50 protein-coding genes, 1 tRNA gene and 1 riboswitch are annotated in these 55776 nt (G+C 54.7%); of the genes, 32 read left to right on the forward strand and 19 right to left on the reverse strand.

Annotation, left to right across the window (positions count from 1 at the left end; translation table 11 throughout):
- The first annotated feature begins 871 nt into the window (after nucleotides 1-871).
- Nucleotides 872-1597, forward strand: a complete 726-nt coding sequence (locus BUC32_RS17355; protein WP_175556961.1) for a transglutaminase-like cysteine peptidase — start codon at nucleotides 872-874, stop codon at nucleotides 1595-1597.
- A gap of 106 nt (nucleotides 1598-1703) precedes the next feature.
- On the opposite strand, the gene BUC32_RS20465 is transcribed toward BUC32_RS17355, so the two are convergent.
- The gene (locus tag BUC32_RS20465) at nucleotides 1704-2468 is read right to left on the reverse strand and encodes a hypothetical protein (protein ID WP_139280771.1); all 765 of its coding nucleotides are present in this window, start codon (nucleotides 2466-2468) and stop codon (nucleotides 1704-1706) included.
- A 1023-nt stretch (nucleotides 2469-3491) separates the two neighbouring features.
- A tRNA-Lys gene (locus tag BUC32_RS17365) sits at nucleotides 3492-3567 on the reverse strand.
- Between the two features lie 426 nt (nucleotides 3568-3993).
- On the opposite strand from BUC32_RS17365, the gene dapF reads away from it, so the two are divergent.
- From dapF to BUC32_RS17380, 3 genes are all read left to right on the forward strand, one after another.
- Entirely contained in the window at nucleotides 3994-4824 is an 831-nt protein-coding gene (gene dapF / locus BUC32_RS17370) for a diaminopimelate epimerase (protein WP_139280775.1), read from the forward strand.
- Nucleotides 4824-6092, forward strand: a complete 1269-nt coding sequence (mtaB, locus tag BUC32_RS17375) for a tRNA (N(6)-L-threonylcarbamoyladenosine(37)-C(2))-methylthiotransferase MtaB (protein WP_073255958.1) — start codon at nucleotides 4824-4826, stop codon at nucleotides 6090-6092. The genes dapF and mtaB overlap by 1 nt, the downstream gene beginning before the upstream one ends.
- 82 nt (nucleotides 6093-6174) lie before the next feature.
- On the forward strand, nucleotides 6175-6819 hold the full coding sequence (locus BUC32_RS17380; RefSeq protein ID WP_073255961.1) for a glutathione S-transferase: 645 nt from the start codon (nucleotides 6175-6177) through the stop codon (nucleotides 6817-6819).
- A gap of 88 nt (nucleotides 6820-6907) precedes the next feature.
- Here the strand turns inward: BUC32_RS17380 and BUC32_RS17385 are convergent, their stop codons facing one another.
- Nucleotides 6908-7348, reverse strand: coding sequence for a 6,7-dimethyl-8-ribityllumazine synthase (locus BUC32_RS17385; protein ID WP_073255964.1), 441 nt, complete (start codon nucleotides 7346-7348; stop codon nucleotides 6908-6910).
- A 95-nt stretch (nucleotides 7349-7443) separates the two neighbouring features.
- A riboswitch (FMN riboswitch) is annotated at nucleotides 7444-7595 on the reverse strand.
- Between the two features lie 57 nt (nucleotides 7596-7652).
- Here BUC32_RS17385 and BUC32_RS17390 point away from each other — a divergent pair.
- Both BUC32_RS17390 and BUC32_RS17395 read left to right on the forward strand, forming a co-directional pair.
- Nucleotides 7653-8285 carry an FMN-binding negative transcriptional regulator gene (locus tag BUC32_RS17390; RefSeq protein WP_073255967.1) on the forward strand — a complete coding sequence of 211 codons (633 nt, stop codon included), beginning with the start codon at nucleotides 7653-7655 and terminating at the stop codon, nucleotides 8283-8285.
- Nucleotides 8282-8887 (forward strand): glutathione S-transferase, encoded by a 606-nt coding sequence (locus BUC32_RS17395; protein WP_073255970.1) that lies wholly within the window; start codon nucleotides 8282-8284, stop codon nucleotides 8885-8887. The genes BUC32_RS17390 and BUC32_RS17395 overlap by 4 nt, the downstream gene beginning before the upstream one ends.
- Before the next feature lie 303 nt (nucleotides 8888-9190).
- Here the strand turns inward: BUC32_RS17395 and BUC32_RS20470 are convergent, their stop codons facing one another.
- Entirely contained in the window at nucleotides 9191-9592 is a 402-nt protein-coding gene (locus BUC32_RS20470) for a hypothetical protein (protein ID WP_139280772.1), read from the reverse strand.
- A 210-nt stretch (nucleotides 9593-9802) separates the two neighbouring features.
- Here BUC32_RS20470 and petA point away from each other — a divergent pair, with 210 nt between their 5' ends.
- From petA to pncB, 6 genes are all read left to right on the forward strand, one after another.
- Entirely contained in the window at nucleotides 9803-10363 is a 561-nt protein-coding gene (petA, locus tag BUC32_RS17405; protein WP_073255976.1) for a ubiquinol-cytochrome c reductase iron-sulfur subunit, read from the forward strand.
- Nucleotides 10364-10374: 11 nt separating this feature from the next.
- Entirely contained in the window at nucleotides 10375-11688 is a 1314-nt protein-coding gene (petB, locus tag BUC32_RS17410; protein WP_073255979.1) for a cytochrome b, read from the forward strand.
- A 15-nt stretch (nucleotides 11689-11703) separates the two neighbouring features.
- The gene (locus tag BUC32_RS17415) at nucleotides 11704-12495 is read left to right on the forward strand and encodes a cytochrome c1 (protein ID WP_073255982.1); all 792 of its coding nucleotides are present in this window, start codon (nucleotides 11704-11706) and stop codon (nucleotides 12493-12495) included.
- A gap of 142 nt (nucleotides 12496-12637) precedes the next feature.
- Entirely contained in the window at nucleotides 12638-13234 is a 597-nt protein-coding gene (pncA, locus tag BUC32_RS17420) for a bifunctional nicotinamidase/pyrazinamidase (protein WP_083599388.1), read from the forward strand.
- A 75-nt stretch (nucleotides 13235-13309) separates the two neighbouring features.
- On the forward strand, nucleotides 13310-15556 hold the full coding sequence (locus BUC32_RS17425) for a PAS domain-containing hybrid sensor histidine kinase/response regulator (protein ID WP_073255985.1): 2247 nt from the start codon (nucleotides 13310-13312) through the stop codon (nucleotides 15554-15556).
- Between the two features lie 53 nt (nucleotides 15557-15609).
- Nucleotides 15610-16902, forward strand: coding sequence for a nicotinate phosphoribosyltransferase (pncB, locus tag BUC32_RS17430; protein WP_073255988.1), 1293 nt, complete (start codon nucleotides 15610-15612; stop codon nucleotides 16900-16902).
- Between the two features lie 20 nt (nucleotides 16903-16922).
- On the opposite strand, the gene BUC32_RS17435 is transcribed toward pncB, so the two are convergent.
- The 9 genes from BUC32_RS17435 to BUC32_RS17475 form a co-directional block, all read right to left on the reverse strand.
- The gene (locus tag BUC32_RS17435) at nucleotides 16923-17885 is read right to left on the reverse strand and encodes a phosphotransferase enzyme family protein (RefSeq protein ID WP_083599387.1); all 963 of its coding nucleotides are present in this window, start codon (nucleotides 17883-17885) and stop codon (nucleotides 16923-16925) included.
- Nucleotides 17882-19147 (reverse strand): aspartate aminotransferase family protein, encoded by a 1266-nt coding sequence (locus BUC32_RS17440; RefSeq protein WP_073255991.1) that lies wholly within the window; start codon nucleotides 19145-19147, stop codon nucleotides 17882-17884. The genes BUC32_RS17435 and BUC32_RS17440 overlap by 4 nt, the downstream gene beginning before the upstream one ends.
- 58 nt (nucleotides 19148-19205) lie before the next feature.
- Nucleotides 19206-20186, reverse strand: coding sequence for a GlxA family transcriptional regulator (locus BUC32_RS17445; protein WP_073255992.1), 981 nt, complete (start codon nucleotides 20184-20186; stop codon nucleotides 19206-19208).
- 58 nt (nucleotides 20187-20244) lie between these two features.
- Nucleotides 20245-20667, reverse strand: coding sequence for an alternative ribosome rescue aminoacyl-tRNA hydrolase ArfB (arfB, locus tag BUC32_RS17450; RefSeq protein ID WP_073255995.1), 423 nt, complete (start codon nucleotides 20665-20667; stop codon nucleotides 20245-20247).
- 310 nt (nucleotides 20668-20977) lie between these two features.
- Nucleotides 20978-21613: a queuosine precursor transporter gene (locus tag BUC32_RS17455; RefSeq protein ID WP_073255998.1), complete on the reverse strand. Its 636-nt coding sequence runs from the start codon at nucleotides 21611-21613 to the stop codon at nucleotides 20978-20980.
- 89 nt (nucleotides 21614-21702) lie between these two features.
- Entirely contained in the window at nucleotides 21703-22602 is a 900-nt protein-coding gene (locus BUC32_RS17460; RefSeq protein ID WP_073256001.1) for an esterase-like activity of phytase family protein, read from the reverse strand.
- Nucleotides 22575-23381 carry a penicillin-insensitive murein endopeptidase gene (mepA, locus tag BUC32_RS17465; protein WP_245815211.1) on the reverse strand — a complete coding sequence of 269 codons (807 nt, stop codon included), beginning with the start codon at nucleotides 23379-23381 and terminating at the stop codon, nucleotides 22575-22577. The genes BUC32_RS17460 and mepA overlap by 28 nt, the downstream gene beginning before the upstream one ends.
- 80 nt (nucleotides 23382-23461) lie before the next feature.
- On the reverse strand, nucleotides 23462-24850 hold the full coding sequence (locus BUC32_RS17470; protein ID WP_073256007.1) for an MFS transporter: 1389 nt from the start codon (nucleotides 24848-24850) through the stop codon (nucleotides 23462-23464).
- 54 nt (nucleotides 24851-24904) lie between these two features.
- The gene (locus BUC32_RS17475; protein WP_073256010.1) at nucleotides 24905-25441 is read right to left on the reverse strand and encodes an acyl-CoA thioesterase; all 537 of its coding nucleotides are present in this window, start codon (nucleotides 25439-25441) and stop codon (nucleotides 24905-24907) included.
- A gap of 129 nt (nucleotides 25442-25570) precedes the next feature.
- On the opposite strand from BUC32_RS17475, the gene BUC32_RS17480 reads away from it, so the two are divergent.
- From BUC32_RS17480 to yaaA, 3 genes are all read left to right on the forward strand, one after another.
- Nucleotides 25571-25858, forward strand: coding sequence for a YggT family protein (locus tag BUC32_RS17480; RefSeq protein ID WP_073256013.1), 288 nt, complete (start codon nucleotides 25571-25573; stop codon nucleotides 25856-25858).
- 84 nt (nucleotides 25859-25942) lie between these two features.
- Nucleotides 25943-27982 (forward strand): DNA helicase RecQ, encoded by a 2040-nt coding sequence (recQ, locus tag BUC32_RS17485; RefSeq protein WP_073256017.1) that lies wholly within the window; start codon nucleotides 25943-25945, stop codon nucleotides 27980-27982.
- A 30-nt stretch (nucleotides 27983-28012) separates the two neighbouring features.
- A complete protein-coding gene (gene yaaA, locus BUC32_RS17490) occupies nucleotides 28013-28786 on the forward strand; it encodes a peroxide stress protein YaaA (protein WP_073256020.1) in 774 nt (257 codons plus the stop codon).
- Between the two features lie 6 nt (nucleotides 28787-28792).
- On the opposite strand, the gene BUC32_RS17495 is transcribed toward yaaA, so the two are convergent.
- The gene (locus BUC32_RS17495; protein WP_073256023.1) at nucleotides 28793-30976 is read right to left on the reverse strand and encodes a response regulator; all 2184 of its coding nucleotides are present in this window, start codon (nucleotides 30974-30976) and stop codon (nucleotides 28793-28795) included.
- Nucleotides 30977-31124: 148 nt separating this feature from the next.
- On the opposite strand from BUC32_RS17495, the gene BUC32_RS17500 reads away from it, so the two are divergent.
- Nucleotides 31125-36569, forward strand: coding sequence for an alpha-2-macroglobulin family protein (locus BUC32_RS17500; protein ID WP_073256026.1), 5445 nt, complete (start codon nucleotides 31125-31127; stop codon nucleotides 36567-36569).
- Nucleotides 36569-38614, forward strand: coding sequence for a penicillin-binding protein 1C (gene pbpC, locus BUC32_RS17505; RefSeq protein WP_073256029.1), 2046 nt, complete (start codon nucleotides 36569-36571; stop codon nucleotides 38612-38614). Before BUC32_RS17500 ends, pbpC begins: the two co-directional genes overlap by 1 nt.
- Nucleotides 38615-38655: 41 nt before the next feature.
- Here the strand turns inward: pbpC and BUC32_RS17510 are convergent, their stop codons facing one another.
- Nucleotides 38656-39831 carry an acetyl-CoA C-acyltransferase family protein gene (locus BUC32_RS17510; protein WP_073256032.1) on the reverse strand — a complete coding sequence of 392 codons (1176 nt, stop codon included), beginning with the start codon at nucleotides 39829-39831 and terminating at the stop codon, nucleotides 38656-38658.
- Between the two features lie 130 nt (nucleotides 39832-39961).
- Between BUC32_RS17510 and BUC32_RS17515 the strand changes: the two genes are divergently transcribed.
- From BUC32_RS17515 to BUC32_RS17530, 4 genes are all read left to right on the forward strand, one after another.
- A complete protein-coding gene (locus BUC32_RS17515; protein ID WP_073256086.1) occupies nucleotides 39962-40525 on the forward strand; it encodes a helix-turn-helix domain-containing protein in 564 nt (187 codons plus the stop codon).
- Nucleotides 40526-40663: 138 nt separating this feature from the next.
- Nucleotides 40664-41848, forward strand: coding sequence for a glycine C-acetyltransferase (locus tag BUC32_RS17520; RefSeq protein WP_073256089.1), 1185 nt, complete (start codon nucleotides 40664-40666; stop codon nucleotides 41846-41848).
- A 17-nt stretch (nucleotides 41849-41865) separates the two neighbouring features.
- Complete coding sequence (gene tdh, locus BUC32_RS17525; protein WP_073256092.1) at nucleotides 41866-42894, forward strand: L-threonine 3-dehydrogenase; 1029 nt, start codon at nucleotides 41866-41868, stop codon at nucleotides 42892-42894.
- A 51-nt stretch (nucleotides 42895-42945) separates the two neighbouring features.
- A complete protein-coding gene (locus BUC32_RS17530) occupies nucleotides 42946-43902 on the forward strand; it encodes a PLP-dependent cysteine synthase family protein (protein WP_073256035.1) in 957 nt (318 codons plus the stop codon).
- Nucleotides 43903-44177: 275 nt separating this feature from the next.
- On the opposite strand, the gene BUC32_RS17535 is transcribed toward BUC32_RS17530, so the two are convergent.
- Nucleotides 44178-44909 (reverse strand): metallophosphoesterase family protein, encoded by a 732-nt coding sequence (locus tag BUC32_RS17535; protein ID WP_073256038.1) that lies wholly within the window; start codon nucleotides 44907-44909, stop codon nucleotides 44178-44180.
- Here BUC32_RS17535 and BUC32_RS20710 point away from each other — a divergent pair.
- A complete protein-coding gene (locus BUC32_RS20710; RefSeq protein ID WP_175556962.1) occupies nucleotides 44908-45282 on the forward strand; it encodes a hypothetical protein in 375 nt (124 codons plus the stop codon). The genes BUC32_RS17535 and BUC32_RS20710 overlap by 2 nt on opposite strands.
- 7 nt (nucleotides 45283-45289) lie before the next feature.
- Here BUC32_RS20710 and serA read toward each other — a convergent pair whose 3' ends face one another.
- Nucleotides 45290-46885, reverse strand: coding sequence for a phosphoglycerate dehydrogenase (serA, locus tag BUC32_RS17540; RefSeq protein ID WP_073256041.1), 1596 nt, complete (start codon nucleotides 46883-46885; stop codon nucleotides 45290-45292).
- Between the two features lie 44 nt (nucleotides 46886-46929).
- Complete coding sequence (locus tag BUC32_RS17545) at nucleotides 46930-48084, reverse strand: phosphoserine transaminase (RefSeq protein ID WP_073256044.1); 1155 nt, start codon at nucleotides 48082-48084, stop codon at nucleotides 46930-46932.
- Nucleotides 48085-48125: 41 nt separating this feature from the next.
- Between BUC32_RS17545 and BUC32_RS17550 the strand changes: the two genes are divergently transcribed.
- Nucleotides 48126-48626, forward strand: coding sequence for a hypothetical protein (locus BUC32_RS17550; RefSeq protein WP_073256047.1), 501 nt, complete (start codon nucleotides 48126-48128; stop codon nucleotides 48624-48626).
- The gene (locus tag BUC32_RS17555; RefSeq protein WP_073256050.1) at nucleotides 48623-48853 is read left to right on the forward strand and encodes a hypothetical protein; all 231 of its coding nucleotides are present in this window, start codon (nucleotides 48623-48625) and stop codon (nucleotides 48851-48853) included. Before BUC32_RS17550 ends, BUC32_RS17555 begins: the two co-directional genes overlap by 4 nt.
- Before the next feature lie 494 nt (nucleotides 48854-49347).
- On the opposite strand, the gene BUC32_RS17560 is transcribed toward BUC32_RS17555, so the two are convergent.
- Nucleotides 49348-49767 (reverse strand): hypothetical protein, encoded by a 420-nt coding sequence (locus BUC32_RS17560; protein WP_073256053.1) that lies wholly within the window; start codon nucleotides 49765-49767, stop codon nucleotides 49348-49350.
- A 29-nt stretch (nucleotides 49768-49796) separates the two neighbouring features.
- Here BUC32_RS17560 and BUC32_RS17565 point away from each other — a divergent pair, with 29 nt between their 5' ends.
- The 8 genes from BUC32_RS17565 (at nucleotide 49797) to BUC32_RS17600 (ending at nucleotide 55682) form a co-directional block, all read left to right on the forward strand.
- Nucleotides 49797-51302 (forward strand): terminase TerL endonuclease subunit, encoded by a 1506-nt coding sequence (locus tag BUC32_RS17565; protein ID WP_175556963.1) that lies wholly within the window; start codon nucleotides 49797-49799, stop codon nucleotides 51300-51302.
- Between the two features lie 62 nt (nucleotides 51303-51364).
- Nucleotides 51365-51619, forward strand: a complete 255-nt coding sequence (locus BUC32_RS20715) for an HNH endonuclease (protein ID WP_245815212.1) — start codon at nucleotides 51365-51367, stop codon at nucleotides 51617-51619.
- A gap of 51 nt (nucleotides 51620-51670) precedes the next feature.
- A complete protein-coding gene (locus tag BUC32_RS17575) occupies nucleotides 51671-52819 on the forward strand; it encodes a phage major capsid protein (RefSeq protein ID WP_073256059.1) in 1149 nt (382 codons plus the stop codon).
- A complete protein-coding gene (locus BUC32_RS17580; protein ID WP_073256062.1) occupies nucleotides 52819-53475 on the forward strand; it encodes an HK97 family phage prohead protease in 657 nt (218 codons plus the stop codon). Before BUC32_RS17575 ends, BUC32_RS17580 begins: the two co-directional genes overlap by 1 nt.
- Nucleotides 53475-54140: a hypothetical protein gene (locus BUC32_RS17585; protein WP_139280774.1), complete on the forward strand. Its 666-nt coding sequence runs from the start codon at nucleotides 53475-53477 to the stop codon at nucleotides 54138-54140. Before BUC32_RS17580 ends, BUC32_RS17585 begins: the two co-directional genes overlap by 1 nt.
- Entirely contained in the window at nucleotides 54137-55189 is a 1053-nt protein-coding gene (locus tag BUC32_RS17590; protein ID WP_073256068.1) for a phage portal protein, read from the forward strand. The genes BUC32_RS17585 and BUC32_RS17590 overlap by 4 nt, the downstream gene beginning before the upstream one ends.
- A 5-nt stretch (nucleotides 55190-55194) precedes the next feature.
- Nucleotides 55195-55437 (forward strand): hypothetical protein, encoded by a 243-nt coding sequence (locus BUC32_RS17595; RefSeq protein WP_073256071.1) that lies wholly within the window; start codon nucleotides 55195-55197, stop codon nucleotides 55435-55437.
- Nucleotides 55434-55682: a hypothetical protein gene (locus BUC32_RS17600; RefSeq protein WP_073256074.1), complete on the forward strand. Its 249-nt coding sequence runs from the start codon at nucleotides 55434-55436 to the stop codon at nucleotides 55680-55682. The genes BUC32_RS17595 and BUC32_RS17600 overlap by 4 nt, the downstream gene beginning before the upstream one ends.
- Nucleotides 55683-55776: the final 94 nt, after the last annotated feature.

Raw genomic sequence — 55776 nt, forward strand, 5'->3', positions numbered from 1 at the left:
ACAGTCAACGTGCCGCATAATCAAACCAACCAGATGAGCCGAACACTCTCTTAGTTTACGCCGCTCTTGGTTCCAAAAACTCTGACGACGGACACTTCAAAAAAATTGTTTTTGTTAGTATTCCATGGGACCAGTATTTGTGGGAGTAGATAAAAACATAGCGCAAAAACCGCCGATGCACTAATTTGGCTACCCCTTATGCCAAACTCCTGTTGAGACAATGTAAGGCACGGAAACCGCTTAACGTCCTACCCTTTTTTGCACATTGCGCCTTAAGCGCCTTCTGGATTTGGATTTCTTACTACGTTGGATCACATACGAGGATGCTAGTTGATCCCTTGCCCGTCGATAACGCAGCGTAAGGACATAGTTCCGGCCCCTTGGTGACTTTGGCTCGTTCTCCAGTACTCCATTGGCTTTGAGAGAACGGAGCAAAACATATTGCGGGTCGCCCGGATAAGGCGCGATACGTTTGCAACATGCTAATCGAGTTAGAAGCGAGACTGCGCTGCGCGGGCTGGATGCAACCGCCTGCACACCGTCGCAATACATCCCTTTCGCTTTGAGCCCTGTAACACGTCTCACGGTCAGCGGCTGTTGAACTCTTCTCGCCATTGTTCTCCCCTCAATTTTTCAATCAACCAGCCCGAGATTAGGTGAGAAGAAAACTAACCATTCGCGCCACTCTATCAATATAACTCGCTGATATTAAAAGAATTTTATTTTACTTGAGATGAAGTAATATTGAGTGAGTGAAGCCCGTAAGGCTACTCACTCCCAACAGTTACCGAAACCGGTTCCCCAAAAAACCTCTCTACTTCACCTAGTCAAATTTTTAGGGTTTGGAGAATTACGCTAAGTGGGCCATAAATTGGCCACAAAACTTTTCGAAACTGCCTTTCAGACATTGGGACGATCTGGATTAGCTCCCCAAAAGGCAGCGCCCGACCAGATTCACCCGAAAAAGGAATGGCTCGTGGAAAAAATTTTGACGGTGCGAATAGCACAAATCGATTGTCCTGCTTTGTGGAAACTGTTTTGTTCGTTTCTGCTGGGGTTAATCTGCGCCACTCTACCTGAGAAATCCTTTGCTAGCAGCGATCTGGGCCCAGTTTTCTTACAGGCACAGAACTCGATTGCGCCACCTTCTGGGGCAAGGGGATTATGCCAAAAATACGATTGGGCATGCTCAAAATCCAGAAAACCAACCGACTTTTCTAAAAATGCCTTTAAAATAGTTAACTCTGTGAACAAGAAGGTTAATGCTCGAACTCGGAGCGTTTCTGACCAAGCGCAATACAAAAAAGTGGAAGTTTGGGCTTTGCCTACCACTCGAGGAGGAGATTGCGAAGATTTTGCCCTGTTGAAGAAACGTGAATTGATAAAGTATGGAATTGAACCTACCAGCTTGTTCCTAGCAACCGTACTAGACAAACAGCGCCGCTCTCACGCAGTTCTGGTCTATCGTTCTCCACAGGGAGACCTCGTGTTGGATAACCTGACCAATCAGATCAAACCGTGGAGAGAAACACAGTACATTTTCCTCAGAATGCAAAATCCTAAGAACCTAAAAGGATGGGTGGGTGGATTTAGCTAAGGTCAAGTCTACTTCCTGAAAAGAACAACGGCGCTCGTGTTGGACGGGCGCCGTCTTGTATTGGTGGATGCTAAGAAACTTACAACCGAATTATCCGCACCTACAGTTACTTTGTACCATTGTCGCCGCCACCGTTACCTTGGTTGCCACCGGAAGTGTTTCCACCATTTCCGTTAGAGCCACCGGAGCCGCCATTGGTGTTGCCAGAGTTGCCGTTTCCACCGCCGCCATTGTCGCCGCCGCCGTTACCTTGGTTGCCACCGGAAGTGTTTCCACCATTTCCGTTAGAGCCACCGGAGCCACCATTGGTGTTGCCAGAGTTGCCGTTTCCACCGCCGCCATTGTCGCCGCCGCCGTTACCTTGGTTGCCACCGGAAGTGTTTCCACCATTTCCGTTAGAGCCACCGGAGCCGCCATTGGTGTTGCCAGAGTTGCCGTTTCCACCGCCGCCATTGTCGCCGGTATCGCTTGCATCACCAAACCCGCCCATTTGGTAGCCGCTACTATCATCAATGGTAGCCGTCGGAAGGTCGCTCAAAACAGCCGCAACCTGCGGGCACATTTCCGATGTTTCGGAAAGTATATCGGCGAAATCAGATCTACGTTGAACATAACGGATCATTCTTTTCGTAACGATATCACAAGCACACAATTCGGCTGGGCTTTCAATTTGCCGCGCCGTCGATGCAGTACAACGAACTTTTGAAGAAGTTTCAGCGAATAGCAAATTGGCGTCAGAAATCCATAAGATTGAGGCACCGACCAAGCCAAGAAACTTCGAGAAGTCTACCATTCTGAACATTGGAAATTCTCTTTCTTTCACAATGCCCACACCCAAAGTGAATGTGTGACTTTGCTGGAATGATGTCAAGTTTTTGCCTTTATTTCGACTAGTTTGGCAAATTTTTGGACACAACCACAGGTGAACTCGTCATACTATTTCCGCTTACGCGACAATGCGTTGATAAATGCTGTCTTTTTTGAGGCGCCCACGAATCATTAGCGGGTTGTAGCCGAGCTCAAAGTTGAGGTGACCTAGTGGAAAGGGCAATTCGCTGTGGTACGCTACAAGGCCCGCAAGGTGTCTCTTTTGGGTCCTATTGTGGAAAGGAGCCACAGCGGTGAAGTTACAAATCGCAACTGGAAAGCCACTTGCAAGAAAACTATTAGGCCAATGCCCCTATCTGCTGCCAATGCGGTCGACAGAGCACGGGCTAAATCGGTGGCATGAAAGTTAACCGAAACATGAAACCCAACAACACTAACTATTAGCTCGGCAGTGCGCCAAGGCATTGTCAACTTCTCAAAACCTTAGAGCATTTTGAAGGCACGGCAGCGCATGCCGCCTAGAGGTGACGTAAGTCTGTCGGGATTCGCCTGCGATAGACGTGCTTACCCTTATTCATGATCACGTTTGGAAGTTTCATAAGCAGTGCCATTTTTCGATGTATCCCGAATGTATCCCGTAAAGTAACCCTCAGGGACACGTAAAGCCCTTATTTCTAAGGGTTTCAGTGAGATAGCTCGAAGAAAATGGCTCCGGCGGTAGGGATCGAACCTACGACCAATTGATTAACAGACAATTTTGGACTTGATCCGACGATCTTCAGTTTCTCCTTGAACAATAGTGGAAGGCCTTATCCTTTGATCGTTCTAAGCTCACCCGAATGCACACCTAATCTGTGGGAGTGGGAAGAGACGGAAAATGAGTCGCCAAAATAGAAAAGAGGTAGCGCCGCAGATAGGGGGCAGATGCAACGCTCACTTTCCGAAAACTTCCCACAAAACGAAATTTAGTTACCCTATATGTTACCCAGAGGCTTCAAATACGAGACAGGCAAAGCCACTTAAACCCAAGAAATCTTGTAACAATTTGATTTCAAAGGGAGTAAAGTGGTGAGCCGTGATGGGTTCGAACCATCGACCTACTGATTAAAAGTCAGTTGCTCTACCAACTGAGCTAACGGCCCACTCTGTGGCGCGGTTACTATGCTGATGGGATAGGGCGGTCAAGACAGAAATCGCAGAAATTTGCATTTCCGATCTCTTTATAGAATTGACCCGGCATTGTGACTGCAGCCGAGCTAGAGAAGTTCCAAATTGCGAGGTGAAATAATGAAAACTCTAGCGGCGTCTTTGCTTTGACAACCCGGGCGGAAATCTGGCGGAAGGGTTGCAGATATTTGATCTGTGAAGTGCCGACTTGCCAAATGTGACTCACAGTGCTTTGAGAAGGCTCACTGCACGGCCGTGACCTATTCAATTGAAGATGCATTTGCAGATTACCGAAGGATCCCTCGGCGCATTTCTCCCAAAATGGCTTTGAGGTGGGTACAAACTACAGTCCAACTAAGAGGCATATAGTCAAACCTTTTTAAAACACCTATATGCGACCCATGATTGCGCGGAAGAATACCGGTTTGCCCTTTGAAAAAATGCATGGGCTGGGAAACGACTTTGTCGTTGTGGATGCGCGCGCGCGTGACATCCCTTTGCCCGAGCGTTTGGTGCAAGCCATTGCAGACCGCCACCAAGGTGTTGGTTTTGATCAGCTAGCCGTGATTTCCAAAGGCAAGCATGATGCGCATCTGACATTTTATAATGCGGATGGTTCTGTGTCGGCGGCCTGTGGCAATGCCACACGCTGTATTGCGCGCAATCTGATGGACGAAACCGGATTGACTACGCTTCGATTGACCACTGACCGCGGCGTGTTGATTGCGCGGGACGCAGGGAACGGCTTAACGGCGGTGAACATGGGCCAGCCTCAGCTGGAATGGCAAGACATCCCGTTGGCCGAAGCCATGGATACGCTGGAACTGCCCATTGACGGTGCGCCCACCGCAACCGGCATGGGCAATCCGCACTGTACCTTTTTTGTCGAAGACGCTGAGGTTGTGGAACTTGAAGCCTTCGGAGCGTGCCACGAACATCATCCGCTTTACCCTGAGCGCACCAATGTGCAGGTCGCCCAAATCATTGGGCCGGATCACATTCGCATGCGAGTCTGGGAACGTGGCGTGGGCATCACGCTGGCTTCGGGGTCATCTTCCTGTGCGACAGCCGTTGCGGCCGCGCGCCGTGGTCTGACCGGACACAAGGTGCAGATCGATCTGGATGGTGGAACGCTTAGGATCAACTGGGCCGAAGATGGCGTCTGGATGACCGGGCCAACCATGCATGTCTTTAGTGGTGAGTTCACACGAGACTTTCTGGAGTCAGTCTGATGCCGGAAAAACAAAACACACCACCCAAGTTCACAACTCTGGGCTGCCGCCTGAATGCCTATGAAACTGAGGCAATGAAAGAGCTGTCTCAGCAGGTTGGGTTGGACAATGCGGTGATCGTGAACACATGCGCCGTGACATCCGAAGCGGTGCGCAAGGCGCGTCAGGAGATTCGCAAACTACGCCGGGAGAACCCCGAGGCGCGTATTATTGTCACCGGTTGCGCCGCCCAGACTGAACCCGAGACATTTGCCGCCATGGGAGAAGTCGACAAGGTGATCGGCAATTCTGAAAAGATGCAGCCCGAAACCTGGGCTGGCATGGCTGCGGATTTCATTGGCGAAACCGAAAAGGTACAGGTCGACGACATCATGTCGGTGACTGAAACCGCCGGCCACCTGATTGATGGGTTTGGCACCCGAAGCCGGGCCTATGTGCAGGTTCAAAACGGCTGTGACCATCGCTGCACGTTCTGCATAATTCCCTACGGCCGGGGAAACTCACGCTCAGTGCCTGCAGGTGTGGTCGTGGACCAAATCAAACGCTTGGTCGACAAAGGTTACAATGAAGTGGTGCTAACCGGGGTTGATCTGACGTCATGGGGTGCTGATCTACCGAAAGAGCCACAGTTGGGTGATCTGGTTTTGCGCATCCTGAAACTGGTGCCAGATTTGCCACGTCTGCGCATTTCCTCAATCGATTCGATTGAGGCCGATGATGCGCTGATGCAGGCGATAGCAACTGAGCCGCGCCTGATGCCGCATTTGCATCTTTCGCTTCAGGCGGGCGATGACATGATTCTGAAACGTATGAAACGCCGCCACTTGCGGGATGACGCTATCCGCTTTTGTGAAGACGCGCGCAAACTGCGCCCCGACATGACTTATGGCGCCGATATTATCGCCGGATTTCCAACCGAGACCGAATCGATGTTTGCCAATTCTCTGAAGCTAGTCACAGACTGCGATCTGACTTGGCTACATGTGTTTCCCTATTCGCAACGCCCCGGCACTCCGGCGGCCCGTATGCCTTTGGTTGATGGCAACGACATAAAATCCCGAGCGGCTCGTCTGCGCAATGCCGGGCAGGCTCAGGTCGAAATGCACCTGCGACAACAAGTTGGAAAGCCCCACCACATCCTGATGGAAAACACGCACATGGGAAGGACTGAGCAGTTTAGCGAAGTCCAATTCGAGGCGCCGCAAATGACTGGTCAAATCGTGACGACCAAAATCGCCGGAGTGCTTGGCAGGAAGCTAACTGCATGACAACTACACTCCCGCCATCTTCGGGGCCAGAGGGCCCCTGCCAGATGTTGGGCGCGGCCTCGCTTCGCTCGGAGTGTCGCGAATGACACAACCTGTACTATACAGTTTTCGGCGCTGCCCCTATGCGATCCGTGCACGGCTTGCGATTGCCAGTGCGAGGATCGAAGTGGAATTGCGCGAAGTGCTATTACGCGACAAAGCGCCGGAGTTTTTAGAGACCTCTCCAACCGGTACGGTGCCATGTTTAAAGGTATCCGATCATGTGATTGATGAGAGTTTTGATATTATGCTCTGGGCGTTAACGCAGCATGATCCAGAGAACTTTTTGGACAGGTCGGACGAAAGCAGGGCGTTGATCGACACAACTGATGGGCCGTTTAAAACTGCCTTGGATCGCTACAAATACCATACGCGATATGACGATTGTGTGCGCGAAACAGAGCGGGAAAAAGCCAAAGCTCATCTGGACGACCTTAACGCGCGATTATCCGGACAAGACTGGCTTTTTGGCGACGCACCGAAACTGGCGGACCTCGCCATTCTGCCCTTCATCCGTCAGTTCGCTTTGACGGACAAAGCTTGGTTTGACGCTCAAAACTGGCCGCATTTACAACGTTGGCTGGAAACGTTCCTAACATCGCAACGCTTCACTTCGATCATGACCAAATACCCAAAATGGCAATCAGGCGACCCCGTAACCTCATTTCCCAAATTTCCACTATTCTAAAAAATACTCCCGCGGGAGGCTTCTTATGGCCCAACCCCCAAAAGAGATTGGACCAAAGCGTAGAGCGCGCCAAAAGCGCGCAATAGAATTACGCAGCCTTCTGCACGGCAAGGCGGGTTTTCACAATGGCCAGAGCAGCCTCTGCCGCTTCGCGACCCTTTTCAACAAAATGGGCACGGTAAATCGCATCATGATGCGGTGTTGCATGATACTGATGCGGCGTGAGTGAAACCGACAGAACCGGCACCCCTGTATCCAGACTTGCGCGCATTAGGCCATCCACAACGGCCTGTGCCACAAAGTCATGCCGGTAAATTCCACCATCAACGACGAAAGCGGCCGTTGTCACGGCGCCATACCGCCCTGAGGCCGCCAAGTCGCGCGCCAAAAGTGGCATCTCAAACGCGCCAGGCGCATCAAACACGTCAACTTGTGCACCGGGAATTACTTCGCAGAACCCGGCCAAGGCCTGATCCACGATATCGCTGTGCCAGTTGGCTTTGATAAATGCGTATTGGGTGTGTGTCATAATGATCTCCTTTTTCTAAACGCGCCCCACGAATGGAGCAGACACGTCACCCAAGGCGATCACGAACCAAAGGGCACACCGTTGGCGGCCCCTTCGCACGTTCTCTTCCATCCGGACTATGACCGTCGGCTCTGGAATCACACCAGATCTGCTTGTCACTCCAACTTGCGCCGGAGCCGCTCGCGGGCTTGCAGGTTTCGGCCTGCTCACCGCCGGTGGGGAATTTCGCCCCGCCCTGAGAACAGTGTGACCTTGCCAATCGGAACGTAGGCTTGCAACATCCAACTTCGACAGGAGATACGACATGCACCCCAATCCCACTTTTCGTGAGAGCGCCTCAGAGGAAAACCTTGCCTTTGCCCGTGAGCGTGGTTTTGGTATGTTGGCTGTAAACGGTGCAGAGGTGCCGATGATCTCGCATGTTCCGTTTCTTTTGTCTGAAGACGGTCGGCATATTGATTTGCACCTTGTGCGTTCAAACCCGATTTCCCGCACCAGCAAAGATACAACACCCGCAACCATCGCGATCAGCGGCCCGGACAGCTATGTCTCGCCCGATTGGTACGGTGTCGAAGATCAGGTTCCGACATGGAACTATGTCGCTGTCCACCTGACCGGAACTCTAAAACCCTTGCCGGATTCAGAGTTGCTGCCCTTGCTCGAACGGCTCTCCCATGCTTTTGAAGAGCGCCTCGACCCAAAACCGATCTGGCACCATTCCAAGATGGACGCAGCGGTGCTGTCTCGCATGATTCGCATGATCCGCCCCTTTCGGATGGAGATCAGCGATGTGCAGGGCACTTGGAAACTTGGTCAAAACAATTCCGATACCGTTCGCTTGACCGCTGCTGACCATGTGGCAGCTTTTGGCATTGGTTCAGACAACCGACTGCTGGCGGCAATGATGCAAACCCCAACAGGAAAGAAGCCCCAATGAAACTAGTCTCGGCAAGCGCCTCTCCCTTCGTGCGCAAAGTACGTGTCCTTTTACACGAAACTGGTCAGACTGATGAGATTGAGCTGCTGGATGTGAAAACCACACCCGTCACTACGGCCGATGACGTCAAAGCAGCCAATCCTGTGGGGAAAATCCCCGCACTGATCCGTGAAAACGCGCCGGCACTTTATGATAGCCGGGTGATTTGCCGGTTTCTAGATGACCGCGCCAAAGCGAATCTCTATCCAGAGCCTATCCTCTGGGACGTTCTCACATTGGAGGCCACGGCGGACGGTATCATGGATGCGGCAGTTCTTGTGACCTACGAAGGTCGCTTGCGCGCACCTGAATTGCAGGATGATACATGGCGCGAAGGTCAATGGGCCAAGGTCGCGCGGTCGGTTGCAGCCCTGAACACACGCTGGATGAGCCATCTGGCCGGACCGCTGGACATGGGACAAATCTCCGCGGCCTGTGCGCTGGGGTATCTCGACTTCCGTCACGATGCGCGCAAGTGGCGACGTGGGAATGATGCTCTGGCAGCGTGGTATGAAGAGTTTGCCAAACGCGACAGCATGATCGGCACCGCTCCAACCGACTAGGCTAGCAGGATGGTGCTGTAACAAGTGAGGTTAGGTAACGGCAAACGGTGATATCTGGATCGCTAGGATTTTATGCAACTCCAGCATTGTGGTGGGCACGGAATGGGACGGGGAGTCTCCGTTATGGAAAGCACTCAGTGCGCGATAGGCTCCGGACCCTGAAGTGTTACCGCTTTGGCTTTATGCGGTCACGTGCGAGCAGACGTTCAAAAAAACTCCCGGATTTACTTAGAGGGTGCGGCGGAACCAAGATGTGGCCCAAACTGGCGGACGTGTTTCGCAAGTTTGACCTAGGCGAAGCGGCTATCCTTCCTGTGCAACTGTACCGGCATGATCGCGAAAAACCGATTGAGCGAACTGTAGGTCCTGTGACCGTTTACCAGAATCGAGCGCACGAAAACTGATGAGAGTCGATTCGCGGAACGACACGTGACGCGTCAGAACCCCAATCCCCGAGGCGAGATGGTTCATGCCATACGATTTGAAGGACGGAGAAATAGCGATCACGTTAGGGAAGGAAAAGCCAGATATCTGGACTGATTTTCGGATCAATGACTCCCTGTTTTTTGGTGACGGGTTGGCGCAGGCGCTGATCGATGCTGGGCATTCGAAAAAGTTCAAATTTAAAAAATGCCGGATCATCCGGCCAAATTGATTCCGGCCATGCAGATCAAAACCAGTGGCATTCGTTTTCCCAAATTCCAACCCCAGCCCCTGAAACCCAGTGCAGTTGCTTAAAATAATGGCTTTTGACTGCGTCACAAGCGCGACAGAAGGGCGCGAGGATGCTTAACATACGAAAGTTCGCTGGACGGGTCGCCCGAGCTTCGCTAAATAGCGCCCTTGAGTGGCTGCGCTTTTGCGCGGCCCTACTGATATTGGCCGGGTATTCGGCTGAAGAATGGAGAGAACCTCGTGTCCCACGCAGAAGATCACGAAGGCACCCGCAGAGACTTTCTCTACTACGCCACAGCAGGCGCAGGTGCAGTGACCGCAGGTGCAGCCGTTTGGCCGCTGGTCGATCAAATGAACCCCTCGGCAGACGTTAAAGCCTTGTCGTCAATCCGTGTTGATGTTTCGGGTCTCGAGCCCGGCACGCAATTGACCGTTAAATGGCTCGGTAAGCCGGTGTTCATCCGTCGCCGTACTCAGGATGAAATCGACGCCGCGCGCGACGTGGATCTGGGTGAGTTGATCGATGACAACGCGCAAAACCGCATGGACCCTGCCCTGGACGCATCGGATCAGAACCGTACGCTGGACGAAGCTGGCGAATGGCTGGTGATGATCGGTGTTTGTACGCACCTTGGCTGTGTGCCGATCGGTGACGGCTCTGGTGACTTTGGCGGCTGGTTCTGCCCTTGCCACGGTTCACACTACGACACCTCTGGTCGTATCCGCAAAGGCCCGGCGCCTGAGAACCTCTGGGTTCCCGTCGCTGCATTCGTCGATGATTCGACGATCAAACTGGGATAAGGAGCGCGAATATGTCCGGAATTCCTCACGATCATTACGAACCGAAGACCAACGCGGAAAAATGGCTGGATAGCCGCTTGCCGATTGTTGGCCTGATCTACAACACAATCATGATCCCCACTCCGAAGAACCTCAACTGGTGGTGGATCTGGGGCATCGTATTGGCATTCTGCCTGGTACTGCAACTTGCAACCGGCATCATTCTGGCGATGCACTACACCCCGCACGTGGATATGGCGTTCGCGTCAATCGAACACATCATGCGTGACGTGAACGGCGGCCACATGATCCGCTATGTGCACATGAATGGCGCTTCGTTGTTCTTCTTTGCGGTCTACATCCACATCTTCCGGGGTCTGTTTTACGGCTCTTACAAGGCACCACGTGAAATCACGTGGATTGTTGGTATGTTGATTTACCTCGCCATGATGGCCACTGGTTTCCTGGGCTACGTTCTGCCTTGGGGTCAGATGTCGTTCTGGGGTGCTACCGTGATTACCGGCCTATTTGGCGCGATCCCGTTCATCGGTGAGCCGTTGCAAACATGGTTATTGGGTGGGCCAGCCGTAGATAACGCCACACTGAACCGCTTTTTTTCGCTGCACTATCTTCTGCCCTTCGTGATCGCGGCCCTCGTGGTTGTGCATATCTGGGCCTTCCACACCACGGGCAACAACAACCCAACCGGTGTTGAGGTTCGTCGCGGATCAAAAGATGAAGTCAAAAAAGACACCCTGCCGTTCTGGCCGTACTTTGTCATCAAAGACCTTGTCGGGTTGGCAATTGTTCTGGTGATTTTCTTTGCAGTTGTCGGCTTTATGCCCAACTATTTTGGTCACCCGGACAACTACATCGAAGCCAACGCGTTGGCGACGCCTGCGCACATTGTGCCCGAATGGTACTACCTGCCGTTCTACGCCATCCTGCGTGCGTTCACTTCGGACGTCTGGGTTGTGATGTTTGCCAGCTGGATCACCGGCGGTATCGTTGACGCCAAGTTCTTTGGTGTGCTCGCGATGTTCGGTGCGATCTTTGTCATGGCTCTGGTGCCTTGGCTGGACACAAGCCGCGTGCGTTCGGGCCGTTTCCGTCCACAGTTTAAATGGTGGTTCTACCTGTTGGTCATCGACTTTGTCGTACTGATGTGGTGTGGCGCCATGCCAGCCGAGCCGCCCTACTCGATCATCTCACTGATCGGTGCGACGTACTGGTTCGCCTATTTTCTCGTGATCCTGCCGATCCTCGGCCTGATCGAAAAGCCGACAACTCCACCGGCCACGATCGAGGAAGACTTTAACGCTCACTACAGCAAACCTGCTGAATAAGAAGGAAACAGGATAATGCTTAAGAAACTTAGCATCGCCGCAATTGCTGCCCTGTCCTTGTCGGCAGGTAGCGCAATGGCCGCAGGTGGCGAAAGCCACATTCATGACGTGGACTTCTCGTTTGAAGGCCCGTTTGGCAAGTTCGACCAGATGCAGCTGCAACGCGGCCTTCAGGTCTATACCGAGGTTTGCTCGGCCTGCCACGGCATGCGCTATGTCCCTTTGCGGACTTTGGGTGACGCAGGTGGCCCACAGTTGCCAGAGGATCAGGTCATTGCTTACGCCGCGCAATTCGACATTTATGATGCCGAAAAGGACGAAGATGTTCCGCGCAGCCCAGCAAACTTTTTCCCAATGGGTGGTGATCCGGCAGCTCCGGATTTGTCCCTGATGGCCAAAGCTCGCGCTGGTTTTCACGGTCCGCAAGGCACCGGCATCAACCAGATGGTCAAAGGCATGGGTGGTCCTGAATACATCGTCTCGATCCTGACCGGATACACCGGCGAGGAAAAAGAAGAAGCAGGCACAACATTCTACGAAAACACTGCCTTCCCGGGTGGCTGGATCGCAATGGCCCCCCCCCTCTATGGTGAAGACGTGGAATATGCCGATGGTCACAGCACTGATCTGCACCACGAAGCCGAAGACGTCTCGGCCTTCCTGATGTGGGCCGCAGAACCCAAGATGATGGCGCGCAAGCAAGCTGGCTTTGTGGGCGTTCTGATGCTGACGCTGCTGGCCTCGCTTCTGTACCTGACCAACAAAAAGCTATGGGCCCCGATCAAAGGCAAAAAGTTCGAAGGCTAAGCCGACAACAAGCAATTTCAAAAGGCCTCGCCAGAGCAATCCGGCGGGGCCTTTTTTGTTGGCCAAGGTGTATTGGGAAGACAGCGCTCTTTACCCTGATTGCGCAACCCTGTTATCCAAAACCAAACCGCAGGAGACTCCGATGACCCAAGCCCTGATCGTAATCGATGTTCAAAATGACTTTTGCCCAGGAGGCGCGCTGGCTGTGCCCGGCGGAGATGCGATTGTGTCCGGTATCAATACCCTGATGGATGCATTTCCGGTGGTGATCCTGACCCAGGACTGGCATCCGACAGGCCATTCTTCCTTTGCAAGCAGCCACGCACGGAAGGATCCCTATGAGCTGGCCGAGATGCCCTATGGGCCCCAGGTTCTTTGGCCTGACCATTGTGTGCAAGGCAGCGACGGAGCTGCGTTTCACGCCGGGTTGAATACGGATCCCGCCGATATGATCATCCGCAAAGGCTACAACCCGGCGATCGACAGCTATTCAGCCTTTTATGAGAATGACCAGACCACCCCGACCGGGCTGGAAGGATATCTGCGCACGCGGGGTATCACGGCTCTGACGATGGTGGGACTGGCCACAGATTTCTGTGTCAGCTTTTCAGCACAGGACGCTGCGAAACTTGGGTTCAACGTCACTGTTCTCTCGGATCTTTGCCGGGCGATTGACCTTGATGGGTCGCTGACTGCGGCCATGCAATCAATGCAGGCCCAAAACGTGCATATCACCTAACGACTGCATCTTCCGGTTTCCTTAAGACCTTCGCTCCAAAATGCTGCCACACTCTATTGAGACTGCGCAGCACGTATGGACACAAACGTTTCAGAGATTGATCGCCGACTAGCGGCATTTGATCGGCGCCACGATCCGGTCGGGCGCCTCTCCCGCTATGCCAGCGGGAGGGTGAAGCATTTTGCAAGCCGGCAAATCCTGACGTTAAGTGGTGCTATCACCTTGCTGGTGCTGGTGTCTCCAACAGTCGGCGCCCTGGCAATTGCAATCGCCCTGTTGGGAGAGGTAGTGGATTGCGCCTATCTGCGCACTGTTCCAGCCCGCCTAAGACGTTCGCCAGAAAAGCTTAGGCAGATCTCGACCGTGACCACCATCAGCGGTATTTTTCAAGGCATGACAATTGCGTTTTGCGTGGCCATGGCGTGGATAACCGCTCCTGGTGATTCAGGTATGTTTTTTGCTCTTGCTTATGCCACGGGCGCGTCTATCAACGCCGGGATTATCCTGCCATTCCATCGCGGGGCAGCACTTGGGCGACTTGGCGTCTACCTTCTAACCGTCTGCGGGCTATTTGTCGGTGAGGTATTCCGATCTCAGGGCCTCCCAATAGACTATTATTACAACCTGCTCGGTGGCCTGATGATGGGTTACATGGTGGTGATTTTCATCTCATACGTCGTAGCCGGCCAGAAACGCGAATACGGCAATAGCCGGGATCTTTTGCGCAAAGGCCGACAATTGGCCCTGACAAACCGCTCGCTTCAGGATCAGGAGAGAGAAGCTCGAAATTTGGCTCTTGTGGCCAAGGGGGCCCATGACAGTGTGATCATGTCCAAACCGTCCGGAGAAATTATTTGGACGAACGAAGCCTTTACACGCATCACTGGCTATTCCCGCGAAGAAGCACGCGGCAAGCTCCCGGGCAAACTGCTCAACGGCCCCGAAACGGACCGCGAAACCAGCGAAGGAATCGCCCATGCCATTCAAGAAGGCCGGTCACACCGTACAGAGATCCTGAATTACACTAAGGACGGTCGCAAAATCTGGGTCGAAACCAATCTTGCGCCGGTCTTTGACCATACCGGTGAAATGGAAATCGTGATCGCAATCGAACGCGATATCACCGAAAGCAAAGCGCATGAAGCCGAGCTGGCCAAAGCCAAACTCGCCGCAGAACAGGGCGAAAAAGCTAAATCACGCTTTTTGGCAACCATGAGTCATGAAATCCGAACCCCCATGAATGGGATCATGGGCATGGCCGATCTTCTGAGCGAAGAGGATTTGTCACACGAGAGCCGACTTTATGTCGATACCATCCGCGAGTCAGCGGATTCTTTACTTACAATTATCAATGACGTTCTCGATTTTTCGAAGCTCGATGCCGGGCGAATGCCCATTCATCCGGTGGACTTTGCACTGCGGGATTGCATTCACGGTGTTTTGACGTTGCTGCGTCCCCAGGCTGCGACTCAACAATTGTACTTGGAACTTAACGAATTTGGCGATCTGCCAGAGTTTGTCTCAGGCGATGACACACGGATCAGGCAGATTCTGCTGAATGTCATCAGTAATGCGATCAAGTTTACCGAAACAGGTGGCATCACGGTCAATGTCAAATCCACTCAACAGGGCAGCAACAACCATCTGAAGATTGAGGTCGTCGACACAGGAATTGGCATTGCTGAAAACCGCCTGGATCACGTGTTTGATCAATTTTCCCAAGCCGACGCAGCCACCACACGCCGTTTCGGCGGCACCGGGTTGGGCCTTGCCATTGCCCGTCTGCTGGCCCGCAAAATGGGAGGAGATATAACCATTCAGTCTCAGCTTACCCAGGGATCGACGTTTCTGATCCAATTGATAGTCGCACAGGCAGAAGGCTCAACCACAAGCCCTGTCGAGCCAACATGCGACATCGATCTTACAGCAGTTTCCGGGCTTATCATTCTTCTCGCGGAAGACAATCGCACCAACCGTTTGTTGATCGAAAAATACCTAAAAGATCTGCCTGTAGAGTTGGTGATGGCACATGACGGGCTTCAGGCCGTTGAACTGGCCCGCCAATACCACCCGGATATTGTTCTCATGGATATGGCCATGCCGATCATGGATGGGCTCGAGGCGACTCGCCAGATTCGCAAGTTGGGTTTCACCCAACCCCATATTCTGGCTCTGACTGCAAATGCTTTTGCCAGCGACAGAGCCGCATGCCGGGAAGCTGGCATGAACGGGTTTTTATCCAAGCCAATCCGAAAGCAGATTCTGTTGAACGAATTGGCCATGGTGCGAACACCCGCAGCCCAAGTAACTCAAAAGGGTTGAAATCTCTAAGATTTCTTGGGTATCACGGGTGAAATGCACCAAGAGGCCCTGTCATGGTCGATATTGCTACCCGCGTCTGGAATCATAAGTGGAAGATTGACCCGATTGTTCGGTCAATGATCGACAATGATTTTTACAAACTCCTGATGTGCCAGTCGGTGTTTCACAATAAACCGGACACAACGGTGACGTTTAGCCTGATCAATCGAAGCAAGCACATTCGCCTCGCCGAGTTGATCGACGAAGGCGAATTGCGCGAACAGCTGGATCACATTAAGTCGCTTTCCTTGTCACGCGGCGAATCCACATTTCTGCGCGGCAACACGTTTTACGGCAAACGCCAGATGTTTCGCCCGGATTTCATGAAGTGGTTTGAAGGTCTGCGTCTGCCGGAGTACCATCTGGAAAAGCGCGACGGGCAATACGAGCTGACTTTTGAAGGCAAGTGGCATGAAGTCATGCTGTGGGAAATCCCTGCTTTAGCGGTTTTGATGGAGTTGCGTGGACGGGCCGTTCTGGACAATATGCGCAAGTTCGAGCTTCAGGTGCTCTATGCCCGCGCCATGACCAAACTTTGGGAAAAGATCGAACACTTGCGACGTATGCCTGACTTGCGCATTGCTGATTTTGGCACCCGACGCCGACATTCCTATCTGTGGCAGGATTGGTGTGTCCAAGCAATGACCGAAGGCCTGGGGCAACAGTTTGTCGGCACGTCGAATTGCCTGATCGCTATGAAGCGCGATCTTGAGGCGATTGGCACCAATGCCCATGAATTGCCAATGGTGTACTCAGCGCTGGCCAAAGATGACACTGAACTGGCTCAAGCTCCTTATCAGGTTCTGGCCGACTGGCAGCAAGAACATGACGGCAATCTGCGGATCATCCTACCCGACACCTATGGCACCGAAGGGTTTCTGAAACGCGCACCCGATTGGCTGGCTGGCTGGACTGGCATGCGCATCGATTCAGGAGATCCGGCAGCAGGTGCGGAAATTGCCATTCGTTGGTGGAAAGAACGCGGAGAAGATCCTCTGGAGAAACTGGTGATCTTTTCGGATGGTCTGGATGAGACAAAAATTCTAGAGCTTCAGCAACAATTTGCCGGGCGGTGCAAAGTATCGTTTGGTTGGGGCACATTATTGACCAATGATTTCCGTGGCCTGACCCGAAACGATGCCCTAGCGCCGTTTTCAATGGTCTGCAAAGCGGTTGCCGCAAACGGAAAGCCAACGGTAAAATTGTCCGACAATCCCAATAAGGCGATGGGCCCAACCGACCAGATCGAACGCTACAAGCGGGTGTTTGGAGTAGGTGAGCAGGAAAAGATGGACGTTATCGTCTAAGTCAGGCTACTGGCCGTTTTTCAAACCCACCGGCGTACCATCTCAACCGCCCGAGCGGCATAATTCCGGGTTGTGGCGGCATCCGGGGCATAACGCTCAATCACCCAGCCGCAACTGGCCAACCCGCGCATAACCGTGAACGCGTCAAGCAGGGTCTTGGCATCATCCGGCAACGCCCGTTTTGACGCATACCCCCTTAGCAACGCCTCTCGCAACGCCTTACGATTGGGTTGATCCCAGTTTTGCGACATAGCCACGCCAAGCTCGTACATGCGGAACCCGAATACGCCGTCGTCAAAATCGATCAGGCGTACTTGGTCGCCATCGACCATGACGTTTTCCCGCAGAGCGTCCGCGTGAATAAGCCCAAAGTCAGCCCCCACGGAAAGGTAGCGTTCAAAAACAACCAGCAATTTGATCCGTGCGTCTTGCAGCAATTCTACTTCTGTTGAAGTCAAACTTGGGTTTTCCCAAAAACGCCCCCAAGCAGGGTTCGGCCCCAACAAGGCATCACTATCCAGATGTGGGCGCTCAAAACTTTCGGGGAGCAGCGCCGCATCACTGGCCACGTGTAGACGGGCCAGTTCAACACCCAACGCGTGATGCAGTGCCTCTTGCCGCGCCTCAGAGCCGCCAAGCGGTACGTCACCCTCGCCCATGGGCTTGCCTTTGCACCATGTAACCAACGACGCCATCCGCCCAGCCTCAGGTACAAATGCCAGAACATCGTCTGCCAACGTGCGCACAGGAACAGGCACGTCCATGCCACCCGCGACCAAAGCTTCAGCCCACCACAGTTCAGACCTGATTGAATTGTCACTTTGATAGCCTGGACGGTGCAAGCGCAACGCTGCCTTGCCGCCATTTGGCGCAGCTGCCTCAAACACAGCGTTTTCGCGATTCTTGATCAGGCACGGCGCATCGTTTACACCCCAATGCGCCATTGCCGCTTGGGCAAACTGCAACGCCTCATGATCTTTCACTTTACCGCCCCCAGCGCATCGTCCATGACCTGCACCAACTGATCGGCATTTTCGTGACTAAACACGCAAGGTGGACGCACCTTGAGAGTTTGCGAGTATCGTCCAACCGAATGCAACAACACGCCACGTTCCCGCATTTCGTCGACCATGGCAGCACATAGGTCCGTCGCAGGTTTGCCGTCACGCCATAGTTCGGCTCCAAAGAACAACCCAGAACCACGCACGTTCGCAATCACGTCATGCCGAGTGGCCAATTCGCTTAGGAGTTCCACAGCATAGGCCCCGACGTCACGGGCATTGTCGGCCAGGTTTTCGTCGTCGATAACGTTCAACACAGCCATGGCGGCCGCCGCGCTAACCGGGTTGCCTCCGAAGGTGTTGAAGTATTTGAACGCCTCTTGAAAACTCGTCAGAATTTCGTGCCGGGTGACCACAGCGGCAACCGGGTGTCCATTGGCCATTGGTTTACCAAGCGTCACTATATCAGGAGAAAAACCTAGTTTGTCGTGACCCCACCAATGGCTGCCAATGCGCCCAAACCCGGGCTGCACTTCATCTGCGATGATCAGACCACCAGCTTTTCGCACAACGTCAATCACGCGGTCTAGAAAGCCAGTTTCCAGCGTCGGAAAGCCCTCGTTGGCAAAATACGGGCAGACAATCAGAGCCGAGACCCCATGCCCACTTTCTTCCAACTCGGCCACGGCTTGTTCGACGCCCTTGGCAAAGGCCTCGGCTTGTCCTTCGCGGCTCCCTCCGACCGGAACCATGGTGTCCGGCGAGGGCACCTGCCGCACATGCGTCTGATAGCCACCAACAGGAACCTTAGAGGAATTCAGCTGTGACACAGCTGTTGTGTTTCCGTGATAGGTGTTGTCCGTGCCGATAATGCCGATCTTGCCAGTCGCAGCTTGTGCCATTCGTAGAGCCACGTCATTGGCTTCCGACCCCGAGCAAACCATCAACATACTGGTTAGGTCGTGGCCAAATTTGGCGATCAATGCCTCACCATAGTCTAGGATCATGTCATGCACATAACGCGTGTGCGTGTTCAGCGTTCGGGCCTGCGTGCAGATTGCGTCAACCACTCGGGGATGGCAGTGGCCGACATGCGGCACGTTGTTATAGCAATCCAGATATTGCCGACCGTCGGTACCCCACAGCCACACGCCTTCGCCACGCGCCACATGCACAGGGTCACGATAGAATGTGGTCATATGCGGCCCAAGCAGGCGGGTGCGGCGTTCGATTGCAGTGGTCATTGGCATTTCCTCGCAGACTTGTGGCCCTTGATGCCACACCGCGCGGCGGGTGCAACCCCTAGCTATTGCCGGGCTCACCACGAAGCTTGTGAGGAGACATGCCATACCTTTGCCGGAATAACCGTGAGAAATGCGAGGCGGCATTGAACCCACAAGCGACGGCCACTTCGGTCACACTCATGTTGGTTTGCAACAAAAGGTGCTGAGCCCTCTGAAGGCGCATATCCATGTAATACTTCTTGGGCGTTGAGCTTAGATAGCGGCGGAACAAGCGCTCAAGCTGGCGGGTCGAGATATTCACCGTTTTTGCAAGATCACCGGGCCGGATCGGCTCTTCGAGGTTGGTTTCCATCAACGCCAGAATCTCCGACAGTTTGGGATGGCGCATACCGATGCGCTCAGCGACCTGAACGCGCGCGGAATGCTGCAACACGCGGATGTTGGTATAGAGCAGTTGGTCTGCCACCAAATTGGCCAGTTCGGGGCCTTCGGACTCGGTGACCAGATGCAAAATAAGGTCGATAACGGATGTCCCTCCGGCCGTAGAATACCGTCGGTTATCAACCACATAAGTGTATTCATTCAAAGGAACGTCTGGGAATTTCTCGGCAAAGCTCGACCGATGTTCCCAGTGCAAAGTCACCGGCAGTTCGTCCATCAAACCGGCTTCGGCCATGATCCATGCCCCGGTTGTCAGCCCGGCAATGGCACAGCCCTGACGCGCACCTCGTCGCACCCATTGCAAAACCGCAGGCGTGCATACCTCACGCACATTCGCACCGGAACATAAGAAAATGGTATCGTCGCGCCCGATGTCTTCCAATCCGTGGTCAATTGGGAATTCCGCTCCCAAAGAATCCCGCACCGGAACGCCGCCTTCGGCACAGACAACGGTTGGAATGACTTTGTGACCTGCCATAAGGTTGGTAACGCGAATTGTCTCCATCGCCATGGCGAACGTCATGGCAGAGTATCCCGGCGTGAGCAAAAATACGAAACGCTTAGGCGTGGAACGCCGAAAAAAATTCCCGTTGGTCATAAGTCTCTTCTATTGTTTTTCTGTATTTAGCCCCGACTGCTGGGGCTCGGCAAGGCGATTACTCGTCTCTGCCAATGCGGCCACGCAGGGCCTTTACCTCGCCACGCACCTTCTTGGCCTTTATCCGGCGTTGTTGGGAACCATAGGTCGGCTTGGTTTTGATACGCCGTTTGGGAGCCACAAGTGCCTTGCGAATCAGGTCTGCCAATCGGTCGCGGGCAATGTCGCGATTGCGGGACTGGCTACGGGTTTCATCGCATTGGATCACCAGTGCTCCGTCCTTGGTCCAGCGTCGCCCAGCCAGACGCCTGAGCCTTGTCTTTACCGAACCCTCTAGTGACGGTGACCGCTCGGCTTCAAAGCGAAGCTCTACGGCAGAGGACACTTTGTTGACGTTCTGCCCACCGGGGCCTGAGGCTCGCATGAAATGCTCGGTCATCTCCCAGTCCTGGAGGCTGATTTGGTCATTGATAACGAGCATGGTGTGGCTCTTTCGTTTCCATTTTCGGCACCGCTCTGAAACCGATGCATTACCGACGTAATACCAATGTTAATCCAGATCATCAAAAAGGGCCGTCCCACGCGTGGAACAGCCCTTCGAGAGTGTTGGAGGTGCGCCGGTTAGGTCTACACCAATTCGGATATTAACTCAGCCAAGGGCTGCCTCAGCTGGTTTCCTCCCAAACTGTTCCGACTCCGATCTCCATGGCTTCTCTAGACAATGGGCACCTCCCTTCAATTTGTTTCGCGTACCTACAGGTTGCCACAGCCTGTGGATAAGTCAAACAAAATCATGTGGTCGGTTGGAGCATTTTACCCACGATGATGCGGAAGGGCACAAGGGCTAGAAGCGCCAACGATAGTTTTACCATCCAATCCGCGATGCCCAAAGACACCCAAAGTGGCATCACAGGACCGGTACCCAATAGGGGTAGCATTTCGCCCGCCCAGCTGACATCGTTGGCAGGTTCAAGGAATGTCAGTGCGCCGGAAAAGGCAATTGTAAAGAACAGCGCGGTATCCACCGACGAACCGATCAGCGTGGACGCCAGCGGCGCACGCCACCACGCCCCTTCACGCAGACGATTGAAGACTGAAACGTCCAACAACTGGGCTGTCAGGAACGCGAGACCCGACCCTAATGCAATGCGCACGGTCACAGCCGGGTAGGTATAGCCATCGCCCTGAAGCATGATTTGCGTACCAAGTGCAGAACAGATCACACCGACGACGAAACCGGCCAGTACCACACGGCGAGCAGCAGAAACGCCATAAACGCGATTCATGACATCGGTCACGAGGAAAGCCAAAGGATACGTAAATGCACCCCAGGTCAGCCATTGGCCGAACAGGAATTGCACAAGAATATTTGAGGCCACAACGATGGCGGCCATGGCAAGAATGCCAGGAAGATAGTTCGTTTTCATTCTTTATTAGCCCGTTTTAACAAGGTTGCGGCGACTTGGCCCCGCAGAATGTCGGGACGAGCGGGGTCTAATCGCCCCTTTCAGACAAATCAAGTGTTTTCGGGAACCACGTATTCCACAATCTCAGTGCGCTGAACGAACCGGAAATTGCTGTCGGAAACCATCGTAAGTCGAATTTCTCCATCGTCATCTTTCCACACGGCCAGGCCCTCAAGGTTGTCATGTTTGCCGGTAAAAGTGCGAACCAAAGTGACTCCGTTCACAAATCCGGTTTTTGTGACATCAAACCTACGTACCTGACTGCGAAAACCCAAGCCGTTAAAGGCCCGCTCCAAAAGGTAGAAGCTGCCGTCGGGCCCAAAATCGGCCCCAACTGGGTGAAATATTGGATCTCGTGTTATCGGGAACGGCTGGGTCCATCTTTTTCCTTCAAATCGGAAAACAAGCGCTTGGTCCGGTCGGCCCAATGGGTTTTCAGGAAGGGCCACTAAGAATCCGGCGTCGTCGATCGCAAGCGCTTCAAAAGCACCGTTTGGCTTCATACCTTCAAAGGCAGGACTTCCGTTCAAAGTGAGACCAAGACTGCTCAACTTGCGAAATGACTCGACACGGTCCTTGCCTTCGAACGACACAAACAGCGTGCCATCCTTTGATTGAGCCAATCCTTCTGAATCCCGATCGCTGTTTTTGAAAAGCCCGCCGTCCGAGCCTCGCATTGCTGTGCGCTCCAACAATTCGACCTCAACGATCTTTCCGGATTCCCGCTCAAAACGGCCTTTGACCATTTGACTACGGTCAGAAATCATTACGAAAGATTGCCCGTCATCGGACACTTCCAACCCTGAGAACCCGCCGAACCACTGCTCAGAGATTTGCCAGGGCGTCGTCGACACCCATTTTGCGCGTGAATTGTCTTTTGCCCCAAACGCTGGCTGCAAAACCAGTATGATCAGGGCCGCACTTACTGCGACTGCAAGACGTCGATACATTGACCCGGCAAATCCGCCATTTCCAATTGTCTTCTTGGTTTCGGGGGTTTGGCATTTGGATCAGGTGGCGGTGGATTCAAGATATCCTGCACCCATTTTTCCGCGCCTTTGCACCCATCACCGGCAGGAGGTGGATCCTGATTGCGGCAGCCTGACGCCCCCTTGGGACAATTCATGCGCACGTGGAAATGGTAATGGTGCCCCCACCACGGCCGTATCTTGCGCAGCCATTTGCGGTCACCCTTTTCATCATTGCACATCCGCACCTTGGCACCGGGAAATACAAAAATTCTTGCCACGCGCGAGTCACTTGCCGCCGCCTTGAGCACTTCGTGATGTTGGTGGGTCCAGCTGGAGTTGACATAGGCCCCTTTGTCCCGACGCATGGAAATCGACGAAAGGCTTTCGCGTTCTGCTACGCTCAGGTTCAGGCGGTCTGGCGGTAACATCCAAATGTCGATGTCCAACCCCATCTGATGGGATCGGTGGCCTGACAACATCGGCCCGCCACGTGGTTGGCTGATATCTCCGACATACAAACCCTTCCATCCAGGTTGCTGTGCAGCCGTGGCAGACAGGTCTCGGATAAATGAAATCGTTTCGGGGTATCCCCAGTTACGGTTTCGCGACAGACGCATCGCTTGCCAGGTTGGGCCGGTTTCAGGCAGTTCTGCCCCACCCGCTAAACAGCCCTTATTATATGAGCCAAATGGCGCAGGATGTTGATGAGACCCATGCTCAGACGCGCCAAACAGTTTGCGCGCCTCAACCCCTTGCATTTCAGCGGGAACTTTTTGTTTGGTCGACACGGTGGCCGTAGGTGTTTGGGTCTGACACGCCGCCAGCCCCAAAAACGCGATCAGGATTGCGAGGGATCTGCCCATTCGCCTTGGTCTCCTTGTGGATTGACCCATCGTAACAGGATCAGCCCCAGAAGGAATAGTCCGATCAACGGAGATACGCCAATGCGCGTACTTCCGCTCCACGCCGTGACGGCCCCGATCAACATCGGCGCAATAAAGGCAGTGGCCCGCCCGGACAGTCCATAAAGCCCAAAACTCTCGGTTGGAGCCTCAGGGTCCGTGTGACGCACCATCAAGGTCCGGCTCGCCGCCTGAAGAATACCGCCCATACCGCCCAGCAACATACCACAGACAAAAAACATGATGTCCGGCAATTTGGATGTCTCCGCCAGGGTCACGCCAAAGAACGAGGTGCGCGACATATTTACGACCACCACGCAAACCAGCAGGAGAACCCAAATGGCCATGATAATCACCGGTTTTGGGCCGAATCGACGGTCTGCTTTGCCGCCAAGCCACGAAAACAGTGCTGACGCCAAACCACTGACGATCCCAAACACACCAATCAGAACAATGTTCCATTCGAGCACCAAGCCAGCATAAACGCCGCCAAAGCCGTACAGGCCATTCAAAGCGTCGCGATAAAACATCGATGATCCCAGATAGGCCGCAAGACTGGGCCGTTTGGTGACTTTGATCAGCGATCTCTTGAGCAACGCCATCGCATCAGAGAACCCTTTGTTTTTCTTAGGCACTTTTACTTCGCGCACCCACAGGAAATAGGGGATCATGAACACAATGTACCACAGGGCAGCAAACGGCCCAACGATGCGTGTGCCTTCACGTTCCTCAGCGTTCAGGCCGAACACCGGATCAAATCCGACCAACGTTTTACCGTTGGGTTGTTCCACAAAAAACACCAGCACAACCGCCAACGCGAGAAGCCCGCCAACATAGCCAAAGGCAAAACCTGATCCTGATACCTTGCCGACCTCTTCGTCATTCGTCAGACCGGGAAGCTGCGAGTTCACGAAAATCAACGCGTATTCGGCACCGACAAAGCCAAACCCAAAGGCGAAAAGCACCCACCACATGTTGCCGCCACTAGGGTCAGTCGTCCAAAGCATTGCAGCCCCAACCACGTACATGACAGAAAACCCGACAATCCACGGAATGCGACGTCCTGCTGTATCCGCCATGGCGCCCAAAACGGGTGCGCCAAAGGCAATCACCAAACCGATAAGAGTCAATCCAATTGACCACGTTGTCGATGCGGCGGCCTTAGCGGCCTCGGATTCCATGCCCGTGCTGAGATAGTGATTTGCAGCCACGCTTGCGAAGAAGGGGCCGAAAATGAACGTAAGCAGGACTGTATGGTACGGCTGGCTGGCCCAATCAAAGAACCACCACCCCCAAATGCGCTTGCGCGCGGATACTTCAGCCATACCTGTCCCCCGGTGTTTTTTTCCACTAAGACAGGGGTGTGGCCAACAGGCAAGTTAATCCTGCATTGGGGGCCAGGGGCGTTTGGCTTCGGCATCGATCCAACCTTGCACCCATTCGGGTGCTTGCAGGCGGGTATTGTCCGCACCCATAGCCTCAATGACTTGCGCTGGAGGAACGATGCCATCGCGGTCCGTTATGGCCGAGCGATACAACGCATGGTTGGCGCACTCCCCGTCTTGCTTCCACATCGTTTGCTCAAGATAGATGAACCGATCATCCCAATAAACTGCCCGGCTTCGCATCTCGAACTTTTCAAAAGTACGGATACGTCGGCGATAGCGTACGGACACGCCCGCCATGGTCATACTCCACCTTTTTTGGCGCATGACGCTAATCAGACCGATGCGATGCGCCAAAGGAATGCGCCCAAGATCAAGCAGTGTCAGCGTGCGCCCGTTGTTCAGCTCCATCCAAAGGTCGATATCCCATGGCCAGCATCGGTGGTGCGACACATGGGTTCCCATGGCTGACAACGGCGGGTCATTGCGATGCAGGATCATCTGTTTGACCATTCGAATGATAGGGTACATGCGTGAATCTCCTTTGAGCAATAAGCATTCAATGGTTTACCCGCACGTCAACTGTTACCTTGCGCCACTCTTGCCCTTTGCTGGCTTGGTGCTTAATTGGGTCTGGCAAGAAAACGGAGAGACCTGACGATGATGGCAATTTACGGACCGCTAAGGCTTATTCTGGATGTCGCGTTCTTTATTATGCTGATCCACATCATCATGAGTTGGCTGATCAGCTTTCAGGTGCTCAATATGGGCCAGCAGATGGTTGCCCAAATCTGGTACGGCCTGAACCGCTTGCTTGAGCCGATTTATACGCCGATCCGCCGTATTCTGCCTGACACACGTCCGCTTGATCTGGCGCCGCTTGTGGCATTCATCATCATCATTTCATTGCGCGACTATATCCTGCCCGTCGCTCTGGGATTGCGCTGACGCTCTTCGGGGCTTGTTCACCGAATCCGGTTATGGGAATGTCGGCTTTAACGAGCAGACAAACAACAAACTACGGGTTTACTCATGTGCGCCGCTGCCACGTTCCTGCGTGACGTTTTTGGATTCGACTCTTTCCGGCCAGGCCAGGAAGAGATCGTTGACGCCGTAACACGTGGCGAAAACGTGTTGGCGATTATGCCCACGGGCGGCGGAAAATCCTTGTGTTTCCAGCTCCCGGCTTTGGTCCGTGAAGGTGTGACCGTGGTGATTTCTCCGCTGATCGCCTTAATGCGGGATCAGGTGCGCGCATTGCGCGAAGTGGGTGTTGCGGCGGGGGCGCTCACATCCGGTAATACCGAAGAAGAAACCAATGAAGTTTGGGAGGCCTTGGATCACGGACGGCTCAAGCTGTTGTACATAGCGCCTGAACGACTTGCTTCCGGTGCAGCCCTTGGCATGTTGCGGCGAATCGGGGTTAGCCTGATTGCCGTGGACGAAGCCCACTGCGTTAGCCAATGGGGCCATGATTTCCGCCCGGACTATTTGCGGATCGGAGAATTGCGTCAAGCGCTGGATGTACCACTTGCAGCCTTTACAGCCACCGCAGACGCCGAAACCCGCGAAGAGATTGTTGCCCGCCTGTTTGATGGTCAGGCTCCAAGCACCTTTCTGCATGGGTTTGATCGTCCGAATATCCATCTTGCTTTTGCCGCCAAGGACAGCCCGCGTCGTCAAATCCTCGACTTCGCCGCCGCCCGCAAAGGCCAATCGGGTATTGTCTATTGCGGGACACGCGCAAAAACGGAGAACCTCGCCAAGGCGTTGCGGGATGCCGGGCATCTGGCCCTGCACTATCACGGTGGCATGGAAGCCGAAGATCGACGCGTCACCGAAACCCGGTTTCAACGCGAAGATGGGCTGATCGTGGTGGCCACGGTTGCCTTTGGCATGGGCGTCGACAAACCCGATATCCGTTGGGTGGCGCACGCCGACCTGCCTAAATCTATTGAGTCCTACTATCAGGAAATTGGCCGGTCAGGTCGCGATGGTGCACCCGCTGAAACCCTGACTTTGTTTGGTCCGGAAGACATCCGGTTGCGCCGCAGTCAGATCGACGAGGGGCTGGCACCACCAGAGCGGCGCTCGGCAGACCATGCACGGCTCAACGCTCTTTTAGGCCTCGCCGAAGCCCTGCATTGTCGACGAGAAACCCTGCTGGGCTATTTTGGAGAAACCAATGTCACCTGCGGCAGATGTGACTTGTGTGAAACGCCAGCCGACGTATTCGACGGCACCACTGCTGTGCGCAAAGCGTTATCCGCCGCTCTGCGCACGGGTGAATGGTTTGGTAGCGGTCATCTGATCGACATCTTGCTGGGCATTGAGACGGACAAGGTGCGCGAACGCGGGCACGATAGCCTGCCAACCTATGGGGTCGGCACTGAATACGACCGCCGCCAGTGGCAGGCCGTGTTTCGCCAGATGATGGGTCATGATTTATTGCGCCCGGACCCCGAACGCCATGGCGGGTTACGTATGACAGACGCTGCAATGCCAATCCTCAAAGGCGAAGCCTCAATCGAACTGCGCCGTGACACCATCCGCAAGGCCAACCACCGCCCTGCCGCCAAAGAACTGGTGAGCGAAGAGGACGCGCCACTTTTGAGTGCCCTCAAAGCCAAGCGCCGCGCTTTGGCCGAGGCTACACGCGCGCCCGCCTATATCATTTTCAACGACCGGACTTTGATCGAAATGGCCGAAACCCGCCCCACCAATTTGGATGAAATGGCGCGCGTCGGTGGGGTTGGGGCCAAAAAATTAGAGAGCTATGGCGATGCCTTTCTCGAAGTCATCAACGGTGAAGCCGCAAACCTGCATCCCAGCCGTCGGAAATTGGCAGGGCGCGATTCTGGCCCGCTTTATGACAAATTACTTGAAGTCCAAGCCGATCTTGCGCGCGGCCCCGAAGGTATCGACAAACCAATGAGCTGCTCAGCATCACTTTTGGCCAAGGTCGCCAGTGCCCGCCCCGACGATGAATGGGCGATGAGCCGCCTGCTGGGCGACAAACGCGCTGAACGGTTTGGAGCCGCTTTTCTGGACGTGCTGCGCGAGGCGGGCTAAGTCTGCGGATCTGGAACAAAGGAACCTATCATGCTTGTTGTTGTCTCACCTGCGAAACGTCTGAACTGGAACCCTGTCGAAGGCACCACAACCACGCCAGATTTTTCTGACGAGGCTTTGAAGCTGGTGAAAACGGCCCGCAATCTGACTTTGGGTGACTTGCAAAAACTGATGGCTCTTAGCCCTGACTTGGCTAAACTCAATCGCGATCGTTTTAAGGCTTATGAGGCTGAACCGGATACCTATGCCACCCGCCCGGCCGTGCGGGCCTTTGCCGGGGATACCTATATTGGCCTTGAAGCAGCGACACTGGACGCAGAGGAACTGACTTGGGCGCAGGAGCATCTGCGTATCCTGTCTGGCCTTTACGGTGTTCTGCGTCCAATGGATGCGATTCAACCTTATCGCCTTGAAATGGGCAGTCGCCTGAAAACTCGGCGCGGCAAGAACCTGTATGACTTTTGGCGCGACAGCCTCTCCAAATCTCTAAATTTGCAGGCGGCTGAGCTGGGCACTGACGTGTTGGTAAACTGTGCCAGTCAGGAGTATTTTGGAGCCGTTGATCCAAGGGCCTTGAAGCTGCGCATTATTACCCCAGTTTTCATGGAAGAGAAAAACGGCGAACCCAAGATTGTCAGTTTTTTCGCCAAAAAGGCACGTGGATCGATGGCCCGCTACATGATTCAGCGTAGGTTGACTGACCCGCAAAGCCTCAAAGATTTTGACCTCGGCGGTTATTCCTATCAGCCAGACATGTCTGATGCAGATCGGTTCGTGTTCTTACGGGCCTATCCAGAAACCTGATCGCGTTCAGGTGCCACTTTTACGATCTTCAGGTGGAAAAGGTGGCATTGCCTGCGCTGGAAGATACTGCGCAATCATTTCAAATATGGCGGCCTTTTTGAGAGGTTTGGTCAGGTAGTGGTCCAACCCCGCCGACAGGATTCCTTGCTCATCGCCATCGACAGCATGGGCCGTCAGCGCAATGATCGGAATCTTTTCTCCCCCCGGTAGATCGCGGATTTTTGCAGTGGCTTCTTTACCATCCATTTTGGGCATGGAGATGTCCATGAAAATCATGTCCGGTGTCATGCTTTGGAAAAGATCGACCGCTTCGATGCCATTGTTAGCAAATTGCAACTCAATCTCGAGTGACTTGAGAAGTTTTCCCAAAACCAACTGGTTGGTTTTATTGTCCTCAGCCGCCAACACTCGCATTTTTCGGATTTGACCCTCGACGCGAGGCTCTGATCGAGGTTCTGTACGGGGTGCCGCTTCTGTTGCTTCTACAATCTTGCGGAACAGATCCCGTCGCGACACCGGTTTTTTCAATACTGCCTGAGAGGGCTTATAGGTCGGATCGCTCAAGGCAAAGGTTGGGTCGGAACTTAGGATCACGACCGGAACGTTGTTGTTTTCTTTGCGTAAAATGTCGGTCAACTCGAACCCGTCCATATCGGGCATTTTGCGATCCGTCAGAATGAGATCAACTTCATTTACATGCCCAAGAGCCTTTTGACCATTTGCGCAAGAAACGACCGACGCCCCCATTTGTTCCATCTGTTTTTCGAGCAGTGTCCGGTTGATCTCGCGACCGCTAACAACCAGAACGCGTTTCACGTGACGCGGCAAGCAAGGCGGTTCAATGCTAAGGTCTTCTTCCACTGGCAAATTCAACCGGAAACCAAAGCATGACCCTTCTCCTTCTACCGAATCCACCCAGATTTCACCTTCCATAAACCCAATCAGCCTCTGTGTGATCGCCAGCCCCAAACCGGTGCCTTCAAACTTGCGATTGCGCTCGTCATCGACTTGATTGAATTCTCCAAAAATGTGGCTGACCTTTTCTGCAGGAATGCCGATGCCAGTATCTTCAATGGTGACGTGCAATTCGCATTGATTGCTAGCTTCATGTGTTTCCCCAACCACCCGAACCAAAACATGGCCGGTTGAGGTGAATTTCACTGCATTTCCAATTAGATTGGTCAGCACTTGCCGAACACGCCCCGGATCGCCAACCAACATGGTAGGCAAAAACAGATCATAATCGACAATCAACGCGATGCCTTTTTCCCGCGCACTGGGCTGCAGCAACGTCAAAACCTCGTGAATGCAACGCTCAAAGTCAAAGGGCTCAGGGTGGAGTGTCAGCTTTTCAGCTTCGATTTTGGAATAGTCCAGAACGTCATTGATAATGACCAAAAGCGCCTCGCCAGAGTTTTTGATGGTTGAAACAAACAGGCCTTGTTCTTCGCTAAGCTTAGTGTCCATCAGCAGATCGGCCATGCCGACCACGCCATTCATTGGGGTGCGAATCTCATGACTCATATTGGCAAGGAACGCCGATTTGGCGCGACTGGCTGCCTCTGCACGTTCTTGTTCTTTTTTTAATTTGGCTTCGTAGCGCACGGTATCGGTGATATTCAGCGCGAGACTCACCATATCACCGGCATGGCCCCGTTGATCAATAAGCTTAATGTACTCACCATTCCAAAGGCGCACGACAACAGCTTGCGGCAAGGGAGTATGCCAACGCTCTAGCATGGCCTTGCGCCAAGCCGCAGGGTCGGTATCGCCGATGTGAAAAATGCCTTCTTCGGTCACCAGCTGCAAAATTCGCGCATAGGTGATGCCCGGCCCAATCTCGCCCAGACCTTCAAATACCGCGAGGTATGATGGGTTGGCTGCAATCATGCGGCTATCTGCATCGAAATAGGCAAATCCATCCTGAATTGTTTCAATCGACAACCAAAGACGTCGTTCGGCAATTTCGATCTTTTGATTGGCTTCCTGAAGGTCGGATTTCACCCGCTTGTTTTCGGTTCGAACAGTGGCCACTTCGGCGCGGGTTTCCACGATTTCATGCGATAGTTGCTCTGCCTGCCGGCCCAGTTTTCGATTTGCCGCGAAAAGGTCGGCCTGTTTCAGCTCTAATAATCGTTCCGCTGCAAGCCGCGCACGGCGCTCTTCCGCCAGTTTTTGTGCCAGAGTCATCTCATACACCCAATTGCCTGATCTTGGTTTCGCACCACTCAAACGTAGTCGGGTGAATATCTACTTAAACCATTTGCAATCAGGTGAATCGTTGCCAGAGAGGGCCCCGCCGTGTCACCATATCAGCAATTCATTTTAGGAGGTTGTGATGCGTTGGATTTTGGCGGCGTTGGCCGGGGTATTCTTTGCTCAGACAGCAATTGCAGAAGACAGCCTGATTCCCGAGCGACGAATTGTGGTCAGCAGGGACGTGGATTTCTTCGGTTCTGACCTCACCAATGTTTTCGACACCACCTATGACGCATGCCGAAATACCTGTTTACAAGACAGTGAGTGCCAGGCTTTTACCTTCAACAAGCGCTCAAATTCATGCTTCCCCAAAAGCGCGATCAGCGAAACCCAACCCTATGAAGGTGCGGTATCAGGTGAGGTCTTTTTGGCTGACCCAAAAACCTTGCAACAAGTGGACCAACGCGCCGCTGAATTGTCATTCATCCCGACCTATCAACTGAAACGCGCTACGGAACAGGCCAAAAAAATCGGATCCCTGCATGCGGGTGGGCCCTGGAGCGTCTCTTCGATGCTGGATGCCGCTCAGTCCCGGCAATCAGAAGGCGACACCCTGAACGCAATGCGCTGGACGGGTGCTGCCGTTGGTAAAGAAGATCGCAGCGATATTTGGCTTGAGTATGCACGCTTAAATCAAGAGCTGGCTGCGACAAATTCAAATGACAAAGGCAAACACCGTAGTCGGGCCCTGTTGGCATCCATGAATGCGTATTTGCGGGCGATGAACGATCCGCAACGGGTCTCCAGCCTTGTAGTAATGGCCGAAATTTTCGAAGCAAATAAGCGAGGCAAAACCTCACTGCGCGCGCTTCGGTTAGCCGAATCGATCCAGCCACGCGCTGATGTAGTCTCGGCTCTGGATCGGGCGATAGCCAAATACGGCTTCAACATCGCCGAGCATGAGGTAGAGAGCAATTTGGCATCCCCTCGTATCTGCGCCAAGTTCAACGAACCCCTTATTAAGGTCGGGGAGGATTACGCGACTTTTCTGAAACTGCCGGATCAACGCCTGTCAGTTCAAGCCGAAGATCGCAGCATCTGCATCGAAGGGGTTGCCCATGGCTCCCGCCATACAATCACCTTCCGAAAAGGCTTGCCTGCGGCCAGCGGCGAAACATTGGCCCGCGACATCGATCTGACCTTTTATGTCCGTGACAGAGAGCCTGCGGTACGCTTTCCAGGACGCGCATATGTCCTGCCACGTACAGCAGATGCGGGTCTACCCATCGAAACAACGAACCTGAACGAAGTGGACCTCAGGTTACAACGCGTCAGTGATCGCAACCTGCTGCGCACCCTTCAGGATGGATACTTCGGACGGCCTCTGTCCTATTGGCAGTTCGAAACCTTCGACAGCGAAATTGCCGAGACTGTCTGGCAAGGCAATGGCGCGGTTAGCAATCAATTGAATGTGGACATGACAACACGCTTGCCGCTGGGCGATGTTGTGTCAGACCTACCTACCGGACTATATGCGCTGACTGCCGATCTGCCAGGCGCAGACAAATACGACGAAACATCGACAACACAATGGTTCGTCCTGTCAGACCTTGGGATCACCACGCTTTCGGGCGTTGATGGATTGCATGTATTCATGCGCTCGCTTGGTGATGCTTCAGCCCGCGAAGGGGCCACGGTCACGTTGTTGTCCCGCAGCAACCGGGTGCTTGGCATGACCACAACTGATGCCAAAGGCTATGCCCGGTTTGACCCCGGCCTGACACGTGGCTCAGGCGGGGCTGCACCAGCCATGGTGACGTTTGAATCCGGCAATGATTTCTCATTCCTGTCATTGACTGATCCTGCCTTTGATCTGTCTGACCGTGGCGTCGAGGGTCGCCCACCTGCACCGCCAGTTGATTTGTTTCTTGCAACCGATCGCGGTGCCTATCGCGCAGGCGAGGTTATCCACGCCACTGCTTTGGCACGCGGAGATGTAGCCGAAGCCTTGCCCGGATTGCCTGTAACGGCCATTCTGATGCGCCCAGATGGGGTGGAGTACAGCCGGTCCACGTCGGTGAGCGACACCGAAGGCGGACATGTATTTGCCATGCCGCTAGGACAGACGGTGCCGCGCGGCACTTGGAAACTGTCCATCAAATCCGACCCTGATGCGCCGTCTTTGGCCACTCGCAAAGTGCTGGTCGAGGATTTTCTGCCTGAGCGCATCGACTTTACACAGACCCTGCCGGATGGCCCGATCGTGTTGAACGATGACAAAGAGCCCACCGATTTGCGCATCGAAGCACGCTATTTGTTTGGCGCTCCGGGCGCTGGGTTGACCGTCGAAGGCCAGGTCACTTTGCGGGCACGCGCCCAGGTCGATGGCTACAAAGGTTACAGCTTTGGCCGCTACGACGAACGTTTTGATCCGCGCGCCGAATTTTTTGCCGGAGAAAAAACTGATGACAGTGGCATGACCATTCTGCCGCTCTATTTCCCGAACGTTGAGACTCTGGGCCAACCTTTCGAGGCCCGGGTGACCACCAGGGTTATGGAAGGCTCTGGCCGCCCGGTGGAACGTCGCATTACCCATCCCGTGTCGTCCAAAGGGCCGATGATCGGTATCAAGCCTCTGTTTGAAGAAGAAGTGGTTGCAGAAGGCACTGACGCAGGCTTCCTGCTGGTCGGTTTGGCACCGGACCTCTCTGGCCAGGACATGAAAGTTCGCTGGACCGTCAATCGCGTTCGCACGTCTTATCAATGGTACAATCTCTACGGGGATTGGAATTGGGAGCCTACATCGCGCCGCACAGCCGTTGCCAGTGGCGAAGTAACTCTTGGCGCAGAACCAATCAAAGTGTCTTCCCCGGTAGAATGGGGTCACTATGAGATCGTGGTTGAGCGTCTGGACGGCGACTATGTTGCCAGCTCCAGTGATTTCTATGCGGGGTGGTATGCTCCTGTGGATACGCTCGAAACTCCGGATACGTTGGACGTGTCCTTGGATCAGCCCGGTTATCATAGCGGCGAGATAGCAACATTGCGTGTTGTGCCACGGTTTGCAGGAACAGCGCTTGTCACTGTGATGTCCAATCGCCTGATCGCTATGAAAGCGGTTGAAGTTCAGGAAGGCGAGAACCTGATTCCGCTGGACGTCACGGATGAATGGGGCGCTGGAGCTTATGTGTCTGCCTCGGTGATCCGCCCTGCGAATGAACCTGCGGGTCTGAACCCGTCGCGGGCGCTTGGGCTCAGCTACGCCAAGATTGATCCCGGTGTTAAACAACTGAATGTGACTCTTGATGCCGGGGACAAAGTGGCGCCAAACGGCGCGCTGGAAGTTGGTATCAAAGTGGATGGTGTGACCAAAGACGAATCCGCCTATGTTACTCTTGCCGCTGTGGATGTCGGCATTTTGAACCTCACCGGTTTCAAAAGCCCCGACCCGTCAGACCACTACTTTGGCCAACGTCGTTTGGGCATAGAAATTCGCGACATCTATGGTCGGCTGATCGATGGGATGAACGGTGACATGGGTGCGTTGCGCCAGGGCGGTGATGCAAGCAGTGGCTCGTCTTTCCAATCACCCCCGCCAACAGAAGAACTGGTTGCTTACTTTGAAGGACCGGTAATAATCGGCGACGATGGCACAGCGCAAGTCAGCTTTGATCTGCCTGAATTCAACGGAACTGTGCGCCTAATGGCCGTTGCCTGGAGCAAAACGGCCGTTGGTCAGGCTGAACATGATGTTTTGGTGCGCAATCCGGTTGTGGTCACTGCGACTCTTCCGCGTTTCCTTGCACCAGGAGATACCAGCCGTCTACTTTTGGAGATTGTGCACGCCGAAGGGCCTTCTGGCCGGGTCGGTCTGGATGTCAGCGCTACGGGTGTCGGGTTGAATGCCAGTGATGTGCCTTCTGGGCTTACACTGGCCCACAAAGGTACGGAACGCCTGTCGATCCCGATCACTGCAGGGCAAGTGGGCGATCATTCGGTGCGCGTTGCCCTGACCACGCCGAACGGCAAGCAGATCGTGAAAACCCTGACTTTGCCAGTGCGCGCAAATGATCCTGAGATCAGCACAACACAGCGCATTGATCTTGCTGCTGGCTCTACTTTTACGCTGGACAGCAACCTGTTTGTGGACATGCGGAATGGCACGGGTTCTGCGGTGATTTCATCGGGTGCCTTGGCGCGATTTGATGCGCCCGGTCTGTTGCAAGCGCTGGATCGATATCCTTACGGCTGCACAGAGCAGGTGACTTCCAAAGCCCTGCCCTTATTGTATTTTGATACCATAACCTCTTCTCTTGGGCTGGGGGAACGCGGCAAAGTGCAGGAACGCATTGATCAGGCAATCGCTGTTGTTTTGACCCGTCAGGCCACAAACGGCGCCTTTGGATTGTGGTATGCGGATTCAGGTGATTTCTGGCTGGATTCCTATGTCAGCGATTTCCTGTCGCGCGCCAAAGCCAAAGGTTATTCAGTACCTGACATCGCCTTCCGGCAAGCCATGGATAATCTGCGCAATCGTATCAACTATGCGCCTGACTTTGATGACGGAGGCGAAGACGTTGCCTATGCGCTGATGGTGCTGGCGCGCGAAGGCGCCGCCAATATGGGGGACCTGCGTTATTATGCGGATGTCAAAGCCGATCATTTTGGAACGCCACTGGCCGCAGCCCAATTGGGTGCTGCATTGGCCTACTACGGGGATCAGACCCGCGCCGACCGTATGTTTGCCAAAGCGGCATGGCAGCTGGACAGACATTGGGACGAAGCGCCCTCCAACTTTTGGCGGGCGGATTATGGCACTCAACTAAGGGATGCCGCCGGAGCGCTCACTTTGGCGGTAGAAGCTGGCAGCGATGTGTTGGATCGCCAGATTTGGGCTACCCGAGTGGGCGGTGCCGCGCGCAACATGTCCACGCAGGAATCCGTCTGGTCGTTGATGGCCGCCCATGCGCTGATCGACGATGACGCTTCGCTTGGCCTTAGCGTGAACGGTGTACCGGTTGACGGCGCATTGGTTCGCACCTTAGCAGACGACGTCGCCGCAGACCCCGTGCAGGTAACCAACGAAAGCGCAAAGCCGACATCCCTAACGATAACCTCAATCGGAGTGCCAAACTATCCGATCGACAAAGGCGGCTATGGCTATGCCATTGAGCGCAGCTACTTCACCCTGGGTGGCGAAGCCACAGACCTTGCGAGCATCAAGATCGGAGACCGGCTTGTGACGGTTCTCAAGGTGTCACCTACCGATGGTGGTGGAGCCCGGCTGATGGTCAACGATCCTTTGCCTGCCGGCTTTGAGATCGACAATCCAAACCTTCTAGAAAGCGGTGATATCGCTGCTTTGAAGTGGTTGGATATCGCTGCAACGCAGAATGCTGAATTCCGCTCGGATCGTTTTCTGGCGGCAGTGGACTGGCGCAATTCCAAATCCTTCCATCTGGCCTATATCGTGCGTGCGGTCAGCCCCGGAGATTACCACCACCCTGCGGCCACGGTCGAGGATATGTATCGTCCCCAATACCGTGCCCGCACTTCAGCCAGTAGCGTGACAGTTACCGAGTGATGCGCGGTTGGGGCAAATATGCCTTGCCGGTGATCGCCCTGTGGGCGGCTGCTTTGGCACGTGACGGGTTTGATCGCTGGGTTGTGGACACTGATCTGCCCCCTTTGATCGCCGAAACCTCGGTCGAGGTGCGCGACCGCAATGGTGCTCTATTGCGAGCGTATGCGGTTGAGGATGGGCTGATGCGCCTTGGCGCTACATCGCAACAAGTAGATCAACACTTTTTGGACATGCTGATCGCCTATGAAGACAAACGGTTCCGGTCCCATTCTGGCGTAGACCTAATTGCTCTGATGCGGGCGGTGACGCAGGCTGTCCGAAATGGTGAGGTTGTGTCAGGCGGGTCGACCCTAACTATGCAGGTTGCACGCCTTTTGGAAGACAGCGGCACCGGGCGATGGCAAGGCAAGTTGCGTCAAATACGTGTGGCCTTGGCGCTGGAACATACTCTCACCAAAGACCAGATCCTTGGCCTGTATCTCACCCATGCGCCTTATGGCGGAAACCTTGAGGGCATACGTGCGGCGACATTGGCCTGGTTCGGAAAAGAACCAACACGGTTAACCCCGGCACAAGCGGCGCTTTTGATCGCACTACCACAAAGTCCAGAGGCCCGACGTCCCGATCGGGATCGTCTTCAGGCACAGTCGGCCCGTGATCGCGTCCTTGATCTCCTTTCGGGCTCTGGAACCCTGACAGCGGATGCCGCTAGGGCAGCCAAATCAGAGACTGTTTCGGCGCAAAGGCGTGCATTTCCTTCGGTGGCCGCTCACATGGCAGATCGCGCAATAAACGCCAATCCGGATCACTTGCGTCACGACTTAACGTTGGATCGAGATCTACAAAAATCGCTTGAAACGCTCGCTGCAAAATCACTGATCGGCCTCGAAGATCGGCTGTCGATTGCAATGCTGGTAGCAGATCATCAAACTGGCGAAATTCTGGCGTCCGTCGGATCCGCCGGATACGCGCTTGGGGATCACCGTCAGGGGTTTGTTGACATGACTCGGGCGTATCGTTCACCGGGTTCCACACTCAAGCCATTGGTTTATGCGATGGCCATGGACGAAGGTCTGGCGCATCCCGAAACGCTGATTGATGATCGCCCGGTCACGTTCGGCACCTACGCTCCACAGAATTTCGATGGCAAGTTCCGGGGTGAGCTCAAAGTGGCTGAGGCATTGCGTCAGTCGTTAAACATCCCTGTTGTGTTGTTGGCCGATCAGATTGGCCCGGCGCGCATCATGTCTGCAATTCACAAAACTGGGGCCACGCCTAAACTTCCTACGGGGCAAGCCGGACTAGCCATTGTTCTGGGTGGTATCGGCATGTCCATGGAAGATCTTGTACACCTTTACGCCATGCAAGCGCGTGGCGGCAATTCTATCGACCTCAGGTGGCAACTTGGTGCAACAAGCACCGCCGAAAGGCACGTGATTAGCCGCGCTGCCGCATGGCAGGTCAGCCACATCCTGTCATCCATCGCACCTCCAAAAGGGGCGCCACGCAACCGGCTGGCTTACAAAACCGGTACCAGCTATGGCCACCGCGATGCTTGGGCAGTTGGATATGACGGTCAACATGTGGCGGCTATTTGGATTGGCCGCCCCGATGGCACTCCGGTTCCCGGTGCTTTTGGAGGAGAGCTGGCCGCACCGGTTCTTTTTGAAGTCTTTCAGCGCCTGAAGCCAGCGCTTGATCCACCTGGCCCGCCACCGCCCGAAACCCTAACGGTTACTTCGGCTCAGCTTCCCCTGCCTTTGCAAAAATTCCGCGGGAGGAACGCAGTTTTCGAGGCCGCGCCGGACACGCCAAAACTGGCCTTTCCACCTCATGGTGCGCGTTTGGCGCATCTTGATGGTGGCCTAACGGTGAAAGTGCGTGATGGCACGTTGCCCTTTACTATTCTTGCCAATGGCACGCCTTTGGCTACCCGGTTGCACCAGCGGAATGTTGATCTGGTATTTGAAGAAAAAGGCGCATCAATCCTGACAGTCATCGACGCCAAAGGGCGGTCGGATCGGATTGAAATCTGGATTGACTAGGGCGTCCCGGTGCAAAACTTTTCGCACCGGAACCGATTTCTTTAGAGGCGTTCGATTGCAATTGCGATACCCTGACCGCCACCAATACACATGGTGATTAGCGCTTTGGAACCGCCGATACGCTCAAGCTCATAAAGCGCTTTCACGGTAATGATACAGCCTGTCGCACCAACTGGATGGCCCAGCGCAATGGCGCCACCATTCGGGTTGACCTTGGCGGCATCCAGCCCAAGTCCCTTGTTCACCGCCAGCGCTTGGGCAGCAAAGGCTTCGTTGGATTCAATCACATCAAAGTCGCTGATCGAAAGGCCGGTCTTGGCAAGCAGGTTCTCTACCGCTGGCACAGGGCCAATCCCCATAACTTCAGGGCGCACACCGGCATGAGCATAACCCAGCACGCGCGCTTTGGGCTTTAGACCCGCCTTTTCAGCAGCATCCGCACGGGCCAGAACAATTGCTGCGGCACCGTCATTGATACCCGACGCGTTCCCAGCTGTCACACGACCGTTCTTTTTGAACACTGTGCGAAGTTTGGCCAGCGACTCCTCAGTCGAGGGAGTGGGATGTTCATCGGTGTCAAACGGCACCATGTCGCGCCGCACTTTGATGCTGACTGGTACAATCTGGCTTTGGAAATACCCTGCTTCAATCGCAGCTGCGGCGCGATTTTGACTTGCCAACGCAAAGGCATCCATCTGCGCACGAGTAATGTCGTGCTCATCCGCGACATTCTCGGCTGTGATACCCATGTGGCCGGTGCCGAACGGGCAGTTCAACGCACCCAGCATCATATCAAGCGTTTTGACGTCACCCATTTTTTGGCCCCAACGCTGGGACTGCATAATGTAGGGCGACTTGCTCATGTTTTCGGCGCCACCCGCCAATGCAAAATCCGCATCGCCCAGCATTAGAGACTGCGTGGCCGAGACGATGGCTTGCGCACCTGAACCACACAGGCGGTTCACATTCATTGCAGGCGTGGTGTCTGGAATGCCCGCGTTCATGGCAGCGACACGACTTAGATACATGTCGCGCGGTTCGCTGTTGATGACATGGCCAAACACCACGTGCCCGATCTGCCCACCTTCGACGCCAGAACGCTCCATGGCCGCTTTGGCAGCTATGGCACCAAGATCAATCGGCGCAGTATTGGCCAGAGAGCCGCCAAACGTGCCAATGGCAGTGCGTGCGCCGTCCAGAATTACGATATCGGTCATATGAGTGTCTCCATAGTGAATCTGCAGTTGGCACTAAACTACAGTGCTGACCTTGGGCCACAAGGTTTCAATACCTTCATGACGCAGCGTGCATTGACATGGGCGCAACGGAACAGCAGGAATGGGAGCCATGAACACAGATACCCAGATCCTTGATCTCTTGCCCGCCCGCCTAAAAGAAGCCCGTCGTGAACAGGGCTTATCATTGGATGCAGTGGCAAAGCTATCTGGCGTGTCACGGTCAATGGTCAGCCAGATTGAACGCGGGGAATCCAGCCCAACTATTGCCACCCTATGGAACCTGACCCGTGCCTTACAGGTGGATTTTGCGGGGCTCTTGGAAGAGGGAAGCACCGAGGACAGGATCGAAACCATCCGTGACGCGCAGGTGCCCAGCATCGACAATATGGGACAAGGGTGCCGTATTCGCATCCTTTCACCGCCGGAAGAAGCCGGCAAACACGAAGTTTATGATCTGCGATTTGCCGAGGGCGGTATGCTCAACAGCCAGCCGCATACGCGTGGTACGCAAGAGCAATTGACGGTTGTCGAAGGTCAGATTTCAGTCACTTCAGGTAACGCACATGACACACTGAGCACTGGGGACACAGCGCGATATGCATCTGACGTCACTCACTGCATTCAAGCCGTCAACGGTCCGGCGCGCGCTTTCCTAATCGTGCAGAACGACTAGGACTGTTTTCATCTTTTCGTCAGAAGGCTCACAGATGTAGAATCCGTTATTGTGGATTTTTTCCAAAATAGTGCAATTCTCCTATTTCGGAAATCCATCCGCTATGCTAGAAACACCTCCAAAATCATGGAGGATGTCATGTCCAAGGACTTTCTGAACCACATCACGGACACTCTTGCGCAGATTGAGGCTGAAGGCCTGATGAAGCGCGAGCGAATGATCACCTCGCCTCAGGGCGGAGAGATCACAGTGGGTGGGCGAGAAGTTGTCAACCTCTGTGCCAACAATTATCTGGGACTGGCTAATCACCCTGCATTGATTGATGCCGCCCAAACCGCGCTGGAACCCAAAGGGTTCGGCATGGCCTCGGTCCGGTTCATTTGTGGAACGCAGGACATTCACCGCGAGCTGGAAAAGGAGTTGGCCATATTCCTCAAGAAGGACGACGCGATACTGTTTGCTGCTTGTTTTGATGCCAATGGAGGCCTGTTCGAACCGCTTTTGGGACCGGAAGACGCGATCATATCAGATAGCCTGAACCACGCTTCGATCATCGATGGCGTTCGTCTGTGCAAGGCGAAACGCTTTCGCTATATGAACAATGACATGGCCGATCTTGAAGCGATGCTGAAGCACGCCCGCGATGAAGGCGCGCGCCATATTATGGTCGCCACGGATGGCGTGTTTTCGATGGACGGTACTCTGGCCAATTTGCCGGAAATCACTCGGCTGGCAAAGGAATACGACGCACTGGTGATGGTGGATGACTGCCATGCCACCGGCTTTATGGGGCCAAATGGCGCTGGTACGCCGGATCATTTCGGCGTGAATGTGGACATCCTGACAGGGACTCTGGGCAAGGCACTTGGGGGGGCCATTGGCGGTTATATCGCTGGGCCGCAGCCAGTGATAGACCTGTTGCGGCAGCGCGCGCGGCCCTATCTTTTTTCAAACTCGCTGCCGCCAAGCATTGTCGCCGCCGGGATCGAGGCCTTGCGGTTGGTCAAAGAGGGTGCAGAGCAACGCGCCCAGCTGTTTGAAAATGCGCGCTACTGGCGCAAAGGACTGGAAAAGCTGGGCTTTGATACTCTACCCGGCGAACATCCCATCATTCCTGTCATGCTGGGCGAAGCGCAGCTGGCCCAGGACATGGCGGCCCGGCTGTTTGACGAAGGCGTTTATGTCAGCGGATTTTTTTTTCCGGTTGTTCCACGTGGACAGGCCCGCATTCGCACCCAGATGAACGCGGCCCTGACCCGCGATGAGCTGGACCGCGCGTTGATCGCCTTTGGTAAAGTCGGCAAAGAGTTGGGAGTGATCTGATGGGAAAACCCAACACCATGAAAGCGTTGGAAAAAACCTTTCCGCGCGAAGGGCTGTGGGCGGCGCGCGCACCTGTGCCCGAAATTGGCCCAGACGACGTTCTGATCCGCATCAACAAAACAGGCATCTGTGGCACAGATATCCATATCTGGAACTGGGATGATTGGGCCTCGGCCACGGTGCCAGTGCCGATGATCACCGGCCATGAATTCGCTGGTGAGATCGTGGAAATCGGCAAGGATGTGACTGGGTTGAAAATCGGACAACGTTGTTCCGGCGAAGGCCATCTGATTGAGCATGACAGCCGTCAAAGCCGGGCAGGTAAATTCCACCTTGATCCCGGCACCCGTGGGATTGGTGTAAACGAGCAAGGTGCCTTTGCCGAATACCTGCGTCTGCCTGCATTCAACGTGGTGCCTCTGCCTGATGACATTCCAGACGAAATAGGCGCGATCCTCGACCCACTGGGCAATGCCGTGCACACCGCTCTGAGTTTCGATCTTCTGGGTGAAGATGTGTTGATCACAGGGGCTGGACCAATCGGCATTATGGCAGCGGCCGTGGCCCGTCACGCAGGGGCCCGCAATGTGGTGATCACCGACCTCAATTCGGACAGGCTGCGGCTGGCTGAACATGTGGTGCCGACGTTGCGTGCCGTAGACGTCACGAAAGAGGATTTACAGGATGTCATCACAGAACTAGGTCTGACCCAAGGCTTTGATGTAGGCCTTGAAATGTCCGGCAGTCAGGCCGCGCTGGACCAGATGGTTGAAGCGTTGGTGATGGGTGGCAAAATTGCCTTGCTCGGAATCCCTCCGGGTAAATCGCCAGTCGACTGGAGTCGCATTGTGTTTAAGGCGATCACGATAAAAGGCGTCTATGGGCGTGAAATGTTCGAGACTTGGTACAAGATGATCGCCATGTTGCAGAACGGGCTTGATGTCAGCCGTGTCATCACGCACCAATTTGGCGTGGATGACTTTGAACAGGGTTTTGCAGCCATGAAGTCCGGAGCGTCGGGCAAAGTGGTGCTGAACTGGCGGTAAGAGGTTCTACCCTGAGCGCGCAACAAATTGGAACCAGCTGAAGAGGGTAATATGGCGGCAAACTCGCTTTTGGATGTGATTGGCAAAACGCCTTCGATCTGGCTGGACCGAATGGTGCAAGCGCGCGGGCTGGATGGCAGAATTCTGGCCAAACTGGATTATCTCAACCCCGGTTTTTCAAAAAAGGACCGCGCAGCCAAAGGGATTATCGAGGCTGCAGAAGCCAATGGTGATTTGGCACCGGGTCAGACAGTTGTGGAGTTGACCAGCGGTAATATGGGCACCGGGCTGGCAATTGTCTGTGGTCTAAAAGGCTATCCGTTTGTCGCGGTGATGAGCCGAGGCAACTCGGTGGAACGGGCCCGGATGATGGCGGCGTTGGGCGCCGAAGTGGTGCTGGTTGACCAATTGCTGGGCTCCGTAACCGGTCAGGTGTCGGGTGGCGATCTCGACGAGGTTGAGCGAGTTGCGCAGCGCATTGTAAAAGATCGTGCTGCGTTCCGCGCGGATCAGTTTAACCATCCGGGCAATCCACGCGCCCATTTCAACACAACCGCGCCTGAACTGTGGGAAAACAGCGATCAAAGCCTTTCTGCATTTGTGGACTTTGCGGGCTCGGCCGGGACCTTTGTTGGCACCATGTGTGGATTGAAACAGATTAACCCAGACATTCGGGGGTATGTGGTCGAACCAACAGGTGCCACAGTTCTTGCCGGTAACACAGCAAGCGATCCCAATCATCCCATTCAGGGCGGCGGATATGCCAAAGCAGATCTTGCGTTCATGGCGGACGTTCCGGTCGACGGATACCTGTCCATCTCAGGAGAGACTGCCCGCGCTACGACGCGGGCATTGGCACGCGAAGAAGGCATATTTGCTGGCTACTCTGCAGGTGCCAATGTGGCCGCCGCGCTTGCCCTGTTAGAGGATGAGATGCGCGGCGGGACAATTGGTGTCATAATTTGCGACAGCGGGCTTAAATATTTGTCGACAAATCTGTTTGATTAGGCTTCCTGCCAAAACTGAACTTAGTGCACTTGGGATTGGAACATGGACGTTTCCCCAATTTCGGACAACAACCGGATGAGACCACCCATTGCTGTTTCTTGCATCACGACATCTGGAATAGGTGCTCTGCGCAAAATGGATTCACGCGATGGACCTGTTTCGGTATTAAGCATCTTCTCACCCCTTATCATACAGGGCCCCCACAAAAGCAGGCTGGGTCTAAAGCTTTGCCAAGAAGTTAAGAAGTTGTCGTGAAATGATTCAGATTTGAGTGACTAGCCTGCCACAAGAGGATTGCGTCCTTGATCTGTCAGTATCCAACAGTCACGGCCCTCAAATACAGCGGCCGTCAATGGCCAGCCATAGCCAGCGCCGGAATCCAGGTTGATCCGATTGCCCTCGTGAACGGGATCTGAACCAGGCGTGTGGCCATGCACAACAAGCCAAGGATGGGGATCGGAATGCTCTAGAAACTCTTTGCGAATCCAGCACATGTCGTCTTCTGTTTGCTCTACTAAGGGAACGTTGGGGCGGATTCCGGCGTGCACAAACAGCAATTCGTGATGTTCGTAAAAAGCAGGCAACATGGCCATGAATTCGATATGGCTTTGCGGGATCACAGTGCGTGCAACAGGATGCACCTGATAATACCTTGAGGCTTCTGTGACTTCGATGCCGTAGGATTCCAGCGTCTGACGGCCGCCAATACGGTCGCTGAACCAATCCATGCCTAACAAAATCTGAGGGTCAGGCCGTGGCACGTCTTCGAGAAAGTGTGAGTACATCCGGTCGTGGTTGCCTCGCAAAACGATCCATCTGCGGCCAGCTGCCTGCCCCGTCAATAAGCGGTCGATCACACCCGCGCTTTTGGGGCCGCGATCCGTCAAATCACCCAGAAACACAACTTGTGCGTCTGGCCCTCCGTCACGTTCGATCCGTTCAAGCGCGTCGTCCAGCATATCGAGCTGACCGTGAATATCGCCAACAGCATAGATTGGTGTCGTCATGGGATCAGTTCAACCTCACTGGCAGATTCAAAGGGCCGCGAAACCCGAATCCGTGCCAGACAACCTGTTCCGGGTCTGCCAATTCCATATTTGGGAAACGACCAAACAGCAATGGCAGTACAATCTGAACCAGCATCATGCGCGACGCATGGGTGCCCTGAAAGAAGTGCGGCAATGCCGCAGCGGTCAATGCGGTATGGGCTATTTATTAGCGCGTCGATGGTTCTCGACTCGTCCACCTGTATTGGATTCGGCATGGTCCCTCACTTTTCAAAGAGATGTTAGCCGTGCATCACGTGGTCGCCAAATAAAACTTGGCATGTTAATGAAAAACGCCGCCCCGGTTTGGGACGGCGTGATCGTATTTCAGTAAGTCTCTGTCAGGCGACGTCAAACTGCAGAGGCTTGATCTGCCGGAACAGCCCCGTCTCAGCCAGCTTGGCGCGGGCTTCGGCAGGAACGGCCTCGTCCACATACAAAAGCGCAATGGCTTCGCCACCAACATCGGCACGGCCAAGCGTAAAGTTCGCGATGTTGACGCCGTTTTCGCCCATGGTCTGACCCAACGCACCAATGATGCCTGGTTCGTCTTCGTTGGTGGTGTAGAGCATATGCGCCCCGATTTCGGCATCGATGTTGATGCCTTTGATCTGGATAAAGCGTGGCTTACCGTCCGAGAAAACAGTGCCCGCAATCGAACGTTCGCGGTGCTCGGTCACAACGGTTACTTTGATGTAGCCATCAAATGTGCCGGATTTGTCCTGATTTGTGGTCGAGATTTTGATACCGCGTTCTTTGGCAACTACTGGCGCAGACACCATGTTCACATCTGGGTTCGACTTTTTCAGAATGCCCGCAACCACGGCGCAGTTTAGCGCGGCGAGGTTCATGTCGGACACCACACCATCATAAAGGATGTTGATGGCTTTGATCGGTTCATCGGTCATCTGACCACTGAACGCGCCAAGGTGACCCGCCAGCTTGACCCATGGCCCCATGACCTTGGCTTCTTCAGCAGTTACCGAAGGCATGTTCAGGGCGTTTTCAACGGCGCCGGTCAGCAAATAGTTCGACATCTGCTCGGCCACCTGCAGCGCCACGTTTTCCTGCGCTTCAGTGGTCGCGGCACCAAGATGCGGAGTGCAAACAACGTTCGGCAGGTTGAACAAGGCATTCTCTTTGGCGGGTTCAACCTTGAACACGTCAAACGCAGCCCCGGCAACATGGCCGGATTTCAGCATCTCAGCCAGCGCCTCTTCGTCGACAAGACCACCACGGGCACAGTTGACGATACGAACGCCTTTCTTGGTTTTGGCAAGGTTTTCGCGGCTCAAGATATTGGCCGTCGCCTCTGTGAACGGCACGTGCAGGGTGATAAAATCTGCGCGTTTCAACAGATCATCCAGTTCGACTTTTTCAACGCCCATTTTGTCGGCTTTTTCAGCGCCGAGGAAGGGATCATAAGCGATCACTTTCATCTTCAGGCCACGGGCGCGATCACACACGATTCCGCCAATGTTGCCCGCACCTATCACACCAAGCGTTTTATTGGTCAGTTCGGTGCCCATGAACTTGGACTTTTCCCATTTTCCGGCATGCGTAGACTCGCTGGCCTCGGGGATTTGACGCGCAACAGCAAACATCATCGCAATCGCGTGTTCGGCTGTTGTGATCATGTTGCCGAACGGCGTGTTCATGACGATCACACCCTTTTTCGAGGCCGCCTCTTTGTCGACATTGTCGGTGCCGATACCTGCCCGGGCGATCACCTTCAGGTTGGTCGCAGCGTTCAGGATTGTTGGCGTGACCCGGGTGGCCGAACGGATGGCAAGACCGTCATACTGACCGATCAGTTCGGCCAGCTTGTCTTTGTCTTTGCCGAGGTCCGGCATAAAATCGACGTCGATGCCACGGTCGCGAAAGATCTGAACGGCGGTTTCGGACAGTTTGTCAGATACGAGTACTTTGGGAGCCATGATGATGGTCCTTTTTTGAAGTTCTTTTGGAGAGAGCGGGGCGCTTACGCCTCCGCCATTTGTGCTTCGATCTCGGCTTCGAACGCCCATGCCAACCAAGGCAGCATGGCGTTGATATCCGGAGTTTCCACAGTTCCACCACACCAGATGCGAAGACCCGCAGGGGCATCGCGATAGGCGCCGATATCCAAAGCGATGTTTTCGGTTTCCAGACGCTTGGCAACAGCCTTGGCAAAGGCAGCACCGTCCTGAATGCGATCATCTGTGAACTTGAGGCACACGGACGTGTTCGAACGTGTCGCGTCATCCTCTGCCAGATTGGTAATCCAGTCATTGGCGTCGCAGAAATCAAACACGGCCTGTGCATTAGAATCCGCACGGGCAATCAGACCTTTCAGTCCTCCCTCGTCACGGGCCCAGTTCAAGGCAAATAGATAATCTTCTACAGCCAGCATTGACGGCGTGTTGATCGTAGCACCGGTAAAAATCCCTTCGATCAGCTTGCCACCTTTGGTCAGGCGGAAAATTTTGGGAAGAGGCCACACAGGTGTGTAGCTTTCCAGACGCGCAACTGCGGTCGGGCTGAGTACGATCACACCATGAGCGGCTTCGCCACCCAGAACTTTCTGCCAAGAGAATGTGGTCACATCCAATTTGCCCCACGGCAGGTCCATCGCAAAGGCGGCAGATGTCGCGTCACAGATGGTCAGACCTTCGCGGTTGTCCGCAATCCAGTCACCGTTTGGAACGCGCACACCCGAGGTGGTGCCGTTCCACGTAAATACAACGTCATTGGTGAAATCGACCGAGGCCAGATCAACCAACTGTCCATAATCAGCTGTTTTGACTTCGGCATCGATTTTCAGCTGCTTCACCACGTCGGTGACCCAGCCAGATCCAAAGCTTTCCCAGGCTAGCATCTCGACCTTGCGTTCGCCCAAGAGCGACCAAAGAGCCATTTCGACCGCGCCGGTGTCAGACGCAGGAACGATGCCGATTTTGTAATCAGCGGGGATGCCCAAAACTTCGCGCGTGCCTTCGATTGCGGCCTTCAGCTTGTCCTTGCCAATAGCGGCCCGGTGCGAACGGCCCAATGCGGCGTCGGCGAGTTTTGCAACATCAAATGTAGGGGGTTTGGCACAGGGGCCAGAAGAGAAACGCGGGTTAGCCGGCCGCGTTGCCGGTTGCTGAGTAGCCATCAATGCTATCCTTACAGATAAATGCCTCTCGTTGGGGAGAGGTGTCCCGCCGCGACACCTATGAAAACCCAAAGGAATCAGCAAGAGAAAAAGACGCTTTAAATGCGGAAAGCGACGCTCCAAACCAGAACGGAGCGGGAACGTGTGTTTCCGATTGGCACAAAATTGACACAACGGAAACTCGTTTTGTTCCCTCCGAAAAAGAAAACGCCGCGACCTCGGCAAAGGTCAACGGCGTTACTGGGGACGAAGAAACTACGAAAAATCTTCACAGCAGCAGTACACCAAAACACCCCGACTGTTCAATAGCGGGCAACATACCCGACGAAATTAAGCGCCTGAGCCGGGCGATTGGTTACGCCGCATGGTTGGACACATCAGACGCATGGTTGAGCCTGCGCCCGATCCTGCAAGCCCGCTTGGACCACCACCAACTTGCAGCGCTGGCCTTTGTGGCCCTGCGCTCGATGGGCGAGGCAGACGGCTATCGCACGGCCTCTGCGGCCCTGTTCAACACGATGGACGGGGAGGTGCTGGCATGAGTTACGCGACCCCCTCAGAGATCGAACGCTTGGTCTACTACATGCCCTCCATCGCAGCGAGGGCAGAGAACGATTGGTCGCGCAGCTTTGCGCAGTCCATCGTCAAGCAATGCCGTCGCCGCAACTGGCGACCATCCCCCAAACAACTGTCTGTCATGCGCGGCCTGGTCACTGACCTGTTCACGCAAGGCAGCAATGAGGGGGGCGAGTGTGACGTGATCGAGTAGTCGCGCCCTTCACAGGGTTTATGCGCGGCTTTCCCCGATCACTCATCGCAATAGCGAATGAGATCAAAAGAGCTGCGCCACGGTTTGCCGCCTTCCCGTGCCAAAGGCGGACACGTTCCGGGGACATCACCCGACCCGACAGGGAACCGGCTCCTTCTAGGCCCTGTCAGATACGCGACAACTATACACCCACCGGCTGGTGAAGGTCAGAACAGTGACCGTGACAGACCGGGGACCGCTCACCAAGGGCGGGGCAGGATCAAAGCCTGCGGGGCAGCGGCTGGCCACCGACAAAAGGCATCGCGTGGATATGGAACGGGAAGCGAAGGAACTGCCTCTGTTTATCGGGGGGCAGTAGCGGGTAGCGGAACTGTGTCCAATCGAAAGGCAGAAAACAAAATGAACAGACAGGCATCAACATTGGTCCCAATGCCCAGCATCTTGATTGGGGGGGTGGTCGCGGTAGGGGGTTACGCGTTCGCGCTGTGTGACTCCTACTTCCACTCCAAAAGCACGATGCATGATGCCCCAAGCCTAGCCGCGGGCGTTCCACTCAAGTCTTCTTGTTCTTCCGCTGATCGGGCTATGCATTTTACCAACTCGTTGGCTTTCTCTTTGATGCCAACGTCTCCCAGCGTCTCAAGTTCAACTTCGTTTGTGACCGCAGAGGTCCAATCCATTGCCGTGGCTAATCGGTTTTGGTCAGTCGCGGAGCTCCATTCTTCGAAGGAGGCTTCATGAAGAGTACCTCCTTCATTTTCTTCCAATTTTTCAACTTCAAGAGTTGCACTCTTGGGAGCTTCCTCAGTGGTCGAAGTGCTCTCAGTGGTATCGGTTTCTTCAATGTCAGGGACAATAACCCCAACCGCAAAAAGTGCCAGAATTGTCAGTGCGACCCACATGAAAACTTTCATTTCAACACTCCTATTTGGAGGAATGTCGCATGAAATCTTCCACCATAGCAATCCGGTTCCTCGAGACTCTGGCGATCCCAGAGGGCCCGAAGGCTGGCGAACCAATCAAGCTGGCACCGTTTCAAAAGCAATTTGTGAAAGGTGCACTTGACGATGGAATACAGGTCGCGGTTCTCTCGATTGGTCGGGGCAATGCTAAGACGGCGCTATCGGCTGGTATCGCCTTGGGCGCGGTCATGGGCAAATGGGATAGCCAGCCCCGGCGCGAAATCCTGATTGCAGCCCGGACTCGGGATCAGGCGCGCATTGCCTTCGATTTTGTTGTTGGCTTCATTCGCGGCCTGCCTGAATCTGAGCAAGAACAATTCACCATTCGCCGCTCCCCAAGGTTGGAAATTGAATACGGCGACGGCCATGTGATCAGAGCGATCGCAGCGGATGGCAAATCGGCGCTTGGATCTGCACCTAACCTAGTTTTGATGGACGAACGCGGGCACTGGGCTGCTGATCAGGGCGATACTCTGGAACATGCGCTGTTGTCTGGCATCGGCAAACGTGGCGGACGGGCTCTGATCATTTCCACCTCTGCGCCGGATGATGCACACCCGTTCTCAGTTTGGTTGGATGAGACCCAAGAGGGCGTCTATGTGCAGGAACACCGGCCTTCACCGGGCTTGCCAGCGGACGATCTGGCCAGCCTGAAAGAAGCCAACCCCGGCGCGGCTCATGGCATCGGCTCAAGTCTGGAATGGCTGCGAGGTCAGGCACGGCGGGCGATTGCTCGGGGCGGATCTACACTCACAAGCTTCAGACTCTACAACCGAAACGAACGAGTCTCGGGCGAAACCCGTGACGTGCTTCTGACCGTTGACGAATGGATGAACTGCGAAGTCTCTGAAGCGCCCGAGCGGCGCGGTCAGGTGGTGATCGGGATTGATCTTGGCGGATCTGCGTCCATGACCGCAGCGGCGTTCTACTGGCCAGAAACAGGGCGACTGGAATGCCTTGGCACTTTCCCTAGCAGGCCAACTCTTCTGGATCGTGGTCAAAATGACGGCGTGAATGACCGTTATGTCCAGATGCAGGATCGGGGCGAGCTCTCTGTTCTGGGCGATCAGACGGTTCCTGTGGCCCCTTGGCTGGTTCAAGTAATGCAGCATGTCGAAGGCGAAGCTGTCGCGGCGATAACGGCTGATCGGTACAAGCAGGCCGAACTTGGCGAGGCCATAGACAAGGCCGGGATTCGTGCGCCGGTTATCTGGCGTGGGCAAGGTTTCCGAGATGGAGGTGAGGACTGCGAGAGGCTCAGACGCGCCGCCTTCGATGGAAAGGTTCAAACGCCTCCATCGCTGTTGTTGCGCTCTGCCTTTGCGGATGCGGTTACGCTCCGAGATCCGGCAAACAATCTGAAGCTCGCCAAGGCGCGTTCAACGGGCCGGATTGATGCGGCGGCGGCAACCGTTCTAGCAGTCGCTGAAGGCGCCCGGATCATGGGCCGTCCAGAAGCCACCGGAGGACGCCTCCTATGGGTTTGAGAAAAGAATACAAACGCCACTCTGCAAAGGTCACACGTGGGCCACGCTGGAAGGCGCTACGGATGCTGGCCTTGGACCGTGACGGCTGGAAATGCGTCCAGTGTGGCGAGCGTCGGAGGTTGGAATGTGACCACGTTCTGCCCGTCCGTGACCGGCCTGACCTGTCCTACACCCTGTCAAATTTACAGATTCTTTGCGGGCGTTGTCATGCTCGAAAAACCCGAATTGAGGTTGGGCACAAGCCTTTGCCTCCTGAGCGCCAACAATGGCGCGATCTCCTGTCGAGCATGAAAGGAAAACAAAATGCTGACATCTAAGAAAATCGAGCTTCGCCGCTCGGAAATCCGTCTGAGGATGAAACCCGCAAGATGGGTGAACTAGATCTTGAGTATCGCACAGCGGAAACCCGTTATCGTGCGGCTCTGGTCTCTGAGGACACCGAACGCCGGGAAGCTGGTGAGGAACTCGAAACCCGCTCAGATCGTGAGTGGCCCGAGATCATGTCCGGTTTTGAACTGCGTCAGGTGGCACTTGCGCTGGATGAAGGCGCAGCCCTGACAGGACGCACACAGGAGATCGTGAGCGAACTGCGCAGCCAGGGCGGCTATCGCGGTGTGCCCGTACCCTGGGAAGCGCTGGAAATGCGCGCCGGTGAAGCCATCGCGGCAGATAACCCGGACCCGATCAGCACCCGACCGATCATTGAACGCCTGTTCCCGACTTCGGTTGCAGCTCAAATGGGCGGTTCGATGATCAATATCGGCACCGGTGAAACCGAATGGCCGGTGACGACTTCGGCGGTAACTGCCGGTTGGCAGGCTACGGAAACCGGCAACGTGCCCGGACCCTCTGCCTACACCACACTTGATCGCCCGATGGCCCCGGATCACACGCTTGGCATTCAGATGCGGATCACCCGCAAGGCGCTCAAACAATCCGGTGCGGCGCTGGAACAGGCTGTGCGTCGGGACATGAATGGGGCAATTCAGCAAGAGTTGGATCGGGCGGTCTTCCTTGGCTCTGGGGCCTCTGGTGAACCTACCGGCCTGTTTGACGCAAGCTGGGGTCTGACCTCGACGGCTATCAGTGCAGCCCCGACTTGGGACGCCTTCCGCACCGAGGTCACGGCCTTTATCACCGCCAACGCTGCCAACGGTCCTGGCTCGGTCAATCTGATGATCCGACCCGAGGTTTGGGATACGATGGATGGCGCTGTCTGGGATTCCGGCTCCGGCATTACTGAGTGGGATCGCTTGCAGAAAAACATCGGCAAGACAGTCATGACCCACAATGCGCTTGGCGATCCGGCGGGGGCACCTTTGGCAACCGATGCTTTGCTGACCACCAATGCGGGCGGGGTTCCACCATTCTTTGTCGGCACATGGGGCGCCGTGGATCTGATCCGGGATCCCTACAGCGATGCACAGTCCGGCGGGCTGCGTCTGACGGCTCTGACCACGATCGACAACACGATCAGCCGCACAGTGCAGATGCGCATTTTGACGGACATTCAGTAATGCTGTCCGGCTTTGCTGACGGCGGGCTTGAACTACGCCGCAAATCGGATGGATCGGCTCGCCTTGCGGGCCGGTTCCCCTACAACAAACGTGCGGTCCTCAGTGATGGGGGCCGTACAGGCAGACCAAAGAAAGAAGTGATTGCACCACGGGCTTTTGAATATCGCATTGAAACTCCGTCTGAACACGGTGGTAAAAAGGATATTCACCTGCTGTCTGGGCATGATTTTGGCAAACCTTTGGCCTCTGTTCGCTCCGGCACACTGGACATTCAAGACAGTGCGGAGGCGGTGACATTCACGGCGACGATCTCCGAGGAAATGCAGGAAGTCAGTTATGTGAAAGACGTGTTGGCGGCTGTGTCTACAGGCTTGGCAATCGGCATATCACCCGGCTTTAGATTGCCGCCCAAGCGGGCCGTGCCAGAACCTGAATTGATTGAGGATGAAGGCCACGATCCAGAGAACGGCGCACACAATGCGATCATTCGCACGGTGCTATCAGCGCTCTTGTATGAACTCAGCGTTGTTACCCGGCCTGCATATCCTGAAGCGCAGATCGAGGAACGGAACTGGGAGACCAAGCCGCGCAATCTTGTGCCCACGGTTCCCGGTGATGAACTTCTCTTTCCACATCTCAAAAGATGGAGGCTCTGATGCTGAACCCACTAACACTTGCGACAAGCGGTCTCTTGCAGGCCAATGGTGTGGATCTCGACCAGATCAACGCCATTCTGTCGAACTCGATCAACATGACCGGCTCGCCACTGGAATATGTGGCACCTACGGTTCACACAAATGAGGGCGACCCAGCGGCCTATGCCCCGGCTCCGACTGGTCTTTCGGTCAATGCAGCGGCACTCGACAAGGATTTTATCTGGCAACGGATCGAGGCTTACACCGCCTATCGGTTTGGATCGCGCCCGGTCGAGTTCTACGTTTGTGGCCCCGGCGTATGGGGTGAACCCCTCTGCCCATTCACCTTTGCGACAGCCCATATCTGGGATGCTGTAAATGAAGAATGGGTAGGACTGACCCCGAGTGGCGGGCCCATGGGCGGCAAGGTTCTGCCACAACCCGGCATGTACAAAATCACAGGCACCGTAGGCGAGGACACCTATCCGGCTGACATTGGCGAGGCGTTCCGGCGCTATGCCGAATACGTCGCTGAGGGGCAGAAACACATCGGCCCGAACAGCACTGAAGCCACCGACATAAGCGCTGTGACAGTCAGTCATACGCGATCCGTGAACTGGATGTCGCGGGCCATGCAACACAGCGGCGCAGGCGACTTGCTGCGCAGATACAGGAGGCTCGAATGATCTGGCCATTCAAACGCAAAGAACAAGAAATCGAGACCCGCGCATCCGCGTCTGGGTTTACATCTGAAATCATGGAGGCACGGTCTGCCTACATCCAAGGCAAGCAAGGGCTGGCTGAACTTACAGCCACCGTGCAATCCTGTGTAGGCCTATGGGAAGGGGGATTAAGTCTCGCTGATGTGGATGGCACAGACCTGCTCAACGTGCGCTCTCTGGGCCTTGCCGCGCGGTCTCTGGCCTTACGTGGTGAATCCCTGTTTCTGATCCGGGAAGAGGGCCTGATCCCTGTGTCAGATTGGGAACTAAAGACCCGGAACAGCAAGCCAACGGCTTACCGTATCAGCATTTCCGAAGCAGGGGGCGGACGCACACAGACGGCCCTGGCAGGCGAGGTTCTGCACTTTCGCATAGGCTGCGACGTGTCGGCCCCCTACTACGGTTCTGCGCCCTTGAAACGCGCCCAGATCAGCGCAGCATTGCTGACTGCAATCGAGGCGGGATTGGGGGATGTGTACGAGACCGCACCAATTGGTTCTCAGATCGTTCCGTTCCCAGAAGCGCAGAAGACAGACAGGGACGCGTTGGCCGGTGGATTCCGGGGCAACCGGGGAAAAATCCTATTGCGCGAAAGTGTGAACGTCACCGCAGCTGGTGGTCCCGGTCCACAACTGGATTGGAAGCCGCATGACCTAACGCCGGATTTGCAAGGCATGATGCCGATCGAAAGCCTCAAGGCGGCACAGGGGGCGATCTACAACGTGTTTGGCGTCTTGCCTGGTCTGGCCAACCCTAGCACAACAGGCCCCCTTGTCAGGGAAGCTCAAAGGCACCTGGCGCAGTGGCAACTTCAGCCTGTTGCCACTGCCATGGCTGAAGAGTGCAGCGAAAAACTGGGCGGGCCTGTTTCTCTGGACGTGATGCGGCCTTTGCAAGCCTATGACGCAGGCGGGCGGGCGCGGGCGTTCACGGCCATCATTCAGGCTCTGGCGTCTGCCAAGGAATCCGGCGTCGAGGTCACGGAAGCCCTTAAGCTGGTGGATTGGGAGTAGAAACAATGGAACCCAAAGCGCTGGAGATGAAAGTTTATGTCGAACCAAAGCCGCTTCGGAAAAATGGGGCGGTGCTTGCCGAGTTTCTGCTGCTTTGGGCACCATTCCGCATTCACGGATGCAGGCTCATATCGACGTCAAGGGGCCATGATGTGTGGATGCCCAACCCGGACACACGGATCACAAAAGAGGGTAAGGAAAAGGCCGTTCAGGCCGCCCTACAGGTTTTCGAGGAGTATTTCGGATGAATATTGCAGAACAACTAAACCAAACCCGAGCTGAACTTGCCGCCGTAGCTTTCTATGTCATAGCCCTGCACTTGTATTTGCGGGGTAAGGATGTGGAAATGCATGATAGTGATCGGGTAAATTTTATGGAGATTGCCAAGCTGGCAGCCGGCAAAGAAGCGCCAGGCTATGAAGATCATTTTATCCGCTCTGTTGAGCGGATGTGCGGGCTGCATCGTCAGGCAGGCGAGCAGGCATCAAATTAAGGGGAAAGAATCGCCTTAGTTCCCCCCAACTTATGCCCAATTCCGGTTGTAGTATTAAGGTGCCGGGCCGATGGGTTTAAGGCTCTGCTTACAT

It is taken from the genome of Shimia gijangensis (genome assembly GCF_900142085.1).
Taxonomy (GTDB): domain Bacteria; phylum Pseudomonadota; class Alphaproteobacteria; order Rhodobacterales; family Rhodobacteraceae; genus Shimia; species Shimia gijangensis.

Coding starts and splice junctions, on each gene's coding strand:
- dapF (WP_139280775.1), top strand. CDS start 3,994: ATGATTGCGCGGAAGAATACCGGTTTGCCCTTTGAAAAAATGCATGGG.
- mtaB (WP_073255958.1), top strand. CDS start 4,824: ATGCCGGAAAAACAAAACACACCACCCAAGTTCACAACTCTGGGCTGC.
- BUC32_RS17380 (WP_073255961.1), top strand. CDS start 6,175: ATGACACAACCTGTACTATACAGTTTTCGGCGCTGCCCCTATGCGATC.
- BUC32_RS17385 (WP_073255964.1), bottom strand. CDS start 7,348: ATGACACACACCCAATACGCATTTATCAAAGCCAACTGGCACAGCGAT.
- BUC32_RS17390 (WP_073255967.1), top strand. CDS start 7,653: ATGCACCCCAATCCCACTTTTCGTGAGAGCGCCTCAGAGGAAAACCTT.
- BUC32_RS17395 (WP_073255970.1), top strand. CDS start 8,282: ATGAAACTAGTCTCGGCAAGCGCCTCTCCCTTCGTGCGCAAAGTACGT.
- petB (WP_073255979.1), top strand. CDS start 10,375: ATGTCCGGAATTCCTCACGATCATTACGAACCGAAGACCAACGCGGAA.
- BUC32_RS17415 (WP_073255982.1), top strand. CDS start 11,704: ATGCTTAAGAAACTTAGCATCGCCGCAATTGCTGCCCTGTCCTTGTCG.
- pncA (WP_083599388.1), top strand. CDS start 12,638: ATGACCCAAGCCCTGATCGTAATCGATGTTCAAAATGACTTTTGCCCA.
- BUC32_RS17425 (WP_073255985.1), top strand. CDS start 13,310: ATGGACACAAACGTTTCAGAGATTGATCGCCGACTAGCGGCATTTGAT.
- pncB (WP_073255988.1), top strand. CDS start 15,610: ATGGTCGATATTGCTACCCGCGTCTGGAATCATAAGTGGAAGATTGAC.
- BUC32_RS17440 (WP_073255991.1), bottom strand. CDS start 19,147: ATGACCACTGCAATCGAACGCCGCACCCGCCTGCTTGGGCCGCATATG.
- BUC32_RS17445 (WP_073255992.1), bottom strand. CDS start 20,186: ATGACCAACGGGAATTTTTTTCGGCGTTCCACGCCTAAGCGTTTCGTA.
- arfB (WP_073255995.1), bottom strand. CDS start 20,667: ATGCTCGTTATCAATGACCAAATCAGCCTCCAGGACTGGGAGATGACC.
- BUC32_RS17455 (WP_073255998.1), bottom strand. CDS start 21,613: ATGAAAACGAACTATCTTCCTGGCATTCTTGCCATGGCCGCCATCGTT.
- BUC32_RS17460 (WP_073256001.1), bottom strand. CDS start 22,602: ATGTATCGACGTCTTGCAGTCGCAGTAAGTGCGGCCCTGATCATACTG.
- mepA (WP_245815211.1), bottom strand. CDS start 23,381: ATGCAAGGGGTTGAGGCGCGCAAACTGTTTGGCGCGTCTGAGCATGGG.
- BUC32_RS17470 (WP_073256007.1), bottom strand. CDS start 24,850: ATGGCTGAAGTATCCGCGCGCAAGCGCATTTGGGGGTGGTGGTTCTTT.
- BUC32_RS17475 (WP_073256010.1), bottom strand. CDS start 25,441: ATGTACCCTATCATTCGAATGGTCAAACAGATGATCCTGCATCGCAAT.
- BUC32_RS17480 (WP_073256013.1), top strand. CDS start 25,571: ATGATGGCAATTTACGGACCGCTAAGGCTTATTCTGGATGTCGCGTTC.
- recQ (WP_073256017.1), top strand. CDS start 25,943: ATGTGCGCCGCTGCCACGTTCCTGCGTGACGTTTTTGGATTCGACTCT.
- yaaA (WP_073256020.1), top strand. CDS start 28,013: ATGCTTGTTGTTGTCTCACCTGCGAAACGTCTGAACTGGAACCCTGTC.
- BUC32_RS17495 (WP_073256023.1), bottom strand. CDS start 30,976: ATGACTCTGGCACAAAAACTGGCGGAAGAGCGCCGTGCGCGGCTTGCA.
- BUC32_RS17500 (WP_073256026.1), top strand. CDS start 31,125: ATGCGTTGGATTTTGGCGGCGTTGGCCGGGGTATTCTTTGCTCAGACA.
- pbpC (WP_073256029.1), top strand. CDS start 36,569: ATGCGCGGTTGGGGCAAATATGCCTTGCCGGTGATCGCCCTGTGGGCG.
- BUC32_RS17510 (WP_073256032.1), bottom strand. CDS start 39,831: ATGACCGATATCGTAATTCTGGACGGCGCACGCACTGCCATTGGCACG.
- BUC32_RS17515 (WP_073256086.1), top strand. CDS start 39,962: ATGAACACAGATACCCAGATCCTTGATCTCTTGCCCGCCCGCCTAAAA.
- BUC32_RS17520 (WP_073256089.1), top strand. CDS start 40,664: ATGTCCAAGGACTTTCTGAACCACATCACGGACACTCTTGCGCAGATT.
- tdh (WP_073256092.1), top strand. CDS start 41,866: ATGAAAGCGTTGGAAAAAACCTTTCCGCGCGAAGGGCTGTGGGCGGCG.
- BUC32_RS17530 (WP_073256035.1), top strand. CDS start 42,946: ATGGCGGCAAACTCGCTTTTGGATGTGATTGGCAAAACGCCTTCGATC.
- BUC32_RS20710 (WP_175556962.1), top strand. CDS start 44,908: ATGGGATCAGTTCAACCTCACTGGCAGATTCAAAGGGCCGCGAAACCC.
- BUC32_RS17535 (WP_073256038.1), bottom strand. CDS start 44,909: ATGACGACACCAATCTATGCTGTTGGCGATATTCACGGTCAGCTCGAT.
- serA (WP_073256041.1), bottom strand. CDS start 46,885: ATGGCTCCCAAAGTACTCGTATCTGACAAACTGTCCGAAACCGCCGTT.
- BUC32_RS17545 (WP_073256044.1), bottom strand. CDS start 48,084: ATGGCTACTCAGCAACCGGCAACGCGGCCGGCTAACCCGCGTTTCTCT.
- BUC32_RS17555 (WP_073256050.1), top strand. CDS start 48,623: ATGAGTTACGCGACCCCCTCAGAGATCGAACGCTTGGTCTACTACATG.
- BUC32_RS17560 (WP_073256053.1), bottom strand. CDS start 49,767: ATGAAAGTTTTCATGTGGGTCGCACTGACAATTCTGGCACTTTTTGCG.
- BUC32_RS17565 (WP_175556963.1), top strand. CDS start 49,797: ATGAAATCTTCCACCATAGCAATCCGGTTCCTCGAGACTCTGGCGATC.
- BUC32_RS20715 (WP_245815212.1), top strand. CDS start 51,365: ATGCTGGCCTTGGACCGTGACGGCTGGAAATGCGTCCAGTGTGGCGAG.
- BUC32_RS17575 (WP_073256059.1), top strand. CDS start 51,671: ATGGGTGAACTAGATCTTGAGTATCGCACAGCGGAAACCCGTTATCGT.
- BUC32_RS17580 (WP_073256062.1), top strand. CDS start 52,819: ATGCTGTCCGGCTTTGCTGACGGCGGGCTTGAACTACGCCGCAAATCG.
- BUC32_RS17585 (WP_139280774.1), top strand. CDS start 53,475: ATGCTGAACCCACTAACACTTGCGACAAGCGGTCTCTTGCAGGCCAAT.
- BUC32_RS17590 (WP_073256068.1), top strand. CDS start 54,137: ATGATCTGGCCATTCAAACGCAAAGAACAAGAAATCGAGACCCGCGCA.
- BUC32_RS17595 (WP_073256071.1), top strand. CDS start 55,195: ATGGAACCCAAAGCGCTGGAGATGAAAGTTTATGTCGAACCAAAGCCG.
- BUC32_RS17600 (WP_073256074.1), top strand. CDS start 55,434: ATGAATATTGCAGAACAACTAAACCAAACCCGAGCTGAACTTGCCGCC.